Source organism: Stenotrophomonas sp. GD03654, assembly GCF_029845105.1.
In the GTDB taxonomy this organism is placed as follows: Bacteria; Pseudomonadota; Gammaproteobacteria; order Xanthomonadales; family Xanthomonadaceae; genus Stenotrophomonas; species Stenotrophomonas africana.
This window is the reverse complement of the sequence record NZ_JAOCLC010000002.1, coordinates 56,093-112,794: the sequence shown is the minus strand read 5'-3', so window position 1 is coordinate 112,794 and position 56,702 is coordinate 56,093. Positions and strand designations below refer to the sequence as shown.

Below are 56,702 nucleotides of genomic sequence, written 5' to 3'. Positions count from 1 at the left end.
TGCTGCTGATGGCGCCGGCTGGGCCGATTCCCTTCAGCAACACGTTGCCGGCGCTGGCGCTGATGTCGTTTGCGATTGGCTTCATCCAGCGCGATGGTGCGGCGGTGGCAGCCGGCTACGGTTTCGTGGTGGCCACGGTGGTGTACTTCGGCGTGCTGCTGGGCGGCGTGGGGTTTGCTGCCGAGTCGGTGTTCAGCGGGTTCCGCAGCAGTACCGCGGAACTGTAGAGCCGAGCCCATGCTCGGCTGCCATTCGTTCGGTGCACGGAAATCCCCGCGCTGCGCGCGTAAGCCGAGCATGGGCTCGGCTCTACAGAATTACTTGGCTGAGACCCGCCACACCACGTCGCCCACGTCGTCGGCCACCAGCAGCGCGCCTTCGGCATCCATCGCCATGCCCACCGGTGCGCCCATCAGCGTCTTCTCGTCTTTCGAGGCGAAGCCACTGACCACGGTCTGCGGCCGCCCGGTCGGCTTGCCGCCCTTGAACGGTACGTAGACCACTTCGTAGCCGCTCAGTGGTGAACGATCCCAGCTGCCGTGTTCGCCGATGAAGGCACCACCGTGGTACTGCGCCGGCAGCGCCTGGCCGGTGTAGAACAGCAGGCCCAGCGGTGCCACGTGCGAGCCGATGGCGTAGTCGGGCGTAATGGCCTTGGCCACCAGGTCCGGCCGCTGCGGCTGCACGCGCTCGTCCACGTGCTGGCCGTAGTAGCTGTAGGGCCAGCCGTAGAAGCCATCCTCCTTCACCGAAGTGAGGTAATCAGGTACCAGGTCAGCACCGATCTCATCGCGTTCGTTCGCTACCGCCCACAACGTGCCGGTGCTCGGCTCCCAGTCCAGCCCGGTCGGGTTACGGATACCGGACGCAAAGATGCGGCTGCCACGGGTGGCTACGTCCACCTCCAGCACCACCGCGCGGCGGTATTCGACGGCCAGGCCATTTTCAGTGATGTTGCTGTTGGACCCCACGCCCACGTACAACTTGCTGCCATCGCGGCTGGCCAGCAGTTCCTTGGTCCAGTGGTGGTTGATGGTGCTGGGCAGGTCGGTGAACTCGCGGCCCTTGTCGGACATGCGGGTTTCGCCGGGCACGTAGTGGTACTGCATGATGTTGCCGGTGTTGGCCACGTACAGCGTGTCACCGATCAACTGGATGCCGAACGGCGAGTGCAGGCCTTCGATGTAGACGTGCTGGGTCCAGGTGTTCGTTCCCGGCGTGCGGCGCAGCAGGGTGACCCGGTTGCCGCCCTTGCCGGCCTTGCCCGAGCGCGCCTTCACCTTGCCGGCGATCCACTGCTTGGGCGTGGTGACCGCCTCTTCGCCGGGGCCATTGCCCTCCACCACCAGCACATCGCCGTTGGGCAGCGTCAGCAGCCGCCGCGGATGCTGCAGGTTGGCGGCGATGCGCTCGATCTTCAGGCCTTCGGCCACCGTGGGGGCCTGGCCGTCGGCCCAGCCCACGCCCTTGGGCACCTGCATCGGCGGCATCAGGAAGTTGGCCGGCTTGGGCAGTGGTGGCTGCGGTCCCGACTGGTCGGTGGGGTGGTATTCGGCCTTGCCCGCGCAGGCCGACAGGGTGACGGCCACCGCCAGCGCGGCGACGGTGGGCAGGATGTGCTTAGCCATGACGACCTCCCTGCAGCACCGGCGGCTGCAGTGACAGCAGGATCAGGCCCAGGGCGATCAGGGCCACGGTCAGCGCCGACAGGATCGTGCCCGGCACCGCGACGGCATAGGCGTCGCGGCTGTGCACGAAGGCGTTCCAGATGGCCAGCACCACGGCGACCAGATTGAGGAAGAAATCGATGCGGTCGATGCGGGTGGCCGTGCCGTTGCGGCGCCAGACCGCGAACAGGTTGATCAGGCGCGGCACGATGGCGATCAGCAGGCCGAACGTGATCAGCCAGGCCGCGGCCTTGCCCCACATCACCTCGGCGCTGTTGAGATAGATCGCGTCGAAGATCAGGGCACCGACGAAGAAGCCGAAGGGTATCGGGTTCAACAGGCTGAACAGCGTGGTGCCGAGGCCGCGATGGGCCTGGGCCAGAGGGTTGACCATCATCGTGCTCCGATGCGGAAGGGTGCACAGGCTGTAGTAGCACAGTGCGATGTGAGGGCGCGCGATGATGCTGGGTAGATTCGCGCCATGCGTGGATACGCGTGCCAACCAAGGTTGGCACCTACCAGATGCGGGCCGCTGCAGCCGTCATTACCCCACGGCATAAGCGTTTGTGACGCAATTGGCACATCTGCAGATTGCTTGTGTGAAGAGGTAGGGAGTTCTTCGTTGTGTCGCGTTTGGCTCGTTGCGATGGGGCAGATCCGCCCCGCCGTCCTGCCATGCCGATTCACAACAGAAGGATTCGTGTATGAAGCGACACACGCAACGCACCGCGCCACCGCGCTCCGCGCGCCTGGCCCTCGCCACTGCGCTGGTACTGGGCAGCCTGGCCGTCACCGCCCAGGCCCAACAGGCCGATCCACTGGCGGCAATCCAGTGGCACCTGCTCAATACCGGGCAGACGGTCCCGGCCGACACACTGCCGGTGGCCGGCAACGACCTGAACGTGGATGGTCTGTTCCGCAATGGCATCCGTGGCCAGGGCGTCACCATCGCCATCGTCGATGATGGCCTGCAGATCGCCCATCCGGACCTGGCGGCCAACGTGGCCGCTGTAGCCGGCAAGAACTTCACCAATGGCTCGAACAACCCCACCCCGACCAACCCGGATGTCGACAACCACGGCACCATGGTCGGCGGCATTGCTGGCGCGGTGGGCGCCAACAACCTGGGCGTACGCGGTGTGGCGCCGGCGGCGACGCTGAAGGGCTTCAACCCGATTTCGCGCTCAGCCCTGGGCAACCAGCAGAGCAACATCGAGTACGCCTGGTGGGACGGCGCGGAGTCGGCCGACGTGCAGGTGTTCAACAACAGCTGGGGTGCCGGCCCGGGCAATCCGAACCTGCCGCTGGCGTACAGCGAAAACACGATTCGTTCGTATGAGCAGGCACTGTCGGGTACGCGCGGTGGCCGCGGCGGCATCTACGTGAAGTCGGCGGGCAACAACTTCAACAATGCCTCGATCAGCCAGACCCAGGATGTCTGCACCACCGACACCAAGAACCGCAACACCGGCTGCGTCCCCGCCGGACGCGATCCGCGCAACAACCTGTTCAACGTGATCACCGTAGGCGCGGTGCGCGCCGATGGCGTGCGCTCGTCGTACTCCTCCACCGGCTCGGCCCTGTGGGTGTCGGCCTTTGGCGGCGAGTACGGCCTGCAGGCACAGTACGCCCCCGGCCTGGTGGCGCGCGCCTACGACCCGGCCATCGTCACCACCGACGTGACCGGGTGCGCGCAGGGCAGCAACAAGAACACCAACCGCCAGAACACCCTGGACAGCAACCTGTCGGCCATCGACAGCACCTGCAACTACACCGCCAAGATGAACGGCACCTCGGCGTCAGCGCCGATGGTCTCGGGCGTGGCGGCACTGGTGCTGGAAGCCAATCCGAACCTGTCCTATCGCGATGTGAAGTACATCCTGGCCACCACCGCCACCCGCAACCACCCGAACCAGCCGGCGGTGACGCTGGCCGATGGGCGCACGCTGGTGCCAGGCTGGACGGTGAATGCGGCCAACCGCGCCTACAGCAACTGGTACGGCTTCGGTGTGGTCAACGCTGCGCGTGCAGTGCAGGTCGCCGAGAACTTCCAGTCGCTGGGACCGCTGGTCGACAGCGGCTGGCGCAACACCACGCGCACCGTGGCCATCGGCAACACCTCGGCCGCCGCCGCACGCCTGACCTTCCAGTTGGCCAATGGCGCGCGCAACATCGAAAGCGTGCAGCTGGGCTTCCGGGTCACCCACCGCAACACGCGCCAACTGCAGTTCGTGCTGGTGTCGCCCAGCGGCACTCGCAGCGTGGTGCAACCGGCGTTCACCGCGATCGGTTCGGGCACGGGCGGCGCGCAGAGCAACTTCACCAGTTGGGACCTGCTGTCCAGCAATGCCTTCCTGGATGAGAATGCCAGCGGCACCTGGACGCTGGAAGTGACCGACATGGGGCAGGCCGCGACCGCTGCATCGCGTGGCAACCTCGAATTCTTCAAGATCCGCGTTCTGGGGCACTGATGATGAAGACCACCATTCTGTTGAGCACGCTCGCCTTCGCGGCGATGACCTCCCCTGCCTGGGCACAGAGCTCGGGGCAGACCCCTCCAGCCAGGACCCTGTCGACCGTGGATGCGCAGGAACTGAAGGCGTCCGCTACCGGCCGCTCGTTCGATGTGGGCGGCACGCGCTTCCAGCTGTCTCCCTCGACCACCGTGAAGCAGGCCAGCGGCGGTCAGTTCACCATCACCCCGCAGGCGGCGGCGACCGCCAGCTCGCGTGCCAAGCGTTCGCTGGATGGCGCAGCGGCCGCGCCTGCTGATGCCGGTGCCGGCAAGTTCGCGGCGGCCGTCTCCCGTGACGGAGCGCCGGTGGTGGCGACCTCGCGAGTCAAGGTGTTCTTCACAGATGCAGCATCGGCCCAGCGTGCGGCTACCGCCACCGGCGGCACCGTGGTGAAGGTGTCGAAGGCTTCGGGCCAGGCCATCGTGGAGTACCCGTCGGTGAACGCGGCGCTGGATGCGACCACCAAGCTGCTGTCCACCGCCGGTATCCGCGCGACCGAGCCGGACGTGGTGCAGTGGGAAGAGACCAAGTAAAGCGTTGAGTGGTGCCCCGGCCGGTTGGCTGTCCTGGCCGGCCGGGGATTGATGTCAGGGTGTGCCGACCAACGGTCGGCACCCACCGGATTCATGCATCACGTGTCGACCAACGCTCGGCACCCACCGCGGTGGAGGTGACGTCAGCGCGCGGCGAGTGTGTCGCTGTGCTTGAGGCTGCAGCTGGCCAGTGCGTCGTTGCCGGCGGCCGGATGACCAGGTTCGAGCAGCAGGCGCTGCACGTCCGAGAACAGCTTTTCCACCGGCATGCCATACGGCGCGAACAGGCGCAGGCGGCCCTGGCGGTCGAACACGTAACCGCCCGCGATGTGGCTCATGGTGTAGGTATCCGGTACCTGGCCGGGCTCCTTCTCGTAGAACGCCTTGAAGTCGCTGGCCATCGCCGCCAGCTGCGTTTCGTTGCCGACCAGCGCGATCGCCTTGGGGTCGAACGCTTCCACATAGGTGCGGGCGACTTCGGGCGTGTCGCGTGCGGGATCGACGCTGACGAACACCACCTGCAGCTGGTCGGCATCCTTGCCCATCAGGTGCTTCACCTGGCTCAGCTCGACCATCGTGGTCGGGCACACGTCCGGGCAGCTGGTGAAACCGAAGAACAGATAGGTCACCTGCCCCTGCAGGTCCTTCGGGCCGCGCACGGTGCCGTGGCTGTCGGGCATCGACCACTGCTGGCCAAGTTCTTCGCAGGCGATGTCCTTGGAGTAGAAGTCCATGCGCGACTGCGCGCTGCAGCCAGCCAGCAGGCCGAGCAGCAGGCCTGCGGCCAGCCGCAGGCCACGATGGGGGAACGCAATGCCTTTCACGGTTCGCAGGCTCAGTTGATCATCATGTGGTAGTGCATGCTCCAGATGATCCACACCGACAACGCGACGATGATGCACAGGATCACCAGGGTGAACACGAAGCTGGCCAGGTTCCAGCCACCTTCGGACTTGCGGTCCATGTGCAGGAAATAGACCAGCTGCACCAGGATCTGCGCCACCGCGAAGCCGACCAGCAGGAACAGCGTGAGCGGGCGCGACAGCACCGGGTTCATCACCAGTGCGAACGGCACCACGGTCAGCAGCGCGCACAGCACGAAGCCGATCAGGTAGGACTTGGTGGAGCCGTGCGCATTGCCTGCGCGCGAAGTTTCGACGTGGGCCATGTCAGAAGGCTCCAATCAGATAGACGAAGGTGAAGACGCAGATCCACACCAGGTCCAGGAAGTGCCAGAACAGGCTCAGGCACGACACACGGGTGATGTTGGTCGGGGTCAGGCCACGGCGGTAGACCTGGTGCATGACCACCGCCATCCAGATCAGGCCGCTGGCCACGTGCAGGCCGTGGGTGGCGACCAGCGCGAAGAACGCCGACAGGTAGGCACTGGTGCTGGGGCCTGCGCCTTCGTGGATCAGGTGCGAGAACTCGTAGATCTCCATGCCGATGAACGAGGCACCGAGCACGAAGGTCACGCCCAGCCAGCGCAGCACCGCCGAGGTGTCGTGGCGATGCATCGCCAGTACGGCCTGGCCGTAGGTGATGCTGGAGACCAGCAGCAGGAAGGTCTCGGCCATCACGAACGGCAGCGAGAACAGGTCCTTGCCGGTGGGGCCACCGGCGTAGGCGGTGCTGAGCACCGCGTACGAGGCGAACAGCGAACCGAACAGCACCAGGTCGGACATGAGGTAGACCCACATGCCGAAGACCTTCATGCCGCCCTGCTCGTGGCCATGGTCGTGTTCGTGGTGGTCCTCGTGCGCCTGCGTGTCGCTGGCCAGCTCGGGGCGGGTCAACAGGTTCATGCGCGTACCTCCTTCAGCTTGGCAAGGCTGGCCGCTTCGGTGCGCGCCACCTCTTCGGAACTGACGTAGTAGTCCACGTCCTCGTCGTAGGACCGGACGATCAGGGTGACGATCATCGCGATGAAGCTGGCCGCGGCCATCCACCAGATGTGCCAGACCAGGGCGAAGCACAGCACCAGGATCCAGATGTTGAGGATCAGCGGCACGCCGGTGTTCTTCGGCATGTGGATCGGTGCGTACTTCTTCGGCGGCGGCGGCAGGCCGCGCTTCTTTGCTTCGTGGAAGGCGTCCAGCTCATCGGCCTTGGGCACCACGGCGAAGTTGTAGAACGGCGGCGGCGACGGCGTGGCCCATTCCAGCGTGCGTGCATTCCACGGGTCGCCGGTCAGGTCCAGGTTGCGCTTGCGGTCGCGAACGCTCACGTAGATCTGCACCAGCATCAGGATGATGCCCGCGAACACGAACAGCGCGCCGATGAAGGCGGCGATCAGGTACGGCGTCCACGCCGGGTTGTCGTACTGGTTCATGCGGCGGGTCATGCCCATGAAACCCAGCATGTACAGCGGCATGAAGGCCAGGTAGAAACCGATCACCCAGCAGGCGAACGACCACTTGCCCAGGCGCTCGTTGAGGGTGAAGCCGAACACCTTCGGGAACCAGTAGGCGAAGCCGGCCAGGTAGCCGAACAGCGCGCCGCCGATGATGGTGTTGTGGAAGTGCGCGACCAGGAACAGGCTGTTGTGCAGCAGGAAGTCCGCGCCCGGAATGGCCAGCAGCACGCCGGTCATGCCACCGATGGTGAAGGTGACCAGGAAGGCGATGGTCCACAGCATCGGCACGCTGAATTCGACGCGGCCGCCGTACATGGTGAACAGCCAGGTGAAGATCTTCACGCCGGTGGGGATGGCGATGATCATCGTCATGATGCCGAAGAAGGCATTGACGCTGGCACCGGAGCCCATGGTGAAGAAGTGGTGCAGCCAGACGATGAACGACAGGATGCCGATCGCCAGCGTGGCGCCCACCATCGACTTGTAGCCGAACAGCTTCTTGCGCGCGAACGTGGCGGTCACTTCGGAGAAGATGCCGAACGCCGGCAGCACCAGGATGTACACCTCCGGATGGCCCCAGGCCCACACCAGGTTCACGTACATCATCGGGTTGCCACCCAATGTGTTGGTGTAGAAGTTGAAGTCCAGGTAGCGGTCCAGGGTGAGCGCACCCAGCGCCACGGTCAGGATCGGGAAGGCGGCGATGATGATCACGCTGGTGACCAGCACGGTCCAGGTGAACACCGGCATCTTCATCAGGGTCATGCCCGGCGCACGCATGCGCAGGATGGTGATGAACAGGTTGACGCCGGTCAGCAATGTGCCGATGCCCGAAGCCTGCAACGCCCAGATGTAGTAGTCGACACCGACCCCTGGACTGAACTCGATGCCCGACAGCGGCGGATAGGCGACCCAACCGGTCATGGCGAATTCGCCAACGCCCAGCGAGATCATCATCAGCGCAGCGCCGACCACGAAGATCCAGAAGCTGAAGGCGTTGAGGAACGGGAACGCCATGTCGCGCGCACCGATCTGCAGCGGCACGATGATGTTCATCAGGCCGACCACGAACGGGGTGGCCACGAAGAAGATCATGATCACGCCGTGCGCGGTGAAGATCTGGTCGTAATGCTCCGGTGGCAGGAAGCCGTCACTGCCCGGCCCGGCCGCCGCCAGCTGCGCGCGCATCATCAGCGCATCGGCAAAGCCACGCACCAGCATGACCAGCGCCACCACCACATACATGATGCCGATCTTCTTGTGGTCCACGGTGGTGAACCAGTCACGCCAGAGCGGGCCCCACAGCTTGAAGTACGTCACCGCACCCAGCAGCGCAAGGCCACCCAGCACCATGGCCGCCAATGTGACCACGACGATCGGCTCGTGCAGCGGCACGGCCTCCCACGTCAATTTACCCAACATGTTCGTTACTCCTGGGAAACCTGGGCACCGCCGGCAGCGCCCGCCGGGGTCGCAGCAGCGGTGTTCTCACCAACGCCGATGAACTGGTCGATGACCTTCTTGAACAGCAGTGGTTCAACACTGGAGAAGTGCTGTACCGGTGCGTTCTTCGACGGCGCGGCCAGCGCCTTGAACTGGTTGAAATCCAGCGCCTGCGGCGCACTGCGCACCTCGGCCACCCAGCGCTCGAAGTCTTCGTTGCTGCTGGCGGTGGCGATGAACTTCATGTTCGAGAAGCCATGCCCGCTGTAGTTGCCCGACATGCCGCGGAACTGGCCGGGCTCGTTGGCGATCAGGTGCAGCTGCGTGCGCATGCCGGCCATCGCATAGATCTGCCCACCCAGCTGCGGGATGAAAAAGGTATTCATCGTCGAGTTGGAGGTGATGTTGAACGCCAGCGGGCGGTTGGCCGGGAAGTTGAGCTGGTTGACCGTGGCGATGCCCAGGTCCGGGTACACGAACACCCACTTCCAGTCGGTGGCGATCACGTCCACGTGCAGCGGCTCACCGGCCACGTCCAGCGGCTTGTACGGGTCCAGCTCGTGGGTCGACTTCCACACGATCACCGCCAGCACCGCGATGATGATCAGCGGCACGCCCCAGACCACGATCTCCACCTTGGTGGAGTGTGACCAGTCAGGCATGTATTTCGCTTTGGTATTGCCGGCGCGGTAGCGCCAGGCGAACACGAAGGTCAGCACGATGGCCGGTATCACCACGATCAGCATCAGGCCGATGCAGATCAGGATCAGGTCGCGCTGGGCGAGCCCGACCATGCCCTTCGAATCCAGCAGCACCCAGTCACAGCCCGACAGGCCGACGCAGGCCAGGGCGACCAGCGCCAGGCGGATGCGGTTCCAGCAGATATTCATTGGAGGTCAACCCTGTTGAAGAAGCGCGCTTGACCGGCTCGCCTGCGCGCAGCGCCCGGGCGTGGAGCGGCTACACTGTGGGTACGAGGTCGCCTACAAGCAGGCGAACCACTCCAATCAAGCCCATACAAGATACAGCATTGTATGGACTTGTGCATCTGCACGTATGGAAAAAACTGACCGATGACGCCACCTGCCGCCGGCCGCCGCCTGAAACACCCCAATCGCACCTGGGTTCGCCCCTTCCGCGAAGGCGCCGGCCCGCTGTACCTGCAGATTGCCCAGCAGGTGCGCGAGGCGGTGGATGACGGGGTGCTGCGCCCGGGCGACCGCCTGCCGCCGCAGCGTGACCTGGCCCAGCAGGTCGGCGTGGACCTGACCACGGTCACCCGTGCCTTCGCCGAGCTGCGCCAGGCCGGCCTGCTCGACGCCCAGGGCGCCGGTGGCACCTTCATCGCGCTGTCGGCCGGCAACCGCAGCACCTCGGTCGACCTGAGCATGAACATCCCGCCGCTGCTGGGCAGCGCGCCGTTCGCGCAGGGCATGGAGACCGGCTTCCAGCACGTCGGCCAGCAGCTGGGCCAGGGCGAATTGATGAGCTACCACGTCGGCGCCGGCACCCGCGAGGACCGCGCCGCCGCAGTGCAGTGGCTGGCGCCGATCCTGGGCACGGTGGGTGCCGACCAGGTGGTGATCTGCCCCGGCGCGCAGACCGCGCTGTGCGCGCTGATCCTGGCCCGCACCCAGCCGGGCGAGCTGATCGCCGCCGAGCAGCTGACCTACCCGGGCCTGCTGGCTGCCGCGCGCGTGCTGCAGCGGGGCGTGGTGCCAGTGGCGATGGACGCCGAAGGCATGCTGCCTGAAGCGCTGGAAGAGGCCTGCCAGCTGCGTCGCCCGCGCCTGCTGTACCTGGTGCCGACCATCCAGAACCCGACGACGGCGACGATGTCGGCACAGCGCCGGCAGGCCCTGCTGACGATCGCGAAGCGCCACGATCTGACCGTGATCGAAGACGATCCCTACTGGTTGCTGGCCGGTGACGCCGCGCCGCCGCTGGCCGCCCACCGCGATGCCGGCTGCCCGGTCTATTACATCTCCACCCTGTCCAAGTGCCTGGCCCCGGGCCTGCGCACCGCCTATCTGGTGGTGCCGGCCGGCGAGCCGATGGAGCCAGTGCTGGACGCCCTGCGCGCGATCGCGCTGATGCCGACCCAGTCGATGGTGGCAGTGGCCTCGCAGTGGATCCGCAGCGGCCAGGCCCAGGACATGGTGCAGCGCTTCCAGCAGGAGCTGCGCGAGCGCCAGTCCATTGCCGCCCGGTACCTGCCGGCCCGTGCCCAGGCGCATCCGGCCGGCCTGCATGTGTGGCTGCCGTTGCCACCGCGGCTGGACCAGTACCGGCTGATCCAGGCCGCACAGGAGCAGGGGCTCGGCATCGCCAGCTCCGATGCCTTCAGTGTGGAAGAACCGCCACCGGGCAATGCGATCCGCCTGTCGCTGGGTGGCGCGGTTGACCAGGGCGCGCTCGCCGGGGCGCTGGCCAAGCTGAACGAGATCCTGTCCGAAGCCCCCGAGGCCCGCCACAACGCCATCGTCTGAACCGGGTGCATGGCGCTCAATCCATACAAAATGATATTTTGTATGCAATGTATGGATGAAGGGACGTGCATCGATGCGTGCCGAGAGACTGAAGTTCCACTTGGTGATGGCCGGGTGCGGTGGCTTTGTGGTGTTGATGCTGGCCGCGCTGGCCTGGGTCTGCCTGCAACCGCAGTCCGTGGATGTGCAGGCCGCCGAACGCCACGCCATTGAGCAATGCATGCAGCGCAGCGAGGATCCGTCGCGTAGCGAGATCCAGCGTCGCGCGCAGGCCGACTCCTGCCGCGAGATGCGCAAGCAGTACGTGCACAAGTTCGGCGGGGACGCGTCCTGATGGGCGCAGCCGCGCCGCGTCGCCGCTGGCTGCTGCCGACGATGATCGCCCTCGCCTGCCTGTTCATGGCCGGCGTGGCGGCTGCGCTGTGGCAGTACTTCGGCTACAGCGCGCAGTCCACCTTCACCGAACAGGCCATCGTCTTCGACGACTCGCAGCTGCGCCTGCCGGCCGATCTGGCCGGAGATACCGGCCGCATCCGCGTGGTGCATTTCTGGGACCCGGCCTGCGGGGTGTGCAACCGCGAGACCGGTGCCCACCTGAGCTACCTGATCAGCATGTACCACCGCGCCGGCATCGACTTCTACGCGATCCGTCGCCCTGGCACGCAGGGCGAACTGCCCGAGCCGCTGCGCAACAAGGTGATCAACCTGCCGTCCATCGACGGCATCGAGCACATCCCGGCCAGCCCTGCGGTGGCGATCTGGGACCGGCAGGGCCATCTGGCCTACGCCGGCCCGTACAGCATCGGCATGGTCTGCAACTCGGCCAACAGTTTCGTCGAACCGCTGCTGGACAGACTGGTGCGCGGCGAAACCGTGCGCCCCAAGGGACTGCTTGCCGTGGGCTGCTACTGCCCCTGGCAGGCCAAGCGCTGAGGACGCGCAATGACATCACAGGCTCTGGGTGGCGCGACCGCCGCAAACAACAACGGCGGTCACCTGTCCGAACCGACCGATGGTTATGGACAGGCTCCCGCCGTTGGAAGCAACGATACGCCCCGACATGCTCCGTACATGCCGCGACCGGATGTCGCAGCGCGCGAGTGGGTGCAGGACGTGCTCGCGCACAGCGGCCCGATCTACCTGCGCATCGTCAATTCGCTGGAACGCACGGTGCGCCGTGGTGGTCTGGCACCGGGACAGCGCCTGCCCTCGCAGCGCGCGTTGGCGCAGCAGCTCGGCGTCGACCTGACCACAGTAACGCGGGCGTTCGATGAAGCACGCAAGCGCGGCCTGATCGAAGCACGCGGGCCACAAGGCAGTTTCATCGCACCGCCCAAGGCCGGCTTCGACCAGGTGGTGGACCTGAGCATGAACGTGCCGCCGGTGCCTGATGCCGACGCGCTGGCAGAGACGCTGCGCCGTGGTGCCGCCGCCGTGCTTGCACGCAGCAACGCACCGAACCTGATGACCTATCACCTGGGCGGCGGCAACCCGACCGACCGCCACGCAGCGGCGCGTTGGCTGCAGCCGATGCTGGGCGCCGTGGATGACGACTGCCTGCTGCTGACCGAAGGCGCGCAGGTGGCGTTGGCCGCGATCCTGGTCAGCCAGGGCCGCGATGGCGATACGATCCTGTGCGATGCGCTGGTCTATCCGGGCCTGTTGCAGGCCGCAGCGGCGCTGGGGCGTCGGCTGATGCCGGTGGACAGCGACGAACACGGCATGTGCCCTGAAGCGCTGCTGCGGCAGGCGCGTAGTAGCGGTGCACGGCTGGTCTATCTCAACCCCACCTGCCAGAACCCGACTGCGCGGACCCTGCCGCTGCAGCGGCGCGAGGCGCTGGCGCGTGTACTGGAGAGCGAAGGCCTGCTGGCGATCGAGGATGATCCGTACTGGCACCTTGCCGAAGATGCACCGATACCCCTGGCAACGCTGGCACCGCGCCATGTGTTCTATGTGGCGACGCTGTCGAAGGTGATCAGCCCTGGCCTGCGCACCGCGTTCGTGCAGTGCCCGAGCGCTGCGCACGCCGAGGCGATGACGGCTGCGTTGCGGGCGACGCGGCTGATGGGCCATCCGCTGGTCTCGGCATTGGCCAGCCAACTGCTGCTGGATGGTTCGGCGCAGTCACTGCTGGCCCAGGTACGCGCCGAGGCACGCGAGCGCATGCGCATGGCACGTTACCTGCTCGCGCCGTCGCTGCTGCAGCGCGCGGAGGGCCTGCATGCCTGGTGCCGGATACCGGCACCCTGGACCGACGCCACGCTGGTGCGTACCGCACAGCTGCAGGGGCTGGCGATTGCGCCGTCATCGGCGTTCTGTCCGCCGGGGGTCTCGCACCAGTACGGCGTGCGGTTGTCGCTGGGGCTGGCAGCGGATCGCCGGCAGCTGGAGAGCGCGTTGCGGCGGATTGACCGGTTGTTGTTGTCCGATGCGTTGCCGGCGATCGAGCGGTAGGCGGAGAGCATCCACGCAGGGCGTGGATCTACGGGACCCGCTTCGGTAGATGCCAACCTTGGTTGGCACCTACCAGCGCAGGGTCAGGCCAGGGCAGAGAGGGCCCGCGCCAGCGCATCCATCTGCTCCGGCCGGGTGAACACCGACGGCGTCACCCGTACACAGGCACCCGATTCCAGGCCATCGCGATACGTGGTGAAAATCCGATGTTCATCCAACAGACGCTTCTGCAGTGCCTGGTTCTGTTCCACCGAGGTGTGGCCGCGCAGACGGAAACTGGCCAATGCACTGGCCAGCGCCGGGTCCGGCGAAGACAGCACTTCGATATGCGCCATCTGCCGCGCAGGTACCGTCCAGCGCTCGCGCAGGTAGCGCAGGCGCGCCTGCTTGTTGGCCACGCCGATGCGCTGGTGCAATGCGATCGCTTCCGGCAGCGCTAGGTATGCCGCGAAGTTGACCGTGCCGGTGTGCACGCGGCTGCCGACACGGCCATCGTCGGTCTCGCCCATGTAGGGGTCCAGGTCCGCAACGCGACCCCTGCGCACGTACATCGCGCCTACACCGACCGGCGCACCGATCCACTTGTGCAGGTTGATGCCGACGAAATCGGCCTTCAGCTGTGGCACCGCGTAGTCGATCTGGCCAAACCCATGGGCCGCATCGACGATCACGTCGATACCGCGTGCGCGTGCACGCTCGGCGATCTCCGCCACCGGCAGCACCAGCCCGTGGCGATGGCTGACCTGGGTCAGCAAGACCAGTTTCAGGCGTGGCAGCCGCGCGAATGCGGCCTCGTAGGCCTGCAGGATCTGCGCGTGGTCCGGCACCGCCGGCAGCGCGATACGCTCGACCTGCACGCCGCGACGCTGCTGCAGCCAGCGCATCGCGCCGATCATGCTGTCGTAGTCGATGTCGGCATACAGCACCTGGTCGCCAGGCTGCAGGCGGTTGTAGCCGCCGATCAACGCCAGCATCGCCTCGGTGGCGCCGCGGGTCAGTGCGATCTCGTCGGCGCCCACGCCCAGGAGTTCGGCCACCTGCCGCTGCACCGCCATGTACTGCGCCGGGAATTCACGGCGGCCGTACCAGGCGTTGCCGCGGTTCACTTCAGCGGTATGGCGCTGGTAGCTGGCCAGCGTCTCGCGGCCCATCGCGCCCCAGTAGCCGTTCTCCAGGTGGTTCACTTCATCGGTGATGTCGAAGTGGCTGGCCACGGCGGCCCAATAGCCTTCATCGTGGGCCAGCACGTCCGGCGCCACGGTCGTTGCGGGAATCTGCATGGGCGCAGCGTAACGCGTGGCCGCCATGGCTGGCAGTGAAGACAGTGCGGCGGCGGCCGGCAGCAGGGTGCCGGCACGCAACAGGGAGCGACGGGTCGGGTCCATCAGAAGCTCAACCGGTACTGTGCGTACAGGTTGGCACCGTCGGTGTCATACGGTGCATTACGCGAGTAGATCAGGCCGCGGCTGGCCTGGAACACGGCCTCATCCGGGTAGCGATCCAGTACGTTGTCGGCGCCGACGCGCAGGCTGTGGTGCTCGTTGATGCGATAGCCCACCGCGAGGTCGAGGAAACTCATCGCGCCGAAACGCTGGTAGATGTCGCCCACCGCATTGCCGCTGGCGTCGGTCCAGGCACCGTAGTAGCGCATGCGCGCCATCAGCGACCAGGCGCCGATATCCCAGCTGCCGGTGAGGCTGCCCTTGTGCTCGGGCAGGCGGTCTTCAAACAGCACGCGCTGGGTTTCGTTGGTGGCCACCGAGGTGCTGCCGTTGTCCACGCGGGTGCGGTTGTAGTTGTAGGCCAGGGTCAGCGTCATGCGGCCCCCGCCGAGGTCGCGCAGGTAGTTGCCGACCACGTCCACGCCGGTGGTGGTGGTGTCGAAGTCGTTGGTGAAGTAGTTCACCGAGGTGTAGCCCAGCGGGTTGGGCGTACCGGCCGGAATGGCGAAGCTGGCCGACTGGCTGAAGCGGTCGGTGAGCTTGATCTGGTAGACGTCCACCGAACCGGACAGGCCCAGGTCGGTGCGCCAGGTCAGGCCCAGCGAGGCGGTGCGCGATTCTTCGGGCTTCAACGGCTTGGCCCCAAGCAGCTGCGCCAGCGGATCGTTCGGCGACAGGCGGCCACTGGTGAAGATCTGCAGCGTGCGCGTGTCCAGGCCCTGGCTGGTGCTGGTGGTGTTGAGCTGCGCGGGCGTCGGCGCACGGAAGCCGGTGGACACGGTACCGCGCAGGGCCACGTCCGGGGTGATCGCGAAACGCGCCGACAGCTTGCCGTCCAGCGTGCTGCCGAAGCTGGAAAAATCCTCGTAGCGGCTGGCCGCGCCGATGCTCCAGCGCTCGCCCAGCGGCACTTCCATATCCACGTAGGCCGCCTTGCTGCGCTGGCTCCACTGCCCGGCCTGGCTGGCCGAGAAGCCCGGCGCGCCATTGGAGTTGGCCTCCAGGCCCGCGGCCGCGCCCGGGCCGACTGCGTACGAGGCCGGATCACCGGCGCGGACCTGGTAGGTTTCCTGCCGGAATTCGCCACCGAAGGCGACATTGATCGGCTTGGACAGTGCGCCCACATCCCACTCGTAGTTGAAGTCGGCGTTGGCGTTCTTCTCGGTCTGGGTCAGGCGGCCGAGGTCGAACGCGGTCGGGCTGGCCGGGCCGAGCGAGGCATTGATCGAGTTCTTCAGGCTGTAGTCGATCGCGTTACGGCCATACGAAGCACTGACATCCCAGCGCAGCTTGGGCGTGATCTCACCGCGCAGGCCGCCGACCAGCTGCAGGTCGTTCTGCACGTTGCCGTACTGCGGGCTGAAGCCCACCGGGTACAGCGAACGCAGGTTCCAGCCTGGGAAGATCGGGGTGGTGCGGTAGGCGCCGGTGGTGGTATCGGGGTTGCGCCAGTTGAAATCGCTGACGCCATCACTGTGGCTGTATAGGCCGAAGGCATAGAGCTCCAGCGTCTCGCTGGCATTGGCCTTCACGTTGAAGCCGACGCGGCGGCTTTCCAGTTCCGGTTGGCCCCAGCGCTGTACCGGGTTGGGCACCTCCAGCTCCGGATGCGCGGCCTGGAACGCAATGGCATCCGGGCGCTGGCGGGTGCGCGAGGTGGCATCGGAGTTGGACGATTCGGCGAACAGCACCAGGCTGCCGTAGTCGCCCAGCGACCAGCCGGTGCGCGCACTGAAGTCCCGCGACGCACCGTCACCCTGCGCGTACTGCGAATAACCGGCGGTGATCTCGGTGCCCGGGCCATCCTCAAGAATGATGTTGATGACACCGGCGATGGCATCCGAGCCGTACTGTGCCGATGCGCCGTCGCGCAGCACTTCGATGCGCTTGATCGCACTGGTCGGGATCTGTGCCAGGTCGGCTGCCTGCGCACCACGGTTGCCGAGCAGCGCGCTGCGGTGGAAGCGGCGACCATTGACCAGCACCAGGGTCTGGTCCGGTGACAGGCCACGCAGGGTCGCCGGGCGCACGAACACCTGGCCGTCCGCCATCGGCAGACGCTGTACCACGAACGACGGCACCAGCTGGGCCAGCACGTCCTTCAGGTCGGTGGATTGAACGGACGTGATGTCTTCCTTGGTGAACACGTCCACCGGCGCCAGCGTTTCGAACTGGGTGCGGTTGGAGGCGCGGGTGCCGGTGACCAGCATCGCGTCGAGCTGGGTGGGTGCGGCGCGGCTGCCGCCTGCGGTATCGACCGCATCGGCCTCCGCTGCGATCGCGCCTCCTGCGCTGGCCATGGAAAGGGCAAGGAGGATGGAACGCGAAAGCTTCGAACGATGCACGGCAGGGCTCCGGGAGGACGCGACAGGGCCAGCACCTGTGCGCACACAACAGGCCTGGACAAGGCGCGCAGTCTCGGCCCGATCTGTGAAGGAGGCATGACGTCAGTACGACAGCTTGATGCCGCACAGGCGCAAGAACTGCTAAGCGCCGCGCCTGCCGATCCGCTACTGTGCCGGCATTGGATTCGGGGAAAGGCAGATGAGCGCGGCGGGCAAGGCGTTGTGGTACATCGAAACCCATGCGGACCGGCCATTGGCGCTGGCCGATATCGCCACCGCAGCGGGGCTGTCGCCGTTCCATCTGTCACGCCTGTTCCAGGCCCGCACTGGCACCTCGGTGGTGCGCTATCTGCGGGGACGGCGCCTGACCGCTGCCGCGCAGCGGTTGGCGAACGGCGCGGGCGACATCCTGCAGGTCGCGCTGGGGGCCGGCTATACCACCCATGCCGCGTTCACCCGCGCCTTCAGTGAACAGTTCGGGCAGACGCCGGAGCGCGTACGCGAACAGGGCACCGATGGGCTGGCGCTGGTACAGGCGATCCGCGTGGATGATGCGCCGGTGCCCTGCGGTGAAGCGCCGCGGCTGCTCGACACGCCCGCTTTCCAGGTGGTGGGCATCGGCATGCGGCATACCCGCGACAGTGGCGGCGCGATTCCCGGCCAATGGGCGCAGCTCAACCGCGAATGGCCGAAGCCGGCACCGATCAGCTTCGGTGTGTGCTGCAACAGCGACGACGATGGCGGCTTCGATTACATCGCCGCACTGCCGGCAAGCGTGGTGCCGAGCGTGCCTGCGCACTGGCAAAGTGTGCACATTCCGCCGCGTCGCTATCTGGTGGCCTGGCACGGCGCGCACATCTCGACCATCCGCTCGACCTGGTTCTGGCTGCTGGATCATTATCTTCCTGCTTCCAACCTCAGCCTTGCCGATGCACCGGATCTGGAACGCTACGACGCCCGATTCGATGAGCACACCGGCAACGGCGGCGTGGAGATCTGGCTGCCAGTCGACGAACGTCCCAACTGACAAGGAACTGAAGATGCGCATGATGGCCGCTGTGCTGGGAATGATCCTCATGGTCTCCACTGCCGTGGCCGATGCCAGCGAGACGCGGGCGGCCGGCGAGCGCCACGGCGCCACCACGGTGGCCAGCGCGGCTGTGCGCGATGCGCAGCACCACGACGCGCTGCGCTACACGGTCTGGTACCCAGCGCTGGCCGGCAGCCGGGAAACCGCGCTGACCATCGGCCCGCCCGACGCGCCGCTGTTCGACGTCGGACGTGCCGCGATGGAGGCTCCCGTCGCGGGTGATCGCCTGCCAACGCTGCTGCTCTCGCACGGCAACGGCGGCAGTGCGCGCATGATGGGCTGGCTGGGCACTGCGCTGGCGCGGGCCGGGTATCTGGTGATCGCGGTCGATCATCCAGGCAACAACGGCGTGGACGAGATGACCCTGCCCGGCAGCATCCTGAGCTGGTTGCGTGCGGATGACCTGTGCGCCGCGCTGGCGGCCGTGCGGGCCGATCCAGTGCTGGGCCCACATGTTGATCCTGAACGCCTGGGTGTTGCCGGGTTCTCGGCCGGCGGCTACACCGCGCTGCTCGCAGCCGGTGCACGACCGGACCTGCAGCGACTGCTGGCCTTCTGCCGCGCACACCCGGATGACGGCGTCTGCCGGCCTCAACAGGAAGCCGCAACGCACTCAATGGAAGCGCGCGTTGCCGCTGCGGCCTCTCCCGCACTGGCGCCATGGATCTCGCAGGCCAACGACGCGCGCGCGATCCCCGGCGTGCGGGCGGCATTCCTGCTGGCTCCGGCAATCATCCAGGCCTTCGCGCCCGAGCAGCTGTCCTCGTTGCGGCTGCCCGTGTCGATCGTGCTGGGTGAGGCTGACACGGTTGCGCCGCCACAGACCAATGGCGCGGCCGCCGGGGCCCTGATTCCGGGCGCGGAACTGCAGCGCTTGGCCGATGTGGGCCACTATGATTTCCTGGCCGCGTGCACCGCGACCGGGCAGCAGCGGCTGCAGGAGCTGTGCACTACGTCGGTGCCAAAGGCACAGACCCACGCGCAGGCAGTGGACGCAGCGATACGGTTCTTCGACCACTCACTGCGCTAGTGGCCACCGCGCTGCGCCCGGCGCTACAGTGGAGGTGTCCACGGAGGATCGATCATGCGCCTGCTGCACCTCACTCTGCCGGTATCCGACGTCGGTGCCGTGGCCAGCTACTTCCGCGATGTGCTGCAGCAGCGCGTGGTCGGCATCCATGTGCACATCGGCTGGAGCACGATCGAACTGCAGCCCAGTGAAGGACGTCCGGTCGGAGGCGTGCACCTGGCCTTCAACGTACCGGACAACCGCTTCGGCGAGGCAATGACCTGGTTGCGTGAACGCACGCCACTGCAGCGCAATCCGGCCGGGCTGGATTACTTCGCGCTGGAAAGCAGCTGGCAGTCGCAGTCGGTGTACTTTACCGGCCCCGATGGCTTGATCCTGGAACTGATCGGGCGCCGCCGCTTGCCCGACAGTACGCATCAGGGCGCCTTCCACGGCGGCGAACTGACCTGCCTGAGCGAGGTCGGCCTGCCCAGCCACGATGTCGACGCTGTGCGCGAACAGTCCAGCCTGCGGTTCGGCCTGCAACCGATCAGCCTGCCTTCGCCGCAGTTCGCGCCGATGGGCGACGACGAGGGCCTGCTGATCGTGGTCGCTGCGGACCGGCGCTGGTTCCCCGAGCAGAAGGACCTGCCCAATGCACAGGGCCTGTTGCTGCAGGTCGGCGACGTGGCCGGCCCGGGCGTTGTGGAGGACGCTGCACTCGGCTGGCGGGTACAGGCGATCTGAGCTACCAGCTGCCGGACGCGCCGCCTCCGCCGCTGCGGCCACCGCCTCCGGACCAGCTGCCGGAGCTGCTCGACGACGAACTGCTGGATGACGAACTGGACGCGCTGCGTTCGCGGCGTGACGAAACCCGGCCACGTGCGCGCTCGCCCGGCAACATGGTGAACAACCCTACGAAGTACAGCAGCACGCCACACACACCTGACACGATCATCGCCAGCAGCCGTGGATCGTCACCTTCGGCACGATGGATCGCCAGCAACGCGCCCCCGACATAACCGAGGGTCAACAGCACCAGCACCGTCATGCGCACGACGAAGCTGCTGCGGTTCTTCTTCCAGCGTGCGCGACAGGCCTGCACCAGCAGGAACACCATCAGGGTGACAACACCCGCGGCGGCCTGCAGCAGCAGGTGCCGGGCCAGGCTCGGTGGCAGCTGGCCACGAAGCAGCGCCTGTACCAGCAAGACCATGCTGAGTACCAGCATGCCGCACAGGACGATGCGCACCCCGCGGCTGCGACGCCAGCACCAGCCGAGCAGGGCCGCCACCGGCACGCCCAGCGCCATCACGAAGCACAGGCCCGCCAGCAGGTGGCGTGGCAACAGCAACGCCACGGACAGCACCCCTGCGGCAACCACCGCTGTCAGCAGCATCGGACGCCCCCAGGCCGGCAAGGTCGGCCAGCTCGGCCTCGGTGCCGACGCATTGGCGGCCAGTGCCTTGCGCCGCCGCTCCCGACGGCTTCCGCTGAAATCGTCCTCGGTCTTCGCTGGCGGGAGGGGCGGCGGCGAGCGCCACAGCCCGGCCAGGAAGCCGGCCAGCAGGGTCAACGCCACCACCGAGTCTGCGCGGCGCCAGTCCGCAGGCAGCACATTGCTGGCCGGCGGCGCTTCCCATGCAGGCAGGTCCTCGCCTTCGATCAGCGCCACCATGATCGTCGTGCCATCAAGCACGCCCTGATCGAAATCGCCCTCACGGAAGCGCGGTACGATCGCGTTGTCGATGATGCGAGCGGCGTACGCGTCCGGCAGCGCACCTTCCAGGCCATAGCCGGTCTGGATGCGTACGCGGCGGTCCTGTACCGCCACCAGCAACAACACACCGTCGTCGACACCGGCGCGACCCAGCTGCCACTGATCGAACACCCGCTGTGCGTAGGCCTCGATGCCCTCGTTGCCTACGCTGGGTACCACCAGCACCTGCAGCTGCGCACCTTTCTGCACCTGCAGCTGCAGTGCCTGCCTGCGCAGGGTGGCGCGGGTTTCAGCGGACAGCGCGTTGGCAGTGTCCACCACGGGATCGTCCAGCGCGGGGACCGGGATTGCCGCCAGTGCCGCCATCGGCAGCAGGCACAGCAGCAACAACAGCCACGTCCTGGCTGCGGTCTGCTGTCCTGCGCGCAGCATGCTCACGTACCCTGCCCTGCCTCGATCCGCGCATGCAGCGCTTGAAGCTGTGCCGCCGTCTGGTTGAACACCTGCAGGTCGGCATCCACCAGCGCCGCCCAGTCGGGCGCGTGCCCCAGCAGTTGCGCCACCTGCGCGTTCGGTGCGCGATCAAAGCCCTCGCCAAGCACGGCAAGATAGCGCTCACGGAAGCCTTCGGGGTCACGCTGGTCCTGCACGTACAGCTGCACGGCCAGCAGCCCTGCGTACAGGTAGTTCACCAGATAGTTCGGGTCTTCATACATCAGGCGCTTGCCGATCCAGGTGTTGCGCAGCTGAGGGTAGCGCTCAGGTTGCTGGCCGAAGCGCGCCAGCACCTGCCCGGTCAGCGCGTCCAGGTCGTCGGCGGTGCCCAGCGTGCCGGCGGCAACACCCTGGTAGATCGACTGCTCCAGCTGCGCTTCCTCGGAAGAGGTGAACAGCTGCAGCACCATGTCGTCCAGCAGCGACTTCAGGTAATAGGCCTTGGCCCGCGGGTCCTGTGCCTGCTGGTACAGCTGGTCGCGGAAGCGCAGCTCGTTGTAGATCGCGAACGCTTCGGTCAGCCACGGGCTGCCATTGCGCTGCAGCGGCGACGCATGACCGCGCTGCATCCACTCGCCATGCATGGCATGGCCAGCTTCATGCGCAATTTCCACATCGCTGTCCAGATCGCCACGGCGCACGCCAACAAACAGCATTGCCGGCACACCGGGAGCGCTCACCGGGAACGCGTCCTGGCTGCGGTCACCGCGTTCGGTGGCCAGATCCATACGCTGGTTGGCCGGATCGAGCAGTGCGCGCAGTTCGGCGACGTACGCCGGCCCCAGGTGCTGCATGGCATCGGCGGCGTTGTCGCGCAGCTGCGCCAGCGTCAGCACCGGGGGCGTGTAGCCGGCATCGGGCACCGTGGTATCCCAGATCTGCGGCGCAGCGATGCCCGATCGCGCAGCGTGGTGCAGCAGCATCTCCTGGTAGGCGCGGCGGTCACCCGCGTGCTGTTCGATGGCCACCAGCGTTGCATCCACTACGGCGGTATCCAGGCCCATGCGCTGGTAGCCGTGCGCCGGTGCCGAGCCATCGCCCTGCAGACGTGCGGCAGCATCATTCACCTGCACCAGCCCCAGCAGCACCGAAGCCATCGGCTCACGGCGCGAGTGCAGCCCCTGCCAATAGCCCTTCCAGCCGGCCTCGCGCAGCGCGCGGTCGGGCTGCTGGGCCAGCGCCTGCTTGTCGCGCCCCGTGTCCCAGTGCCGGCCGCCGTGCTCGATCTGCGGGTACTCGGCACTGCGCAGGATCTGCCCGCGCAGGCGCGCGAAGCTGTCGAGCGCCGGATCGGCCAGTGCCTCCACGGCCTCATCCAGCGCGGCGTTGGCCGGGGTGGCGGACTCCTTCAACGCGCGTGCGCGCAGGAAGGCATAGGGCGCTGCCCACGGCGCATCTGCGGGCGCCTCGCGCAGAGCGGCGCGGCCGCTGCGGGCAATGCGGCTGCACAGCCCCGTCACCTGATCCAGCGCCTGCGCCGGACGCTGATCACGCGCAGTGCGGGCGGCCTGCAGGTGCAGGTAGCCGTGATGGCGCAGGCACTGCGCCTCCAGTATCTCGGCCTGCCGGAAGCGTTCCGCGGGTGCAAGGGTGGACGCCTGCTGCAGGGCCTCGACGCGCTTGCCCAGCGCGTCACGCGCGGCCTGTTCGGCGGTGGCATTGGCGAAGTAGGCGCGATCATCGGCATGCGCCGGCTGTGCCTGGGCGCCGCTGAAGTGGGCTATCGCCAATACGGCGGCGACGGCGGTGGTGGCGTGCTTCCTGAAAGCCTGCATCGGCGTCTCCCTGCCTGGACCAGGGATCGAGACTAGCAGTCACTGGCCCGCCGCGCCTGTGCCGGATCAGGCTTCAGATCGACTCGTCCTCACGCTTGACCAGCGTCCAGCACGGCGTCTGAGCAAAGGTGTAGGTCTGCTGGTCGCTGCTGTCCGGCGTACGGATCTGCACCTGCCGCTGCCCGTCGGCCAGGAGGCTGACCTGCATTTCGCGGCCCTGCCCGGACAACGCGGCAGGATCGGGCATCACCGGCCACTCCACATCGGCCAGCGCCAACCGGCTTTCCACCTTGCGCGGTTCCGGCTCGGCCTCTGCATCGATGTAACTGTCCAGCAGCGGATCGGCCGTGGCCTTTTCCTGCAGCGTGATCTCGTTGCCGAAATGCTTCAGGAACGTATCGAATTCCGGGTAGGGGCATTCACTGGCCGCAGCCACAGGTGTGGGCTCGGTGGCGCTGGTCGCCGGCGCCGCTGCGGCAGTCACGGCTTCGGCCGCTGTCTGTGGTGGCTGCGGCGCCGGCGTGCAGGCAACCAGCACCGCGCCGCAGGCAAGCACCAGCAGTGCAGGAGAAGGGTATCGACGCATGGGCTCATCCTGAATCCGGTCCGGTCGCTCCATGCTACCGCGCACCCTACAATTCCGGCATTCCGCCTGTCCGAGAGTCCTCATGCATCGCCTCCTGCTCCTGATCGGCCTGCTGCTGCCCGCCCTGTGGCCGGCCGTGGCGTTGGCCGTCGATGTCCACGAAGGCGACCTGCTGTTCGTCACTGCCGGCCGCAGCGGCCTGAGCGCGGCCATCGACGATGCCACCGGCACGCAGGGCGCACCCAGCTTCGATCACGTCGCCCTGGTCGCCTCGGCGCCGAAGGGCTGGGAGGTGCTGCACGCCGACGAGAAGGGATCACGCCGGCAATCGCTGACCGAGTTCCAGCAGGACGCCCAAGCCAAGCAGCGGCAGATCGTGGTCTATCGCCTGCGCGCGCCGCAGCAGGCGGCCATCAAGGATGCGGTCGCCACCGCGCGCACGATGCTGGGCAAGCCCTACAACACGTCGTATGTGTTGAACGAGGACAGCTATTACTGCTCGGACTTCATCGAGCGTGCGTTCCGTGCGCACCGCGTGTTCGCATTGCAGCCGATGAACTTCCGCAACCCGCAGACCGGGCAGATCGCCCAGCACTGGGTCGATCTTTACCGCGGCATGGGCATGGACGTGCCGCAGGATCAGCCGGGCACCAATCCGAACGACATGTCGGCGGCGCCGGTGCTGCAGCGTATCGGCGTGCTGGAATAAGCAAAGCCCCGCACGGGGCGGGGCTTCGCCGGTCACGTTGCACGCGCAACGCGATCATTCTTCTTCGTCGTGGCCGCCCTGCTGCTGGTTCTGGTTGCGCTTCTGCTGTTCCTGCTGCTGTTGCTGCTGCTGGTCGCGGCCACGGCCCTGCTGCTGATCCTGCTGGTTCTGCTGGCCCTGCTGCTTCTGGTTCGGGTTCTGGTTCTGCTGTGCCATGTCCGATCTCCAAAGCCACTCGCGGAATGCGGTGGACGTGGCCATCGTCTGCAGCGAATGGTTAATCACGCGTGGGTGGGCGGCTACATCTGTGTGTACGCCTGTGAATGAACGCGCAGAAGCCCTTGTGGCACAAGCGGCTGAAGGATTCATGCGGGTTCGGCATGTGCTCATGCCGTCATCGGCGTTGCACGCATTCATGGCGTTCGCAGCCGGAAACACGCGCTGAACGAGGCTGGCTTCCCGGCTCACGCAGGGAAGCCAACGCTGCATTCAGGGCATCACCGGCGGCACGTACGCCAGGGTCATCCCCAGCAGCCACAACAGACCCAGCACCAGCGGAATGTGCACCAGCAGCTGGATGAAGGTGAAGCCGACGATGTCGCGTGCCTTCAGCCCCAGCACGCCCAGCAGCGGCAGCATCCAGAACGGATTGATCAGGTTCGGCAGCGCTTCGGCGGCGTTGTAGACCTGCACCGCCCAGCCAAGGTGCGCCTTCAGTTCGTTGGCGGCCTGCATCACGTACGGCGCCTCGATGATCCACTTGCCACCACCGGAGGGCACGAAGAAGCCCAGCACGGCCGAATAGACACCCATCACCAGCGCGAAGGTATCGGTGCTGGCCACGTGCACGAACAGGCTCGACAGCCGGTGCGCCAGCGTCTGCCCATCGCCGCCAGCGGCGTGGGTGAGGATCATCGCGATGCCGCCGTACAGCGGGAACTGGATCAGCACGCCGGTGGTGCTGGGCACCGCCTTGGCCACCGCGTTGAGGAAGCTGCGCGGTCGCCAGTGCAGCAGCAGGCCCAGCGAAATGAACAGGAAGTTGTAGGTGTTGAGGTTGGCGATGGCGGTGACCACCGGCTTGTTGGCGAACTCGTTGAACAGCCAGCCGAACGCCAGCAGCGAGAGCAGCACGGTCAGCAGCGGGCTGTATTCCAGCCACTCGCCCGGGCGCGTGCGCTGCTGCAGTGGCTCCGGTTCGGCCTGCGCGGCACCGGGGAAGTCTTCAGCGGTGCGAGCGCTGCCGGCGGCCGGTGCGGTCAACCAGGCGATCAGCAGCGAGACGAGGATCAGCACCGCAGTCAGCGCGATCGACTGCCACAGGAAAATGGTTTCGGTGAACGGCAGCACGCCAGTGATTTCGACCAGCCCTGGCGGCATGCTGGCCGGGTTGGCCTGCAGCTGCGCGGCCGACGAGCTCAGGCCCATCGCCCACACCGCGCCCAGCCCTAGGTAGGCCGAAGCACCGGCCGCGCGGTAGTCCATGCGCAGCTCGGTGCGGCGTGCCAGCGCACGCACCAGCAGGCCGCCGAACACCAGCGAGAACCCCCAGCTGAGCAGCGAGGCCAGCATGCTGACCAGGCCCACGTACACCACTGCACCGCGGCCGGTGCGCGGCACGCGGGCGAGGAAATCGATGAAGCGAGCGACCACCGGCGCGGTCGCCACGGCGTAGCCGCCGATGACCACGAAGGCCATCTGCATGGTGAAGGGAATCAGGCTCCAGAAGCCGTCGCCGAAGGCGCTGGCGGTGGCCTGCGGGGTCGAGCCGAAGCCCATCGCCGCCAGCGCGACGATGACCACGCCCAGCACCGCGAACACGTACGCATCGGGGAACCACTTTTCCGCCCAGGCGGCCGAGCGCAACGCTGCGCGCGCCATCCAGCCGTCCTGTACTGCTGCCGTCGAGGCCATCGCCTACCCTCCCAGGTTCGATGGATCGATTCTGGGCGGTGGGGTGCAGGCTGTCAGCCACCTATTGGTCGTAGGCGGCGGAAGGCCCGGCGCTGTGCGCCGCCGCCCGAGCATGGGCTCGGGCGCTACGGATATCCGGTTTCGGGGGGGGCCACCTGTAGAGCCGAGCCCACGCTCGGCTGCGCGTCTCAACGCAGCGCCAGGTCCACGGCGATGCCGGCAAACAGCGCGGCGCCCACCCAGTTGTTGTGCAGGAACGCCTTGAAGCACGGGCCGCGCTCGCGGTTGCGGCAGATCCAGAACTCGTACACCACCAGCGCGGTGGCCACGGCCACGCCCACCAGGTAATAGCCACCCAGCCCACCACGCACGCCGACCAGCGCCATGGTGGCCAGGAACAGCGCGTACAGCACGCCCTGGATGACCAGGTCGAGATCGCCGAACAGGATCGCGGTGGAATGCGAGCCCATCTTCAGATCGTCCTCGCGGTCGACCATGGCGTACCAGGTGTCGTAGGCGGTGGACCACAGGATGTTGCCGGCATACAGCAGCCAACCCAGCATCGGCACCTCGCCCTGCACGGCGGCGAACGCCATCGGGATGCCCCAGCCGAACGACATGCCCAGGTAGACCTGTGGCAGATGGGTGTAGCGCTTCAGGTACGGGTAGCTGGCGGCCAGGAACACGCCGATGAAACTCAGGCCGATGGTCAGCCCGTTCAGGGTCAGCACCAGGCCGAACGCCACCAGCATCAGCAGCGCGAACAGAGCGAGCGCGGCGCGGCCACTGATTGCGCCGGTCGCAAGCGGGCGGGACTTGGTGCGCTCCACGTGCGGGTCGAGCCAGCGATCGGCGTAGTCGTTGATGACGCAACCGGCCGAGCGGGTCAGCCACACGCCTGCGGTGAACACGAACAGCGTCCACAGCGGCGGCAGGCCGCCTGCGGCCAGCCACAACGCCCACCAGGTGGGCCACAGCAGCAGCAGCGTGCCGATCGGGCGATCAGCGCGCATCAGACTCCAGTAATGCCGCCAACGCGGCGTCGCCGGCGACTGCGGCGAAATGAGGGGGGTATCAGCCATGGCGATAGGATACTCCTGCGCCTCCGGCAGGGCTTTGCCCGTGGGGGGAGATTTGTTCGGCGAAACTGGATAGAATGCCCGTCCCGCACCGCCTCATGGCGCTGCGATGCCCGCCCCGGCACTGGCCGACGGCGCGGCGGTTCTACAACGCGCCCGTAGCTCAGCCGGATAGAGTAGTGGCTTCCGAAGCCATTGGTCGGGGGTTCGAATCCCTCCGGGCGCGCCATCTTCTTGTCGGTTTCGGCCTGCCAATCACCGGGCAGATTCGCCCGTGCGTGTCCCCGTTCTCAGCTTATGAGTCCCGCAGGGCGCAGAATGTGGCTCTGTACTCCAGCTCCATTCGGATTGAGTAGACTCCCTGCCATGGGTATCGCCTTGCCAGCACAGGACAGCCTCGGCGTCGGTCTCTATTCCTACGCCGATGCCGCGCGCTTCATTGGCGGTAGCTCGTCGGAATTGCGCCGTTGGCTGAAGGGCTACCAGGGCCGGAAGCATGGGCATCCGGAAGCCCACCCTCCCCTGTGGAAGTCGCAATGGGCCGATTCAGAGATCGACGGCATTGGCTTTCGCGATCTGATCGAGCTCCGCTTCGTCCGCACATTCGTCGCATGTGGCGTGCCACTCAACCTGGTGCGGCGAACCATTGCCGAGCTGAACGAGCGGCTCGGCAAGGAATATCCCTTCACAAGCACCAGCTTCAAGACCGATGGGCGCCGCATTTTCATGGAGCTCGTGGGCGACAGCGGCGATGCTGCACTGGTGGATGTGGTGAAGCGCCAGGACGTGATGCGCAAGGTCATCGCACCTTCACTGCGTGACGGCATCGAACTGGGCATCGATGATCGTGCCGAACGATGGTTCCCACTGAGGGGCTCCCGCGCGGTGGTATTTGATCCACAGCGCAGTTTTGGTCAGCCCATCCTTTACGAATCGGGCGTTCCTACCATCGCCATTGTCGAGGCGCTGCGTGCCGAAGGTGGCGACGAGCGTCGCGTGGCCAGGCTATATGACCTGCCTCTGACTGCGGTGAAGAAGGCACTGCAGTTCGAGAATCGAGCCGCGCCTTGAAGGCACAGATCGATGAGAATCTTCCGCCCGCGCTGGCCCGGGCCATCGACGCCATTGCAGGAACGGACGAACACGAAGTCTTCCACGTAAGGGAGTTCGTGAAGCCCGGCACTACTGACTTGGAGCTCTTCGACGTGGCCACCCAGCGTGGCATCCGCGTACACGTTACCCAGGATCATCATCATCGCAAGCCCGCAGAGCGCGAGGCGATCGCACGCCTCGGCCTGACCGTATTCGTTCTGGCCAAGGGCTGGAGCACGTTCAACCACTACGACCGCGCAGCGCGGCTTCTGGAGTGGTGGCCCAAGATGATGCAGCAGGCCGAACTCGTGCAACCTGGTGCAATGTTCCGCGTACCGCATGCCAGGGCGTCCGGGGGACGGCTGACGCAGATCAAGGTGTCGCGGTAACCGCGTCGCGCGTCAACCCTCATCATGCGTGAAACCATGCTGTGCACGCAGCATCGGGTCGGTCGATCATGAACATATGGAACAGGTGTTTGTGGTCCCGCGACCAGCTCCCCTGCAACAGGCGCCACGACGCCACGACGCCACATCCACGCGCGGCAGCTTCCGTTCCAAGTAGTAGACACGGCCGCCATCGCCCGAGAAGCGTCCGCCCAGCAACCGCCAGCGCGCGTGATCCACGCCGGGCAGAGGCTTCCCGTCGCAGTAGACGCTGCTGTCGTCAACGGCGTACAGGGGGTCCTGTGGCATCCCTTGCAGCAGCTCGCCACGCTGGCAGTGCTTCATCCGCCGGCCGCAGTACCAGCCGCCATGGTCGTCGGCCCCGTAGCCGCCGCCGAGATCGCGAAACGTCGTGCAATCTGCCTCGGCCATCGCCCTCAGCGAGGTCTCGTGCTCGAAGTAGACGGCGTGGTTGTCCAGCCAGTACGCGCCACATTGACGAAAGCTGTCCTGGTCGATGGAGGTCTGCCGGGTCCAAGCATGATAGACCGCGTGCGCATCGCGACCGATGAAGTAGTGCGCCGGAATGAACTCGAAGCTCGCTGCGTCGGCCTTGCGCAGCAACCGACCCTGGTGGAAGACCTGGCCTTCTTGGATTCGCCAGAATTCGATGCCGTAGGGGCCGACGAATCGCTGGTCAGGAAGTTCGCTGACCTTCTGCCATGGCATGTTATGGGGCTCCGCCAACGGTGGGGCCGCTAGTTTAATGCGACCGGCGGGAAAGACAGCCGAGCGTGGGCTCGGCTCTACGGGTGCCAACGCACCGATGCAGACAGCAACGCCGGGCAGTGCCCGGCGTTGTGTTCAAAACAGTCCAGCATGACTCGACTCTACAGAGAGCGGATCAATACCTGCCGTCGAACGCAAAAATCGGCTTACGCTGCTTCCACGCACCGGCGGTGAAGTCCGGGAACTCCAGCGTCTGGAAACTGTTGGCGATCGACTGCTCGCTCAACGGGGTAATCGCGCTCCACGTCACTGCGTCGTAGATGTCGATCGGCATCGGCGCCTTGGCCTTCAGCGCTTCCACGAACGCATGGATCACGAACCAGTCCATGCCGCCGTGGCCGGCGCTGGCGGCGGTGTCGGCATTCTGCTTCCACAGCGGGTGCTCGTACTCGTCCTGGTACTTCTTGAACTCCTCCCACTGGTGCGGCGGGCTGCGGCCTTCGATGTGGATCGAATGGTTCACGTCCATCCACAGGCCCTTGGTGCCCTGCACGCGGAAGCCCATCGAGTACGGGCGAGGCAGCGAGGTGTCGTGCTGCAGCAGGATGGTCTCGCCGTTCTCGCAGGCCAGCGTGGTGGTCACGATGTCACCCAGCTTGAACTTCACCTTGGTGCTGGGGTGGGTGGTGCCGCCACTCTTGGCCACGGTGTATTCGTGCAGGCCACGCGCCTTGGTCGCGAAGGCATTGATGTGGGTGAAGCGGTTGCCACGGTTGATGCCGGTGTACATCGCGCACGGGCCGATGCCGTGGCTGGGATACAGCTCGCCGTTGCGCTCCACCGAATGCTCGGTGCGCCAACGTGCTTCGCTCCAGCCCTTGGGGCCGAATTCCACGCCGCTGTCGTAGGGCTGGTTGGGGTCGCCGGAATTGAACTTCACGCCGCGCAGGTCGTGCTGGTAGCCGGCCTGCAGGTGCACCAGCTCGCCGAACAGGCCCTGGCGCACCATCTGCAGCGCGGCCATCACGTCGCGGCGGTAACAGACGTTCTCCAGCAGCATGTACGGGGTGCCCGTGCTCAGCTGGGTCTTCAGCACGTCCCAGTGGTCCTGCAGGGTGATGCCAGCCACCACTTCGCAGCCTACGGCCACGCCGGCCTGCATCGCCGCAATCGCCATCGGCGCGTGGTACTCCCACGGCGTGGCGATGATCACGCCATCAATGCCCTTCTGTTCCAGCAGGCGTTTCCAGGCGTTGGTGTCACGGTCCTGGCCGTAGGTCTTCGGTGCCGGCTTGCCGGCCTTGGCCACCATGTCCATGGCACGGCCGAGCATGATCGGTTCGATGTCGCACAGCGCGACCACCTCGACATCGTCGCGACGTACCAGCTCCTTCAGCAGCACCAGGCCGCGCATGCCAGTGCCGATCATGGCCAGACGCACCTTGCGCCCGCGTGCCCAGGCCGGGGTCTGCGGCAACAGGCTGCTGGCGGCGACAGCGGCACTGGCCGCGATGAATTCCCTACGCTTCATGGCAAACATCTCTCCTCTTGGCAGCGAGCCGGCCGTAGCCGGCCCGCCGGGTCACGCAAACGGAATTACTTGAAACGGTAGCCGATGGTCACACTGTAACCACGGCCGAAGATGGTTGCGTAGTCACTGGAGTCACCCAGGAAGCTGTTCGGATCGTAGAACGGCAGGCGGTTGAACAGGTTCTTGACGGTGAAGCTCAGGTTCCACGCATCATCCGGGCGCCAGGTGACGCTCATGTTGGCGGTCCACCACGACGGCGCGCCATCGCACTTGCTCTTCTGCAGGGCCAGGTAGCCGCCGGTGCAGGTTTCCTTGTTGTTGCTCTCTTCGTCGATCTGGTCGGTTGCCCACTTGGTGCCACCGACATAATTGACGAACATGCTGGTGGTGACCTGCTTGTAGGTCCAGTCGGCATTGAGCGTGGCACGCAGGCGCGGGTTGTTGTAGTAGCCCACCACGTCGCCGTAGTACCAGCCATTCTCCGCATCCATGTAGAAACGGTTGCGGTTGGCGATGGTGGCGGCCAGGCCGATGTTCAGGTTGCCCCAGTCGCCCAGCGAGAAGCGGCTGCGCGCATCGATGTCGAAGCCGTCGATCAGGGTCTTGCCACGGTTCTTGTACTGGCCGACCACGCTGGCCACGTTGCCGGCGGAGTAGCCCGGCAGCACCGACGGGCAGCTCACGCCGCTGGCCGGATCGGCGCACATTGCCGCCAGCTGTGCCAGGTTCGCACGGTCACTGTCGGTAATCGGCGAACGCGACGAGGAGATGATGTCTTCCATGCGGCGGTAGTCCGGCGCGACGATTTCATTGTCGCGGTAGATGAACCAGTAGTCGGCCGACACCGACAGCCAGGTTGCCGGCTCGTAGACGAAGCCGAGGGTGGCGATCTTGGCCTTTTCCGGCTTCAGGTCCTTGTTCGGCTGGGTCATGCGGGCCACGGTGCGGCTGCAATCCACGTTCAGCAGGGTCTTGCCCAGATCGACATCGCCCGGCCGCTGCGACTTCAGCAGCAGGTTGGCGATGGCATTGGTCTCGCCGCAGCGCAGTTCGTCACGGAAGCCACCGAGCTGCGCGAACACGCCGCCGTTGCCGGACTCGGCCAGGCTCGGAGCACGGAAGCCGGTGGAATAGGTACCGCGCAGCATCAGCTGGTCGAACGCCTGGTACTTGAAGCCGATCTTCGGCGCGACGTTGGCACTGAAGTTCGGGTACTTGTCCACGCGCACTGCGGCATCCAGCTCCAGCTTGTCGGTGATCGGCGCCACGGTCTCGGCGAACAGCGCGTAGGTGTTGCGCTTGCCGTCGAACCAGGAACCACCCTGCTGGGTGATCAGGCCGTTGGCTGCATCGGCGTTGCCCGGGGTGTAGAAGGTTTCGCGGCTGGCGTTGAAGCCGAACGCGGCGCGCATCTCGCCGGCCGGCAGCTGGAACAGCGGGCCTTCGATCTTGCCATCCAGGGTATGCAGGCGGGTCCACGACTGGATGTCGAAGGTTGGGAACGCTTCACGGATCAGCGCGGCGTTGGCTTCGCTGATCTCGCCGAACTTGTACGCCGGATGATCGGAGATGATCACGCGGCCGGTGGTCGGATCGACCGAGTACGGTCCGAACGCCTTCTCGAAGCCCTTGATGTTGACGTTGATCGTCTGGTACGTGGTGGAGTGGGTGCCGGCACTGGCGAAGGCAGTCTCCCAGTTCCAGTCACCCCGGTTGCCACGCGCACCGGCCAGCACGCGGTAGCTCTTGTCGGTGTTGCGCTGGCCGAAATAGTTCGGGCCGGCATCCTGCAGCAGGTAGTTCAGGCCGACCACACCGCCCATCATCGCCTTCATCTGCGGGCTGGCGTGGTTGTACTCGTTGTTCGGGCCCAGGAACGGGTACAGGAACTGGTTGACGGTGTTGCCGGTGTTGCGCGAGAACCAGCTGGTCGGGTTGCCGGTAGTGGTGCCGTAGGTGCGCGGCGTGCCGCCGTTGGCGCGCAGGTCGATGTCGGTGTAGGTCGCCTCGGCGAAGATCTCGGTGCTGTCGCCCACCAGGAACGTGCCGTTGAGGTAGGCAGTGTTGCGCTCGGACTTGGCGCCGGCATCGATCTCGTTGTTCATCCAGGTTTCCCAGACGCAACGCGGACCAGCCGCTTCACTGGTCAGCACGTTCTTGCAGCCCGGCGCAGCTTCCTGCACGCGGCGGCCGGTGACCGGATCGAACGCGAAGTAGCTGCCCGGGTTGAACTCGCCCGGCTTGCTGCCCACGCCCAGGCGCAGGTTGTTGAGATAATTCGGGTTGTTGACGTAGTACTGGTCGGGCCGCTTGTCGTAGAAATCGCTCAGCGGGATCGCGTCGCGGCGGTACATGTTCACCGCGCCGTAGATGTTGAAACGGTTCTCGGCCAGGTCACCGAAGCCGGCGGTGATGCTGGCCTGGCGCTCGCCGTAGGAGTCGATGCGCGAGGAGGTGTCGTTGGTGAAGCTGATCTCGGCGCCCTGGAAGTTGCGCTTGGTGATCACGTTGATCACGCCGGCCACCGCGTCGGTGCCATACACCGCCGAAGCGCCGTCGGTCAGCACTTCCATGCGCTCGATGGCCGCGGCCGGGATCGCATCGATGTTGACGAACTGGGTCTGGAAGCCGGCCGGTGCACCGTAGTAAGACAGGCGACGACCGTTCAGCAGCACCAGCGTGCCCTGGGCACCGAGGCCACGCAGGTTGGCCTGCGAGGCACCATCGGAGCCGGTGAACAGCGAACGCGCGTCCTGCTGCGCCGGGCGCGCGGCCGGCAGGTTGTCCAGCACCTGCAGCAGCGTGCGTGCACCCATGTTCTGGATGTCCTGCTTGCTGATCACCTGCACCGGCGAGGCGGTTTCAACGTCGGTGCGGCGGATGTTGGAGCCGGTGACCTCGATGCGGGCCAGGTCGGTGGCCTTGTCCTTGCTCTCCTGGGCGAAGGCAGGAACGGCGACCGACAGCAGCACGCCGGCGATGGCCAGCGACAGCGGAGCGATCGAACGACAGGGGGGGCGGTGGTGGCGTGCGGGCAACATCGGGGTTCTCTCCTGGCAGGGGTGCGGCGCAAAAAGTGAGCGCGTGGGCGTTCGGCGGGCAAAACGCTCCCGGGCCACGGCCATGAGGGCCGTAGTCGGAATGGGCGGGGGGAGGAGCGGGTGTTACGAGGGAGTCATGGGGCGACGATGCTGGCGGAGTCGCCCTCCTGGCCGATCAGCACGGCATTGGCCCAGTTGGCGCAGACCTGGGCGGGTTGGCTGCCCTGCGCACCCAGCGTGCGCAGGCTCAGGGTGGAAAGGCCACGGATGTCCAGCTCCGGCTTGACCACGCCGGGCGCCTTCACCAGGCCGCTGTCGTACAGCAGGCGGTTGTCACCCCAGACCTGGAACTGCAGGCCACCGGCGCTGCGGCAGGCGTCGTCGATGCCGAGGTCGGCGCGCAGCAGATGCCAGCCACCCTGCAGGCGCAGGTCGATGCGGCTGTTGGCGCCGACGCCCAGGCCACGACGGAACTGCAGGCCGTTCATGCGCATGCCGGCGTCGCCACGGAAGGACTGGTCGGTGCGCACCTGGCTGGTCAGCGCGGCCGGCACCGGCAGCTCGGAGAGATAGCGCTGCCGGGCCGGTCGCTCCGGTTCCTGGTGTTCGAGAATGTGGAAGGTGGACAGTGCGATCGGGCCGACATCGCGCGGCTGCAATGCATCGAACGCGCGGGCGCTGCCCTGTGCGGCGGTGACCATCGGGTCGGCGCTGCTGGCGCCGTCGCCTTCGGGGTTCTGCACGCTCAGCACGCGGAAACGCAGCAGGCGGCCGGCGTGGGCCGGGAAGTCGATGCGCTGCATGCCTTCCTTCAGCTGCAGGCGGCCGCGGGCGATCGGCTCGCCCCACTCGCCATTGCTGTCGCCGAGGTAGACCTCGTAGTCGCGTACCTGGCCGTGCTTCCAGTTCTTGTCGTTGCGCGGGGCAAGCTCGATGCCGTCGATCATCCTGCGCTCACCGAAGCCGATCACCCACTCATGCGCACCGGTGCGCACGGCCTGGTTGCGCACGCTGCGGAACCAGGTGCCCGGATCATCATCGAAGGCATTTTCCAGCGCATGGCCGGGTTCTTCGGCCGGGCGGTTGACCACCAGCAGGCTGTCGGCCGGCAGTTCGCGGCCCAGCACCGGCGCGGCCGGATAGGCATCGTCGGCCACGGCAGCAGCGACTGCGAAGTCCAGCTGCAGCTGCAGCGGCTGGCGGATGTCCTGTGTGGCGGTGCGCACATGCAGCGTGCCGCGGCGCTCCTGGGCATCGAAGTACCAACCTTCGTTGGCGCTGTTGAAGGCGGCGGCATCGGCCAGCGCCGGCAGCGCGCGACCACCGGCCTGCACCGCGCGTGGCGCCTGGCGGCTGAGCACGCGCAGGCCATAGCGACGCTGCGCCAGCTGGCCGTTGTACTGGCCCTGCACGGCATCAATCTGCACCTGCACCGGGCCACTGCGCTGCGCTGGTGCCTGCACGCGGATTACCTGCGTGCTCGACTCGCCCTGCTGGTAGCGGCGGGTGTTGCCATCGTCTTCATACAGCGTGTACTGCGAATCACCCTGCGGGTACAGGTCGAATGTCACTTCATCCAGCGGCTTTTCGCCATCGAACAGCATCGACGGGTACATCGGCAGGATCGCACCGGCGCGCACGAACACCGGCAGCGTGGCCAGGTCCACCTGGCGGTCGAGCTGGCGGCCATCGGCGCCGGCCTGCACGCGGCGGCCGTCCCAGTAGTCGATCCACCCACCGGCCGGCAGGTGGATGTCGCGGCGCCAGCCACGGCTGGCCGCCTGGCTGCGGTACACCGGCGCCACCAGCAGGTCGCGGCCGAGCAGGAACTGGTACTTGTAGGTTTCATCCTGCGCATGCGGATCGCGCGGGTTGTCCCACATCAGGCCGCGCACCGGCGGTGCACCGGTCTGCGCGGCCTCGTGCACCAGCCCGTACATGTACGGGGTCAGGCGCATCTTCAACTTCAGGTAATCGCGGTTGATGCTGCGATAGGGCTCGTCGTACCACCACGGGTGCTTGCGCGCGTTCGACGACCAGCCGCTCATGCCCATCAGCACCGGCGTGAACGCCTTCCACTGCAGGTCGCGGGTGAAGGTTTCGGCGCTGCCACCGAAGATCGCATCGACGTCGCCGCTGGCGTAGGCCATGCCGGACAAGCCCGAACCGACGAGGGTCGGCACGTGCCAGCGGATGTAATCCCAGCTGCTGCTCTGGTCGCCGGTCCATGCCACCGCATAGCGCTGGATGCCGGCCCAGCCCATCACCGTCCACAGGAACGGGCGCGAATCGGAATTGTCGAGGATGCCGTTGAAGGCCTGGCGGTTGGCGTCCATCGCGAACTGATAGCCCTTGCCGGTCCAGGCCACGTCCAGCTTCTGCACGCGGCTGCCGGCCTTGCCCACTTCCCAGGCGATCTTGTCGACGCCGTTCTCGGTCCACAGGCCGGTGCGGAAACCATACCCGGCCAGGCCCTTCACCGTTTCCGGCAACTGCTTGTAGCCGCAACCGTAACCATCATTGGGCAGGATCCAGCCACCGGGCATGTCGTTGGCGCGGTACTGCTTGGCCACGCTGTCGATCACATCCGGCGTAGTGCCGGTCGGGCCATCACTCCAGCCCTCGGGGACGGTGCCGGGCTTCTTGCTGTTGTCGCCATCGTTGTAGCAATCGGCATCGCCGTAGGACAGCGCCCAGCGCGCGACCATGTTCGGGCGGCCGGTCAGCTGGGTGTAGCGCTCGATCAGCTTTGGCAGGTCGGCGCCGACGAAGTAGTACGCATCGAAGCGGTCTTCACGGTGCAGCAGCGTGGCCTGGTCAGCCTCGCGCAGATCGTAGCTGCCGTCGCTCCACGTGTTGCGCAGCATGCCCCAGCCGCGGCTGCTCAGCAGCATCGGTGCAGGGCTGGGGCGGTCACCCTCTTCCCAGCCGCCGGAGTAGGACACCTCCAGCTCGCGACCCTTGAACTGGTAGCGACCGTTCTGCTGGCCGCCGCCGAAGTAGCCCTCATCGGCCTGCGAGGACAGCACCTGCACGCTCTGCGTGGCATCCAGGTCCAGCGGTTGCAGTTCCTGCCACAGCGCGGTGGTCTGGCCGTTGTCCAGGCGTTCCAGGCGCATGCGCAGTGGCTGCCGCTGTACATGCAGCACCAGGGCATCGGTGCGCACGCGGATTTCCTGCGCGTCTTCTTCCAGCTGCGCCTGCACGTTGGCCTTGGGCTGCGGCAGCACGATCGGTGCGGCCTTGTCGCCGGCACCGGTCAGCGTGCCGTTGCGGCCGGCCTGCACGCGGATGATGTCGGTGGCCGGCAGTTCGATGCGGATGCGTGCGCCCTTGTCGGTCTGCAGGTCCCAGCCCTGCACGCCATCATGGCTGGCGCTGGCGCTGAGCGTACGCAGGTTGCCGACCGACTCGGCCCGGGCCGGCATGGACGCCAGCATCAATGCCGGCAACAGGGCCAGCATCAGCGGCGAGCGACGAACGCAGATTTCCACACGGACTCCCAACCCGTTCACCGGGCGTTTCGAAAGCGGTTGGGCCGACTCTAGGGCAGCGATTCGAAAGATGTCAACAAATTGAAAGGAAAAAGGAAGATATATTCCATTGAAACGAAAGTTGTTGCGTTGCAATACTTTGTGTAAGCGCTTGCAGACGCCTGTTAAGCATTGTGCGATACGGCATTCGGCCCGATCTTTCGTTTCCCCGGGCACTCGGCAGCGGGAAAAGCCATCGCTCCATTTTCTTTCTTTTTACTTTCGCTATTTGACATTTCGAAAGAAAACACAGATGGTGCGCTGGCCCAACTGGAACCTCCGAATGGACGTCACCCTGCTTTCCGATGTGTCCGCCTGGCAGCGCCTTGGCGGAGCCGATACCGCTACCGAAATCGCCCAGCAGCCGACGCTGTGGGAAGCCCTCGCACAGGACCTGTCGCGTGCCCGCGACCGCCTGCAGGCCTTCCTCGGCGACAGCCTCAACGACCCCAACCAGCGCGTGCTGTTCACCGGCGCCGGCAGCTCAGGCTTCATCGCCGAAATGGTGGCCGATGCAATCAACACGCAATGGCCGGCCGATGTGCGCGTGGTGCACACCACCAGCCTGCTGACCCACCCGGCGCTGTACCTGCAGCGCGACCGGCCGACCCTGCTGGTCTCGTTCGGCCGCAGCGGCTCCAGCCCGGAAAGCGTGGCGGCGGTGGACCGCGTGCGCAGCGACGTGGATGACGCGCGCTTCCTCGACATCACCTGCAATGCAGATGGCGAACTGGCCCGTCGTGGCGCCGGCCGTGCCGATACCTGCACCCTGCTGATGCCGTCGGCCAGCTGCGACCGCGCCTTCGCCATGACCAGCAGCCTGACCTGCATGCTGCTGGCCGCACTGACCGTGTTCGATCGTTCGCCGTGGGATGCGCGTATCGCGCGTCTGAAACAGATTGCCGCGCTGGCCCGCGAAGGCCAGGCACAGTGGGATGCACCGGTGGCGGCGCTGGCGCAGCGCCCGTTCAACCGCATCATCTACCTCGGCAGCGGCCCGCTGGAAGCGCTGGCACGCGAGTGCGCGCTGAAGGTGCTGGAGCTGACCGCCGGCCGGGTGCTGGCGCTGGCCAATACCCCGCTGGGCTTCCGTCATGGCCCGAAATCGACGCTGGATGGCAACACCCTGGTGGTGGTGCTGCGCAGCGTGCAGCCACTCGCGCGCCGCTACGAACAGGACCTGCTGGAAGAACTGCGCCGCGACGGCGTGGCCGGCCAGGTCCTGGCGATCGGTCCGCATTCGGACATCGGCGCCGATGACGAATACACCCTCACCGTGCCGGCACTGGACGATCCGTGGCTGGCGCCGGTCTGGCTGGGCTTCGCACAGCTGTTCGCGCTGCGGCGCTCGGCCGCGCTGGGCCTGACCCCGGACAACCCGTTCCCGGACGGCACCGTCAACCGCGTCGTCAAGGGCGTCACCATCCACCATGGCTGAGCTGATCGCGCACGCCTGCTACGGCATCGACATCGGCGGCACCAAGATCGAGCTGGTGGCGTGCGATGCGGCGATGCAGGTCACCTGGCGCCGCCGCGTGGCCACCCCACAGGGAGACTACGACGGCTTCCTGCAGGCGGTGGTGGCGCTGGTGGGTGAGGCGGACGCTGCCCTTGGCCGTAGCGATGCGGCCATCGGCATCGCCCTGCCCGGCGTGCGTGACCGCCGCAGCGGCCGCCAGCTCAGCGCGAACGTGCCTGCACTGACCGGCCAATGCGTGGCGCAGGATCTGCAGGCACGCCTGCAGCGCCCGCTGCACTTCGGCAACGATCTGCAGTGCTTTGCCCTGTCGGAAGCCCATGGCGGTGCCGCCGACGGCTACCCCAGCATGTTCGGCGCCATCCTCGGCACCGGTGCCGGCGGTGGCTTCTGCCTGCAGGGCCGGCTGCTGTCCGGCTTCAACGGCCTGGCCGGCGAATGGGGACACTGGAGCGTGCCCGGCCATCTGCTGCAGCGCCACGGCCTGCCGCTGCTGGACTGCGGCTGCGGCCTGCAGGGCTGCGTGGAGCGCTATGTGTCCGGCAGCGGTGTGGCGATGATCGAACGTCATCTCGGTGGCAGCGCCACCGATGCCAGCGCGGTGATCGCACTGGCCGAGGCCGGCGATGCGCGTGCGCGCAAGGCGCTGGACATCCATCGTGATCTGCTTGGCCACAGCCTGGCCGCGCTGGTGCTGGCGCTGGACCCGCATGTGATCGTGCTCGGCGGCGGCCTCTCACAGTATGCGCCGCTGTACCAGCAGCTGCCGGCAGCCATCGCCGCCCATCTGTTCAACGGCGTGCAGGTACCGCCGATCGTGCCGCCGCGCTTCGGCGATGCCGGTGGCGCACGTGGTGCCGCCCTGCTCGCCTGCCAACCCTCGTTTTCCTGATGTCCGGAGCCTGACCATGTCCCCGTTGCAGACCCTGCTTGCCTCCCACCGCGCCGGTGCCAACGTCGGCCTGTACAGCGTCTGCTGCAGCAACGAGCAGGTGCTGCGCGCGGCCATGCACGTGGCGCTGGCGCATGGCACCGTGCTGCTGATCGAGGCCACCTCCAACCAGGTCGACCAGTTCGGCGGCTACACCAGCATGACCCCGCCGCAGTACCGTGATTACGTCGGTGCCCTGGCCGATGAAGAAGGGTTCCCACGCGAGCGATTGATCCTGGGTGGCGACCACCTCGGCCCGAATGCCTGGCAGAAGCGCCCGGCCGCCGAAGCGATGACCCACGCGCGCGTGCTGATCGAAGCCTACGTCGCCGCCGGTTTCCACAAGATCCACCTGGATTGCAGCATGTCCTGCGCCGATGATCCGGTGCCGCTGCCCGATGCCATCGTTGCCGCGCGCTCGGCCGAGCTGGCCGAGATCGCCGAACGCACCGCCGCCGAACATGGCCTGCCGCCGCCGGTCTACGTGATCGGTACCGAAGTGCCGATTCCCGGCGGCGAAGCTTCGCTGGCGGAGGGCCTGCAGGTGACCACGCCGGCCGCCGCTGCGCAGACCCTGGCCATCCACCAGCAGGCGTTCGATACGCCGCAACTGCGCGATGCGTGGCAGCGCGTGATCGCGATGGTGGTGCAGCCAGGCGTGGACTTCGACCACAGCAGCGTGCACGAGTACGACGCCGCCGCCGCCAGCGCGCTGGCCGACTTCCTGGAACAGCAGCCGCGCATCGTGTTCGAAGCGCACTCCACCGACTACCAGCGCGAAAGCGGCCTGCACGCGCTGGTGCGCGACCACTTCGCGATCCTCAAGGTCGGCCCGGCGGCGACCTTCGCCTACCGCGAAGCGCTGTTCGCGCTGGCCGCGATCGAGGCTGAACTGTTGCCGGCCGCACTGTGCTCGCGCCTGCCGCAGGTGCTGGAAGAAGTGATGGTGGCGCAGCCGAAGTACTGGCAGTCCTACTACCAGGGCGATGACGCCGCGCTGCGCCTGCTGCGCAGCTATTCCTTCAGCGACCGCTGCCGCTACTACTGGGGCGAGCCGGCGCTGGTACAGGCGGTGCAGACCTTGTTCGCCAACCTGGAACAGCACGCGCCGCCGCTGGTGCTGCTCAGCCAGTACCTGCCGGAGCAGTACCGCGCCGTGCGCGAAGGCGCCCTGGCCAACACCCCCACCGCACTGGTGCAGCACCGTATCGGCCTGTGCCTGGGCGAGTACGCCCGTGCCTGCAGCGCCAACCAGGCCGGAACCCGCACGCGGAACACAGGCTCGGCTGCCGGCGTTGCTGCGAACGGCTAATCTCTACCTTTTCCCGCGAAACCGAGAATGGCCATGCGCAACACCCGCTCCCGCCGGCAACAGATCCTGCAGCTGCTGATCGAGCACGGCTCGGTGCAGGTGGCCGATCTGGTAGAGCGCTTCGGCGTGTCGGCGGTGACGATCCGTGCCGACCTGACCCACTTCGAGTCGCAGGGCCTGGCCAACCGAACCCATGGCGGTGCCACGCTGGTGCGCACGCCGCCGCAGGAACAGGACATCCATGAAAAGGATGCACTGAACCTTCCGCTGAAGGAATCGATCGGCGCGCGCGCCGCGCGCCTGGTGCAGCCCGGCGACAACATCATCATCGACTCCGGCTCGACCACGATGACGCTGGCACGCCATCTGCGCGCACATCGCGACGTGACGGTGATGACCAACGGCCTGAACATCGCCTGGGAACTGGCCAATGCGGCGGGCATCACCGTACTGCTGACCGGGGGGTTGCTGCGCCAGCAGTCGCTGTCGCTGCAGGGCAGCCAGGCCGAGGCCAGCCTCAACTCCTACAGCTTCGACACCCTGTTCCTGGGCGTGGATGGCCTGGACCTGCAGTTCGGGCTGACCACCCACGACGAAGCCGAAGCCCGCCTCAACCACCGCATGGTCGAGCGCGCGCGCCGCATCGTGGTGCTGACCGATGCCTCCAAGTTCGGCCGCGTCAGCCTGCACCGCATCGCCCGCCTCGACCAGATCCACGCCATCATCACCGACGCCGGCATCGACGACGCAACCCGTGAAGGGCTGCAGCGGCTGGGCATCGAAGTGATCATCGCCGAGCCCGCCGCATGACCGACACCCGCACCCTGCAGGGCCGCATCCTCACGCCGCTGGGTTGGCGGCGTGGCCACGTCCACTTCGATTCGCACGTGCGCCAGCTGCAGGTGGACGACCACTGCGGTGCCGACGACCTGCAGCTGCCGGTGATCCTGCCCGGCTTCATCGACCTGCACGTGCACGGTGCGGCCGGCGTGGACCTGATGCAGGGCGGCGACGTGGCACGCACCATCGCCCGCACCCATCTTCGTTTCGGCACCACCACACTGCTGGCGACCACCATGACCGCCGGCCTGGATGAGATCGAGCACGCGCTGCACGGCGTGGCCGCCACCATGGCCGCGCCCGATGCAGACGCCGCCAGCATCGTCGGCGTGCATCTGGAAGGACCGTTCATCAGCCCGCAGCGGCTGGGTGCACAGCCCAACCGTACGATCGAGGCGACGCTGGCGCTGGTGCAGCAGCTGCACGCGCTGGCGCCGATCCGGGTGATGACGCTGGCACCGGAGATCGGCGAGCACACCGCGTTGATACCTGTGCTTTCGGCGATGGGCATCCGCGTGCAGCTGGGCCACAGCGCCGGCACCTACGAAGAAGGTGTTGCTGCCCTGCAGGCCGGCGCCTCCGGCTTCACCCATCTGTTCAACGGCATGACCGGCGTCGATCACTATCGCCCGGGCATCGCGGCTGCGGCACTGGCGCATGCGCAGTACGCCGAGATCATTCCCGACCTGCAGCACATCCATCCCGGCGTGATCCGCTTGGCCGCGCGCGCGATTCCGCGCCTGTATGCGGTGACCGACGCGACTGCCGCCACCGGCATGCCCGATGGCGAGTACGCGCTGGGCGAGCAGCGTGTGCACAAGTGCGGCGGCTGCGTGCGCCTGGCGACCGGTTCGCTGGCCGGCAGCGCGCTGACCATGGACCAGGCGCTGCGCAACCTGGTGCGTGTGGGCCTGGAGCTGGCCGATGCCTCGCAACGTGTTTCCACCTTCCCTGCCGACTACCTGGGCCTGGGCGATCGCGGCCGCATCGCGCCCGACGCCCGTGCCGACCTGGTAGTGCTGGATGCGGAACTGCGCTTGCAGCAGGTGGTGGTGGGCGGGCGCGTGGTCGATTTGAACGCCGCAAACGCCTGATATCTGCGTTTTTGTAGAGCCGAAGGCAATGGCAGGAGCCATTGCCAACGTCGCTTGCGACGGCCCGGAGGGTGCCGATCAGGACGATCGGCATAGCCATGCTCGGCTGTTTTTCATACCGACATCGATGACGTCCGTGCCGCGCTTCGCGCGGCAAGCCGAGCATGGCTCGGCTCTACATGAAGCGCGCAAGCGCAATGCCTCAGCCACGCACCATCCCCGTTATTCCAGGAATACGCCGATGACCGCAGCCGCCGCACCTGCCGTACCCGCTTCCACCGCTCCGCGCTGGCCCGTACGCTACCTGCTCTTCATCGGCGGCCTCGGCGGCCTGCTGTATGGCATCGACATCGGCATCATCGCCGGCGCCCTGCCCTATCTTGAAGCGACCGCCAGCCACGCCTGGCAGCTCAGCAGCCAGCAGCTCGGCTTCGTGGTGGCAGCGGTACTGCTGGGCAGCGTGCTGTCCTCGCTGTTCGCCGGCATGATCGCCGACCTGATCGGCCGCCGCGGCGCGATGCTGCTGGCCGGCCTGCTGTTCACTGCCTCGATTCCGATCATGGCACTGGCCTCCGGCTACACGCCGCTGCTGCTGGGTCGCCTGCTGCAGGGCATCAGTGGCGGCTTGATCGGCGTAGTGATTCCGCTGTACCTGGCCGAAGTGCTCAGCCCCGAACGACGCGGGCGCGGCGCGGCCATGTTCCAGCTGCTGCTGACCGTTGGCCTGGTGCTGGCAGCTCTGATCGGCCTATACCACGCCCACGCCGTGGATGCCGCCGCCGAAGCCGTGCGCTCACTGCCGGTCGCGCAGCAGGCGCAGGAGCTGTTTGCGGTGAAGGACCACGCCTGGCGCACCATCTTCTGGACCTGCCTGGCGCCGGGCCTGCTGTTCTGCGCCGGCATCTTCTGGCTGTCCGAATCACCACGCTGGCTGGTGCGCCGCGGCCGCATCGATGAAGCCCGCCGCAGCCTGCAACGCGTCCTCCCCGCCGCAGAGGTCGAGCCCACGCTGGCCCAGATCCAGGCGCCGGAATCGAGCAGCAGCGACGGCAAGCGCGATCCGCTGCTCAGCCGCCGCTACGTGGTGCCGTTCCTGCTGGCCTGCGTGGTGCTGGCCTGCACCCAGGCCACCGGCATCAACTCGGTGCTGGCCTACGCGGTGAACATCCTCAACCAGGCCGGCCTGTCCGGCTCGGTGGCCAACGGTGCCGACGTGGCGATCAAGCTGCTCAACGCGGTGATGACCGTGGTCGCGCTGCTGCTGGTTGACCGCAAGGGCCGCAAGTTCCTGCTGATGCTCGGCAGCGGCGGCATCTGCGTGGCCCTGCTGGCGGCGGCCACGCTGTTCTTCCAGGCCGAGCGCGGTCGGGCCGATGTGCAGCCGCAGCTGCAGGCGGCGGTCAGCGGCGACGGCCTGCGGCTGGTGCTGGATGACGCACAGTGGCAGCACCTGAGCGGTGGCATCGACAGCGAAGGCCGACCGATGCAGTTGACGGTGTCGTACGCCTACGGCGACTTCACCAACGTGCGCGCCCTGCGCAGCGACAACCTGACCGACCGCGAGCTGCGCGTGGAACGCGCGGGTACCGTGCAGCCGGACAGCGTGATCGGTGCGTTCTTCCGCAAACTGCATCTGAATCCGTTCGCCGACCCAGCGAGTGCCGCGCGGGCACCGCTACGCATCGAGCAGGCCCGCATCGGCCCGGTGCCGCCACCGGCACACGGCTGGGCCGTGGCCGCCTGCATCCTGGTGTTCGTCGCGTTCTTCGCGGTCGGCCCCGGCGTCTGCGTGTGGCTGGCACTGTCGGAACTGATGCCGAACCGCATCCGCTCCAACGGCATGAGCATCGCGCTGCTGATCAACCAGTTCGTGTCGACCACCATCGCCGCCCTCTTCCTGCCCACGGTGGGGCACTACGGCTACGCCAGCATGTTCGTGTTCTGGGCGGCGTGCACCTTCGTGTTCTTCCTGGTGGCCGCGTTCTGGCTGCCGGAGACCAAGGGCAAATCACTGGAAGAAATCGAGGCGCGGTTCGCCCGGTAGCGGTCGACCAGGGTCTACCTCCGCGCCCAGGGCGGGGGTGTGGGCACGCCCGTCATTCGCCCGTGATGTGCCTGGCCAGCTCCTGCGCTTCGTCCTTGCCCGGCAACCCGCTCAGACTCATCGATTCAGAAAACGGTCCCTGTACCGTCGCCACCGTCACCACACGACCATCCACACTGATCGCGATGCGCTGACCGACCAGGGCCGCCGTGCCATCGTGTATGCGCTGGTGCGCTTCGGGCCGATAGCGGATCTGCAACGCCGTCATGCCGTAATCATCCGGTACCGGGCGCACATCGGCGATGTCTGCGCTGCTCGCGATCGGGGGTTCCCGAAGCGTCAACCACTCGTCCTGCCACTGCACCCCTGTGTCCTTCCCGGCCACATCAACCGCGCTCAGCCGAACGTCCACACCGGCAAGCGGCGGATGGTCCGCTCCGGCCTTCGCACCAGACGTGGTGCCTGACAGGCATCCGGTCAGGCCAAGCACCGTTGCCAACAACAGAGGATAGGCCGCCCTCATTTCAGCTTCCGCAGCTTGAACGCCACCAGCACCTGCAGCAACCCATACAGCAGACTGCCGATGCCGATCCACAGCGTGGTCACCGCCACGCCTGCATACGGATTGGCCGCAAACAGCAGGCCCAGCACCACCGCCAGCACGCCACTGAGAATCAGCAGCCACTCGCCCTGGATCTGCTTGCGCACGCGGATCGCGAACACGATGCGATAGATACCGGCCACCAGCAGCCACGCCGCCAGGAACAGCACCAGCACGCTGGCGGTGGCCAGCGGATTGATCACCGCCAGGATGCCGAAGCCCAATGAGGCGATTACGTACAGCGCCAGCCACCCACGCGAGGCACCACTGCCGCCGCTGATCAGTGCGAACAGGCTGATGACGCCTTCAACGATGGCCATCACGCCCAGTGTCCACGCCAGTGCCATCGCTGCGGAAAGCGGCCAGCCGATGGCGATGATGCCGAAACCCAGTGCGACAAGTCCGTACAGCAGCAGGATCCACCAGCTGCGCCCAACCGCCGACAGTAAGGGAGACAAGGGGGAATTCATGGCCACTCCTTCGATCCGGAACCGGCCTCATCCTAGCCCCTGTGGATGAAGAGGGCGATCACGGCGCCCGCGCGCAGACCCACACACGCACCTCCGCAGCGCCCGCCAGGCGCAGCGTCTCGGCGACCTCCATCACCGTACTGCCGGTGGTCATCACATCATCGACCACGGTCAGCCGCGTGGGGACCGGACCACGAACCGCAAACGCGTCGAACAGATTTTCCCGGCGCTGTTCGGCCGTGCGCTCGGACTGTGGTGCGGTATGCCGCCGCCGGTACAGCCCCTGCCAGACCGGCATCGGCAGCAACCGGCACAGCTCGCCCGCCTGGTTGTAGCCGCGCTGGCGCAACCGGCGATTGTGCAGCGGCACCGGCACCAGCGGCGGACACCACCACGGCGGCGGTGCGCGTTGCATCAGCTGCGCGAGCAGGCGTCCGGCTGCGAGATCCTGATGGAACTTGTAGCGCACCAGCAGCTGATCGACAGGCGGCAGGTACAGCAGGCTGGCATGGGTGGCGGCCTGTGGCGGGACCTCCTCACGGCAGGTCCCGCAGACGATCAACGCGGTGTCCGGCAACGGCAACGCGCAGCGCAGGCAGGCCCGACCGGCCCAGGGCAGTCCGGCCAGGCAGGCATCGCAGAGATCGAGTCCATCGTGGCCTGGGTCACCGCAGACCAGGCAACGAAGCGGTAGCAGCACGCGAAGTGCGGCCTGCACGTGGCGGCCCGGGTCGAAGAAGACAGACATGCACTTCAGCATGTCGCCGCCGTCAGCGGGCTGCCATCGGGGGTGCCCTCAACGAGCCGTAGGGGTTTTATCGCCCACCCGCTACCCCGATCACCTCACCGCGTTGGCGCAGGATTCGCATCCACCCGGGTGCGATACACCATGTACGGCGTCTGCCGACGATCAACGCCACCATTGAATCCGGCCTGCCGATGCAGCTGGTTGGCGGTGAAGTACAGATAGCCGTCGGGTCCCATCGACAAGGTATCGGGCCACAGGATGCGTGGATCGTGCACCACGGTCGTCCAGCGCCCCTGCGCATCACGGGCATGGATGGCGTTGTGCTCGTAGTCGCTGGCATACAGCCGGCCGTTGGCGTCCATCTCCATACCATCGGACGCGCCCTTGTCGCCCAGGTCGACCACGGCCGCAGCCAGCGCCGCCTCACTTACCTTGGGGTCGCGCAGCAAGGCGGTCGGCACGCTGTACAGATGGCGGCTGGACAGCGGGGTGTAGAACAGCGTGCTGCCATCGGGCGACAACGCAATGCCATCGGCAGCCACGGTGAACGGCTGCGTCGAACCATCCGCGTTACGCAGCCGCATCTGCTGTCCTTCCACGATCGGTACGAATGCCGGATCCGCCGATGTGGACACATGACCGATCAGGCGCTTGGACGCGGCGCCGGTCGCCAGGTCGATCACGATGATGCCGCCGATGCCGCTCAGCGACGAGTCGGTCACGTAGGCGACGCCCTCGCGGCCGACACGGAAATCGAAGCGCACATCGTTGACGTAGGTGCGCGCGTCGATGACGTTGGCCGGGAACACCAGCGTTCTGGCTACGGTATTGGTGGCCAGATCGATCGCCACCAGCTTGGCGCCGCCGGCCTGTGGCGCAGAGAACCCGGGCGCGGCGGTATCCAGCACCCACAACCGGCCCTGGCCATCGGCCACCACACTCTGCACGCTGATGAAGTGGGCCGCCGGATCGGGGCCGTCCTTGCGGTTGATGCGCGCATCCGGATAGGGCACGGCATGGCCATCGCGCCACTCGGCCACGCTGTAGGGCACCTCATCGCCCCAGCGCGGGAAGTTGACGAAGATCCGCCCGGTCTCGGACACCGCCACGCTGGTGGGCATGGCGCCCTCGAAACGCGCCACCGGCTCGATGATGCCGATGCTGCGTTCGCTGGGCAGCACAGGCGTGCCTGCCAGCGCCAGCGCGGGGGAACTGGCCAGGGCCAGCACGGCAGCCGCCAGGCGGCGGATACGGCAGTTGATCATGGTCGCTCTCGATGCAGGTCCGGGTGCAGCCCCGGCGTGGGTGCATCTTCAGCGGCGCACCTGGCATCGGGTAGACGGTGCAACGGGGAATCAGCTTCACTACAGGAGTGAAGATACGAAATGATTGATCCTGATTATCCGAGCAATGGAACGTGCCTATCGGCAGATCGTGCAGACCGCTGGCGCCCCACAATTGCGGCGCGCGCCCTACAGGAGCAGAGCAGCCCGTTTTGCCGTCCGCCAAGCCAACAGTGCGGCGACCAGCAGGACGCCGGCGCTGGCCATGAAGTTGCTGGCATAGCCGAGACTGTCGAACAACAGTCCCCCCAGGGTGGAGCCCAGCGCGATCGAGCACTGCACTACCGCCACCATCAATCCGCCACCGGCCTCGGCACTGCCGGTGAAGGTCCGCGCGACCCAGCTCCACCAGCCCACTGGCGCCGCGGTGGCGAGGAAACCCCAGATGGCAAGGAGCGTCACCACCGGCCATGCGTATGCGCCCAGTGGCACCAGCGCTACAGCCACAGCTGCCATCAGTACGGGGATTGCGATCAGGGTCCTGTACAGACCACGCGCAAGAAAGACACCAATGACGAGCGTCCCGACAACGCCGCTCGCGCCAATGGCAAGCAGCATCAATGGCAACGCGGTGCTGCCAGCATGGGTCACGGCTTCCAGGAACGGCCGGATATAAGTGAACAGTGCGAACTGCCCCATGAAGAATGCGCCGCAGGCCCCCATCCCGAGGAGCACGACGCGGTGGCTGAGCAAGCCCAGCACACTGTCGGTCGCGGCGACGGGCGATGCCGGCAGGCGGGGCAGGCTCAGCCATTGCCACACCAGTGCGACGGCCGCTATGGGCAACAGGCACAGGAAGGCACCCCGCCAACCGATCACACCGCCCAGCCAGCTCCCCAGCGGCGCGGCAATCACAGTTGCCAATGCATTGCCCCCGTTGAAGATCGCCAGTGCGCGTGGCACCTGTGCCGCAGGTACCAGTCGCATGGCGGTGGCGGCGGACATCGACCAGAAGCCACCGATGACGATGCCGATCAGCGCGCGGCCCGCCATGTACATCGCATAGCCGTTGGCCCATGCCACCACCGCGCCGGAGACTGCCATCAGCGAGGTCAACGACAGCAGTAGTGTCCTGCGGTCCATGCGAGCCGCCACGCGGCTGATCGACAGGCTGGTCAGCACCGCGAACACACCTGAGATGGCGATGCCGTAGCCGGCCAGGCCTTCGCTTACGCGCAGATCGGCGGCCATGAGCGTGAGCAGGCTGACCGGCATGAACTCCGAAGCGATGAGAGCGAACACGCATAGCGTCATCGCCAGCACACCGCCCCAATGCGCACGCGCAGGAGTGCCTTCCGCCGTTGCGTTGGATGCGATCGAAGCACTCATCTCAACGTTCTGCCAGGTTCTGCCTGAAGAAGCTGCCCAGCTTCGCAAACGGAATCAAATCGGTGCGGTCGTACAGATCCACGTGGCCGGCTCCCGGCACGATATACAACTCCTTGGGTTGACCCGCCAGTCGGTAGGCGTCTTCGCTGAATTCACGAGAGTGCGCTTCGCTGCCGGCGATGAACAACATGGGACGTGGCGAGATCGTTTCGATGTCGTTGAACGGATAGAAATTCATGAAGCGCACTTCGCTGGTCAGCATGCGGTTCTGGGTCTGTTCCAGCGTATAGCCCTTGGGAAGGGCGGCGCCGCGCGTGGTGCGGTAGAAATCCCAGAATTCACGGGTGACCGGGTCTGCATCGGGCGGCAGCGTGGCCGGCAGATAATCGAGGAAGACGCCCTTGCCACTATCGAACTCGGTGTAGCGCTGCTCGGCGGCTTTTTCCAGCAGTGCCTTGCGCTGGTCTGCGCTCTGCGAATGCTTCAGGCCATTGCGTGTAACCGCGCCCATATCGTACATGCTGACGGTGGCGACGGCCTTCAGGCGTGGGTCCAGCTTGGCGGCTGCGATGGAAAAGCTGCCGCTGCCGCAGATACCGAGCACGCCGATGCGCTCCCGATCGATGAACTCGCGCGTCCCCAGGTAGTCGACCGAAGCGCTGAAGGCTTCCACATAGATCTCCGGGGCCACCAGATTGCGCGGCTCACCCTGGCTTTCGCCCCAGAACGGCAGGTCGATCGCCAGCGTCACAAAGCCCTGCTCGGCCAGCTTCTGCGCGTACAGCTGCGCGCTCTGCTCTTTCACCGCGCCCATCGGGTGGCCGACGATGATCGCCGGGGCGTGCTCATTCCCGCGCCGGGTTTTCGGGCGGTACAACGTACCCACTACGCTCATCTGGTACTGGTTGCGGAACGTCACACGCTCGCGGGATACATCGGCGCTTCTGTAGAAGTTGTCCGCGCCCGCCGGCTTTTCCGCAACAGGAACATCGGCGGCCATCACGGTCAAAGGGGCGAATGCACTGGTGATCAGCGCCAGCAGCAGGGAGGTGCGCTTCATGGTCGTGGCCTTGGAGGAGGATGCAGGGCGCCACGATAGGCGGGGGGGCCTGCCCTGATAATCCACCTGCCGATTGATGGATTACTGAGCTGTGCTCACAAGTCCGTGCTAGGGTTCGGCCATGCCTCCGAACGATGCAGCGCCATGGCCTTCGTGAAATCCAATGATCTCCAGGCGTTCCTGGTTGTCGCGCAGGAACAGAGCTTTACCAAGGCAGCTGCGCGCCTCGGCGTCACTCCTTCGGCGTTGAGCCATTCGATGCGCCTGCTGGAAGAGCGACTGGGCATCCGCCTGTTGGCCCGCACCACCCGCAATGTTTCGCCCACCCAGGCCGGCGAGCGTCTGATGCACTCCATCGGCCCTCACTTCGCGGCCATCGGCGCCAGCATCGAGGCACTGGGCGAACTGCGCGACACCCCGACCGGAACACTGCGGATTTCCTGTACCGACGATTCGATCGAGATGATCATCCGCCCGCGTCTCGCTGGCTTCCTGGCCACGTACCCGGACATCACGCTGGAGTTCTACGTGGACTACGGGTTCACCAACGTGGTCGAGCAGCGTTTCGACGCCGGCATCCGCCTGGGTGAGGCGCTGAGCAAGGACATGATCGCAGTTCGTGTCGGTCCAGACTGGAGGCTGGTCGTAGTGGCCTCACCTGCATACTTCGACGCGCACCCGAAGCCGAAGAAGCCGGCCGACATCACCCGCCACCGCTGCATCAACATCCGCCACCGTCCCAACGGATCGATCTACGCCTGGGAATTCGAGGACAAGGGCAAGGAGTTCAGCGTGCGCGGGGAGGGACCGCTGGTGTTCAACAGCATGAGTCACGTCATCAACGCCGCGCTTGACGGTCTGGGGCTGGCCTATGTTCCCGAACCACTGGTCACCGAGCATCTGGCGGCTGGGCGCCTGGTGGCCGTGCTGGACAAATGGTGCGTGCCCTTCGCCGGTTACCACCTGTACTACCCGAACCGACGCCAGCCATCGCCCGCGTTCTCGGCACTGGTGGCCTGGCTGCGCCAGGGCACATGAGCCTGCCTCAGGTCCGCGCTCCAGGATCGGTGCCCCCCGCGACGTCTGGCGCACGGGGCACCATCAACAACTCCGCCAACCCGCGGTAGATCGGCACCCTGCACACCAGCCCGGACACGCCACGCGCGATCAGCACCGTGGCCAGGATCGGCAGCAGCAGATCACCACTGTCGGTCAGCTCCAGCGAGATCACCGCCGAGGTCAGTGGCGCCTGGGTGACGCCGGTCAGGTAGGCACACATGCCCAGCAGTACGAACGCGCGCGGGTCCACGCCCGGCATCAGCACCGCCAGGTTGTGGCCGAGTCCAGCGCCGACTGCCAGCGCCGGCGAGAACAGGCCGCCGGGAATACCGGCCACGTACGACGCGAGGTTGGCCAACAACTTCATCAACCCGAACTCATGGCCGACCATCGCCTGCCCCTGCACCAGGCTGCGCGCCTGCTCGTAGCCGGTGCCGAACGCGCCTTCACCGAAGACCAGGGCGAGCAGTACCACCACCAGACCGCAGCCTGCGGCCAACAGAACCGGATGCCGCTGCCGCAGTTGCCCGAGCCAACGCGGGCGGCCCGCCGCACTGGCCAATACCGCGCGTGCGAACAGGCCTCCCAGCAAGCCCGCCACCACGCCGCATAGCAGGATGGCCAGCCAGCCCTGGCCGAGCGGCAGGCGTGCGCTCACATGGCCGAAGTAGGTGTAGTTGCCCAGCAGGCCCAGCGACACCACGCCACCGACGATCACCGCGGTCAGCAACGTGCCTGAGAAGCGATGCTCGAAGCGGCCGCTGAGCTCTTCGATGGCGAAGACGATACCCGCCAGCGGTGTGTTGAACGCCGCCGCAATGCCGGCAGCACCACCGGCCAGCAGGAAGTGCGAGAGCTCGCGGGGATCCTTGAAACCGAACCAGCGGCCGAACAGGTACATCAGGCTGGCGCCCACATGCACCGTGGGACCCTCGCGCCCGACCGATGCGCCGCCGAGCAGCGACAACGAGGTCAGCAGCAGCTTGCCGGCTGAGACCGCAGGCGAAAGATTGGTCTTCCGGAATGGCTCATCGGGCTTGTCCAACGCAGCGATGACCTGCGGAATACCGCTGCCCCGCGTGGGTTTCAGCACACCGGCGGTCAACCAGGCCAGCAGCGCGAAGATGCCGGGCGTGAGCAGCAGGGCCCACCACGGCGAGTGCGTTGTGATCCGTTGGAATACATGAAAGGCGGCGTCACTGGCCTTGGCAAACAGGATGGCCACCAGCGCCACGGCCACGGCACCACCCCAGAGCGCGGCACGGCGACGCCAGGCCTCGCTGAGAACCAGCGCGGTGATGCGGCCGCGGAGGCGATGGAGATCGGTCATGCAGGACAGTGTGGACGCAGCGGGAGCAGACGGACAGCGGCCACTGTGGCTGAAGGCCTTGCAGGATGCGGTGAAATGCACTGGTGCCGCCAGAAGAGCGCCCGGAACACGGGCGGGTGCGGCGATCTGCGGGACCTGATCAGATCAGCATGCGATGGAGAACTTGGGTCAGTGTCAGTTGAGAACAACCTCGGTCCGGCAAGACACCATCCTCACCCGGCGTGCCTACCTCGAATCCTTCCTCAACGTCCTCGTAGTAAAGCAGCCCCTCGGGCAGTTGTGCGACCACCCATACCGACTCGATGGTACGCAGCCTGTGCAGTGGCATTGCGCGCAATGGCACACGCAGAGACTCGAAGATGGCTCGATGCCCCGGTGAGCAGTCCTGCAGTTGCCGCGCGATCAGGGCTTCCAGTTCTTCGCGGGTGATGGGCAACCAGCTGTCGAGAGGGTCCATTGCAACGCGGCCCGATTGAATGTGCACGCCTGAGTGTATCTCCAGCGCCCCGCGCACCGCCTCTTTCCGGATCAGCTTCAACGCGTGTCCCGGCAGCACGTGCCGGCCTGTAGTTGCGTCACCGGGTAGTCGGTGAAGCGGGCCACCACCGCCACCGTAAACCATTTCAAATATCTTATGGTTGACAGCCTGAACGCGCCCACCCACACTGCCGCCCTCGCTCCACTCGTACCCAAGGTCCCGCCATGGCTGCTGCCATCCGCCACGACTGGCAACACGACGAACTGCAGGCGCTGTTCGAGCTGCCGTTCCCCGAACTGCTGTTCCGCGCCGCAGCGGTCCATCGCGAGCACTTCGACCCGTCGCAGGTGCAGGTGTCCACCCTGCTGTCGGTCAAGACCGGCGGCTGCCCGGAAGACTGCGCGTACTGCCCGCAGGCGCAGCGCTACAGCACCGGGGTGAACGCGCAGAAGCTGATGGACACCGACGCGGTGCTGGCCAAGGCCCGCCAGGCCAAGGCCGCCGGTGCGTCGCGCTTCTGCATGGGTGCCGCGTGGCGTTCACCGAAGGACCGCGACATCCCGAAGGTGGCGGCGATGATCGCCGGGGTGAAGGCTCTGGGCCTGGAGACCTGCGCCACGCTGGGCATGCTCAGTGGCGAGCAGGCGCGTGCGCTGAAGGATGCGGGCCTGGACTACTACAACCACAATCTCGACACCGCGCCGGACTACTACGATTCGATCATCCACACGCGCCAGTACCAGGACCGCCTGGATACGCTGCAGCACGTGCGCGATGCAGGCCTGAAAACCTGTTGCGGCGGCATTGTCGGCATGGGAGAGACGCGCGCGCAGCGCGTTGGCCTGCTGCTGGCACTGGCCACGCTGCCGGCGCATCCGGATTCGGTGCCGATCAACAAGCTGGTGCAGGTGGCGGGCACGCCGCTGCATGGCAGTGCCGAGCTGGACCCGTTCGAGTTCGTGCGCATGATCGCGGTGGCGCGCATCGCCATGCCACTCTCCATGGTGCGGCTTTCGGCCGGGCGCGAGGCGATGAGCGACGAACTGCAGGCGCTGTGCTTCCTGGCCGGTGCCAATTCGATCTTCTATGGCGACAAGCTGCTGACCACCGGCAACCCGGAAAGCGAACGCGACCTGGCCTTGTTCGCGCGCCTGGGTCTGCAGCCGATGGCGGTGCAGGTGGATGCCGAAGGCCACGACCACGGCGGCACCGTGCACGCCGATATCAGTGCCGATACGCCCGGCTGTGGCTGCGCTCACGCGGCCTGAGACGGGCCGCAAGCAGGCGCCGCGGCAACGCGCTACCCTAGCCGCCCCGTCGACGCAATCAGCCACCATGGCCCGCCCCGACCTGACCGCCCGCCTCCACGCCCAGCGCGCTCTGCGCGATGCCCAAGGCCGTCGCCGCCCGCGACGCACGGTCAGCCGTCGTGACGGCGTGCGCCTGGAAGTGGACGGTCAGTGGCTGACCGGCTTCTGCAGCAACGACTACCTTGGCCTGGCCCAGCAGTTCAGCGTGGTCAACGCGCTGCAGGACGCCGCCGCGCGCGAAGGCGCTGGCGCCGGTGCCTCGCACCTGGTCTGCGGCCACCACGCCCTGCATGAGGCGCTGGAACGCGAGGTGGCCGAGTGGCTGGGCTATCCGCGTGCGCTGCTGTTCGGCAGTGGCTTCGCCGCCAATCTGGCGGTGCAGCAGGCACTGCTGAGCGAAGAGAACGATGTCTGCGTACAGGACAAGCTCAACCACGCCAGCCTGCTCGATGCGACCCGGTTGGCCGGCGCACGCCTGCGCCGTTATCCGCATCTGGATGCGGAAGGCGCAATGCGTCAGCTCAAGCACGCGCCGGATGGCGCGGCAATGCTGGCCACCGATGGGGTCTTCAGCATGGATGGCGACATCGCACCGCTGCGTGCATTGTCGCTTGTGGCACGCCTGCAGCAGGCGCTGTTCTATGTGGATGATGCGCACGGTGTAGGCGTAGTCGGTGATGGCCGTGGTGCCGTGGCCGCCGCCGGGCTGGGCGTGGACGATGTGCCGCTGCAGCTGGTCACGCTGGGCAAGGCATTGGGCGGTTCTGGTGCGCTGGTGCTGGGCCGCGACGACCTGATCGAGCATCTGGCCGAAACCGCACGCCCGTACATCTACACCACCGCCGTGCCACCGGCGATGGCCGCTGCTGCGCTTGAAGCGGTGCGCCTGGCGCGCCGCGACCACTGGCGCCGCACCAAGCTGACCGACCTGATCGCGCTGTTCCGCAGTGAAGCGCGTTGCCATGGGCTGGACCTGATGGCTTCCGACACGCCGATCCAGCCGCTGCTGTGCGGTGATGACCACACCGCCGTGGCGATGTCCCAGGCGCTGGAACAGGCTGGCTGGCTGGTTGGTGCAATCCGCCCGCCGACGGTGCCGGAAGGCAAGGCACGCCTGCGCGTGACACTGTCCGCGCTGCACACGCCGGAACTGGTGCGCGGCCTGGTGGAAGCCATCGCCAGCGCGCGCGACCGCGTCGCCCTGGCCGTGCGCGAAGCCGCGCCGCCGCCGCTACCCGCCTTTGCCTGAGTTCCGTGTAGTCGCCCATGCATATTGAAGTCACCGGCCGCGGGCCGGACCTGGTTCTGATGCACGGCTGGGCCCTTCAGGGCGGTGTGT

At 66.7% G+C, this 56,702-nt stretch carries 50 protein-coding genes and 1 tRNA gene (2 of these 51 running past the window's edge); 24 read left to right on the top strand and 27 right to left on the bottom strand.

Annotated features, from left to right (window positions below; all coding sequences use genetic code 11):
- Window positions 1–227, top strand: the 3' portion of a protein-coding gene (locus N5J73_RS01630) for an exopolysaccharide biosynthesis protein (RefSeq protein WP_049444347.1). Its footprint begins 436 nt before the window's first position; only the last 227 of its 663 coding nucleotides appear in the window; the start codon falls outside the window, past its left edge; it ends in the stop codon at window positions 225–227.
- Window positions 228–317: 90 nt separating this feature from the next.
- Here N5J73_RS01630 and N5J73_RS01625 read toward each other — a convergent pair whose 3' ends face one another.
- Window positions 318–1,628, bottom strand: coding sequence for a sorbosone dehydrogenase family protein (locus N5J73_RS01625; RefSeq protein ID WP_049444345.1), 1,311 nt, complete (start codon window positions 1,626–1,628; stop codon window positions 318–320).
- Entirely contained in the window at window positions 1,621–2,061 is a 441-nt protein-coding gene (locus tag N5J73_RS01620) for a DUF2231 domain-containing protein (protein ID WP_041863928.1), read from the bottom strand. The genes N5J73_RS01625 and N5J73_RS01620 overlap by 8 nt, the downstream gene beginning before the upstream one ends.
- 310 nt (window positions 2,062–2,371) lie before the next feature.
- On the opposite strand from N5J73_RS01620, the gene N5J73_RS01615 reads away from it, so the two are divergent.
- Window positions 2,372–4,138: a S8 family serine peptidase gene (locus N5J73_RS01615; protein WP_049444342.1), complete on the top strand. Its 1,767-nt coding sequence runs from the start codon at window positions 2,372–2,374 to the stop codon at window positions 4,136–4,138.
- Entirely contained in the window at window positions 4,138–4,716 is a 579-nt protein-coding gene (locus N5J73_RS01610; RefSeq protein WP_049444341.1) for a hypothetical protein, read from the top strand. Before N5J73_RS01615 ends, N5J73_RS01610 begins: the two co-directional genes overlap by 1 nt.
- Window positions 4,717–4,859: 143 nt before the next feature.
- Here N5J73_RS01610 and N5J73_RS01605 read toward each other — a convergent pair whose 3' ends face one another.
- The 5 genes from N5J73_RS01605 to cyoA are packed head-to-tail and all read right to left on the bottom strand — an operon-like array spanning window position 4,860 to window position 9,405.
- Window positions 4,860–5,540, bottom strand: coding sequence for an SCO family protein (locus N5J73_RS01605; RefSeq protein ID WP_049444339.1), 681 nt, complete (start codon window positions 5,538–5,540; stop codon window positions 4,860–4,862).
- A gap of 11 nt (window positions 5,541–5,551) precedes the next feature.
- Window positions 5,552–5,884, bottom strand: coding sequence for a cytochrome o ubiquinol oxidase subunit IV (gene cyoD / locus N5J73_RS01600; RefSeq protein ID WP_049444337.1), 333 nt, complete (start codon window positions 5,882–5,884; stop codon window positions 5,552–5,554).
- 1 nt (window position 5,885) lies between these two features.
- Window positions 5,886–6,521 (bottom strand): cytochrome o ubiquinol oxidase subunit III, encoded by a 636-nt coding sequence (gene cyoC / locus N5J73_RS01595; RefSeq protein ID WP_080281857.1) that lies wholly within the window; start codon window positions 6,519–6,521, stop codon window positions 5,886–5,888.
- Window positions 6,518–8,494 carry a cytochrome o ubiquinol oxidase subunit I gene (gene cyoB, locus N5J73_RS01590; protein ID WP_014038802.1) on the bottom strand — a complete coding sequence of 659 codons (1,977 nt, stop codon included), beginning with the start codon at window positions 8,492–8,494 and terminating at the stop codon, window positions 6,518–6,520. The genes cyoC and cyoB overlap by 4 nt, the downstream gene beginning before the upstream one ends.
- A 5-nt stretch (window positions 8,495–8,499) precedes the next feature.
- Window positions 8,500–9,405 (bottom strand): ubiquinol oxidase subunit II, encoded by a 906-nt coding sequence (cyoA, locus tag N5J73_RS01585; RefSeq protein WP_049444335.1) that lies wholly within the window; start codon window positions 9,403–9,405, stop codon window positions 8,500–8,502.
- Window positions 9,406–9,588: 183 nt separating this feature from the next.
- Here cyoA and N5J73_RS01580 point away from each other — a divergent pair, with 183 nt between their 5' ends.
- Genes N5J73_RS01580 through N5J73_RS01565 form a run of 4 tightly spaced genes read left to right on the top strand, consistent with a single transcriptional unit; the run spans window position 9,589 to window position 13,461 of the window.
- Window positions 9,589–11,004: a PLP-dependent aminotransferase family protein gene (locus N5J73_RS01580; protein ID WP_049444333.1), complete on the top strand. Its 1,416-nt coding sequence runs from the start codon at window positions 9,589–9,591 to the stop codon at window positions 11,002–11,004.
- A gap of 55 nt (window positions 11,005–11,059) precedes the next feature.
- On the top strand, window positions 11,060–11,338 hold the full coding sequence (locus N5J73_RS01575) for a hypothetical protein (protein ID WP_239508856.1): 279 nt from the start codon (window positions 11,060–11,062) through the stop codon (window positions 11,336–11,338).
- Entirely contained in the window at window positions 11,338–11,937 is a 600-nt protein-coding gene (locus N5J73_RS01570; RefSeq protein WP_279940474.1) for a DUF6436 domain-containing protein, read from the top strand. The genes N5J73_RS01575 and N5J73_RS01570 overlap by 1 nt, the downstream gene beginning before the upstream one ends.
- Before the next feature lie 9 nt (window positions 11,938–11,946).
- Window positions 11,947–13,461 (top strand): PLP-dependent aminotransferase family protein, encoded by a 1,515-nt coding sequence (locus N5J73_RS01565; RefSeq protein WP_049444331.1) that lies wholly within the window; start codon window positions 11,947–11,949, stop codon window positions 13,459–13,461.
- An 83-nt stretch (window positions 13,462–13,544) separates the two neighbouring features.
- Here the strand turns inward: N5J73_RS01565 and N5J73_RS01560 are convergent, their stop codons facing one another.
- Both N5J73_RS01560 and N5J73_RS01555 read right to left on the bottom strand, forming a co-directional pair.
- A complete protein-coding gene (locus N5J73_RS01560) occupies window positions 13,545–14,846 on the bottom strand; it encodes an aminotransferase class V-fold PLP-dependent enzyme (protein ID WP_049444329.1) in 1,302 nt (433 codons plus the stop codon).
- Window positions 14,846–17,248 (bottom strand): TonB-dependent receptor, encoded by a 2,403-nt coding sequence (locus N5J73_RS01555; RefSeq protein WP_080354799.1) that lies wholly within the window; start codon window positions 17,246–17,248, stop codon window positions 14,846–14,848. Before N5J73_RS01555 ends, N5J73_RS01560 begins: the two co-directional genes overlap by 1 nt.
- Before the next feature lie 199 nt (window positions 17,249–17,447).
- Between N5J73_RS01555 and N5J73_RS01550 the strand changes: the two genes are divergently transcribed.
- The 3 genes from N5J73_RS01550 to N5J73_RS01540 are packed head-to-tail and all read left to right on the top strand — an operon-like array spanning window position 17,448 to window position 20,094.
- On the top strand, window positions 17,448–18,275 hold the full coding sequence (locus tag N5J73_RS01550) for an AraC family transcriptional regulator (RefSeq protein ID WP_049444325.1): 828 nt from the start codon (window positions 17,448–17,450) through the stop codon (window positions 18,273–18,275).
- A 13-nt stretch (window positions 18,276–18,288) separates the two neighbouring features.
- Window positions 18,289–19,368: an alpha/beta hydrolase gene (locus N5J73_RS01545; protein WP_049444323.1), complete on the top strand. Its 1,080-nt coding sequence runs from the start codon at window positions 18,289–18,291 to the stop codon at window positions 19,366–19,368.
- A 54-nt stretch (window positions 19,369–19,422) separates the two neighbouring features.
- Window positions 19,423–20,094: a VOC family protein gene (locus tag N5J73_RS01540; protein ID WP_049444321.1), complete on the top strand. Its 672-nt coding sequence runs from the start codon at window positions 19,423–19,425 to the stop codon at window positions 20,092–20,094.
- A 1-nt stretch (window position 20,095) separates the two neighbouring features.
- On the opposite strand, the gene N5J73_RS01535 is transcribed toward N5J73_RS01540, so the two are convergent.
- From N5J73_RS01535 to N5J73_RS01525, 3 genes are all read right to left on the bottom strand, one after another.
- Window positions 20,096–21,499, bottom strand: a complete 1,404-nt coding sequence (locus tag N5J73_RS01535) for a TPM domain-containing protein (protein ID WP_049444319.1) — start codon at window positions 21,497–21,499, stop codon at window positions 20,096–20,098.
- Window positions 21,500–21,501: 2 nt separating this feature from the next.
- Window positions 21,502–23,337 carry a M3 family metallopeptidase gene (locus tag N5J73_RS01530; RefSeq protein WP_049444317.1) on the bottom strand — a complete coding sequence of 612 codons (1,836 nt, stop codon included), beginning with the start codon at window positions 23,335–23,337 and terminating at the stop codon, window positions 21,502–21,504.
- Window positions 23,338–23,410: 73 nt separating this feature from the next.
- A complete protein-coding gene (locus N5J73_RS01525) occupies window positions 23,411–23,923 on the bottom strand; it encodes a hypothetical protein (protein ID WP_049444315.1) in 513 nt (170 codons plus the stop codon).
- A gap of 82 nt (window positions 23,924–24,005) precedes the next feature.
- Here N5J73_RS01525 and N5J73_RS01520 point away from each other — a divergent pair, with 82 nt between their 5' ends.
- Window positions 24,006–24,632, top strand: coding sequence for a YiiX/YebB-like N1pC/P60 family cysteine hydrolase (locus tag N5J73_RS01520; RefSeq protein ID WP_049444313.1), 627 nt, complete (start codon window positions 24,006–24,008; stop codon window positions 24,630–24,632).
- A gap of 54 nt (window positions 24,633–24,686) precedes the next feature.
- On the opposite strand, the gene N5J73_RS01515 is transcribed toward N5J73_RS01520, so the two are convergent.
- From N5J73_RS01515 to ubiA, 3 genes are all read right to left on the bottom strand, one after another.
- Entirely contained in the window at window positions 24,687–24,848 is a 162-nt protein-coding gene (locus N5J73_RS01515; RefSeq protein ID WP_010482135.1) for a hypothetical protein, read from the bottom strand.
- A gap of 273 nt (window positions 24,849–25,121) precedes the next feature.
- Window positions 25,122–26,546, bottom strand: a complete 1,425-nt coding sequence (locus N5J73_RS01510) for a TIGR00366 family protein (RefSeq protein WP_170935760.1) — start codon at window positions 26,544–26,546, stop codon at window positions 25,122–25,124.
- 188 nt (window positions 26,547–26,734) lie between these two features.
- Window positions 26,735–27,628 (bottom strand): 4-hydroxybenzoate octaprenyltransferase, encoded by an 894-nt coding sequence (gene ubiA / locus N5J73_RS01505; protein ID WP_049444309.1) that lies wholly within the window; start codon window positions 27,626–27,628, stop codon window positions 26,735–26,737.
- Between the two features lie 149 nt (window positions 27,629–27,777).
- Between ubiA and N5J73_RS01500 the strand changes: the two genes are divergently transcribed.
- The 3 genes from N5J73_RS01500 (at window position 27,778) to N5J73_RS01490 (ending at window position 29,106) form a co-directional block, all read left to right on the top strand.
- Window positions 27,778–27,854 (top strand) — tRNA-Arg (locus N5J73_RS01500).
- Between the two features lie 137 nt (window positions 27,855–27,991).
- Window positions 27,992–28,696 (top strand): hypothetical protein, encoded by a 705-nt coding sequence (locus tag N5J73_RS01495; RefSeq protein WP_049444306.1) that lies wholly within the window; start codon window positions 27,992–27,994, stop codon window positions 28,694–28,696.
- Complete coding sequence (locus tag N5J73_RS01490; protein WP_049444304.1) at window positions 28,693–29,106, top strand: DUF5615 family PIN-like protein; 414 nt, start codon at window positions 28,693–28,695, stop codon at window positions 29,104–29,106. The genes N5J73_RS01495 and N5J73_RS01490 overlap by 4 nt, the downstream gene beginning before the upstream one ends.
- A gap of 66 nt (window positions 29,107–29,172) precedes the next feature.
- Here N5J73_RS01490 and N5J73_RS01485 read toward each other — a convergent pair whose 3' ends face one another.
- The 4 genes from N5J73_RS01485 to N5J73_RS01470 all read right to left on the bottom strand — a co-directional run bounded on the left by N5J73_RS01485 (window position 29,173) and on the right by N5J73_RS01470 (window position 37,898).
- Window positions 29,173–29,832, bottom strand: coding sequence for a DKNYY domain-containing protein (locus N5J73_RS01485; protein WP_199120742.1), 660 nt, complete (start codon window positions 29,830–29,832; stop codon window positions 29,173–29,175).
- A gap of 175 nt (window positions 29,833–30,007) precedes the next feature.
- Window positions 30,008–31,363: a Gfo/Idh/MocA family oxidoreductase gene (locus tag N5J73_RS01480; protein WP_049444379.1), complete on the bottom strand. Its 1,356-nt coding sequence runs from the start codon at window positions 31,361–31,363 to the stop codon at window positions 30,008–30,010.
- A 65-nt stretch (window positions 31,364–31,428) separates the two neighbouring features.
- The gene (locus N5J73_RS01475) at window positions 31,429–34,404 is read right to left on the bottom strand and encodes a TonB-dependent receptor (RefSeq protein WP_049444302.1); all 2,976 of its coding nucleotides are present in this window, start codon (window positions 34,402–34,404) and stop codon (window positions 31,429–31,431) included.
- 134 nt (window positions 34,405–34,538) lie between these two features.
- Window positions 34,539–37,898 carry a TIM-barrel domain-containing protein gene (locus N5J73_RS01470; protein ID WP_049444300.1) on the bottom strand — a complete coding sequence of 1,120 codons (3,360 nt, stop codon included), beginning with the start codon at window positions 37,896–37,898 and terminating at the stop codon, window positions 34,539–34,541.
- Window positions 37,899–38,220: 322 nt separating this feature from the next.
- Here N5J73_RS01470 and N5J73_RS01465 point away from each other — a divergent pair, with 322 nt between their 5' ends.
- The 6 genes from N5J73_RS01465 to N5J73_RS01440 all read left to right on the top strand — a co-directional run bounded on the left by N5J73_RS01465 (window position 38,221) and on the right by N5J73_RS01440 (window position 45,635).
- Entirely contained in the window at window positions 38,221–39,375 is a 1,155-nt protein-coding gene (locus tag N5J73_RS01465) for an SIS domain-containing protein (RefSeq protein ID WP_164078553.1), read from the top strand.
- A complete protein-coding gene (locus N5J73_RS01460) occupies window positions 39,368–40,306 on the top strand; it encodes an ROK family protein (RefSeq protein ID WP_049444296.1) in 939 nt (312 codons plus the stop codon). Before N5J73_RS01465 ends, N5J73_RS01460 begins: the two co-directional genes overlap by 8 nt.
- Before the next feature lie 16 nt (window positions 40,307–40,322).
- Window positions 40,323–41,657, top strand: a complete 1,335-nt coding sequence (locus N5J73_RS01455; protein WP_049444294.1) for a D-tagatose-bisphosphate aldolase, class II, non-catalytic subunit — start codon at window positions 40,323–40,325, stop codon at window positions 41,655–41,657.
- Window positions 41,658–41,690: 33 nt separating this feature from the next.
- On the top strand, window positions 41,691–42,467 hold the full coding sequence (locus N5J73_RS01450) for a DeoR family transcriptional regulator (protein WP_049444377.1): 777 nt from the start codon (window positions 41,691–41,693) through the stop codon (window positions 42,465–42,467).
- Entirely contained in the window at window positions 42,464–43,591 is a 1,128-nt protein-coding gene (gene nagA / locus N5J73_RS01445; protein WP_279940472.1) for an N-acetylglucosamine-6-phosphate deacetylase, read from the top strand. The genes N5J73_RS01450 and nagA overlap by 4 nt, the downstream gene beginning before the upstream one ends.
- 241 nt (window positions 43,592–43,832) lie before the next feature.
- Window positions 43,833–45,635 (top strand): MFS transporter, encoded by a 1,803-nt coding sequence (locus tag N5J73_RS01440; RefSeq protein WP_049444290.1) that lies wholly within the window; start codon window positions 43,833–43,835, stop codon window positions 45,633–45,635.
- 52 nt (window positions 45,636–45,687) lie between these two features.
- Here the strand turns inward: N5J73_RS01440 and N5J73_RS01435 are convergent, their stop codons facing one another.
- The 6 genes from N5J73_RS01435 to N5J73_RS01410 all read right to left on the bottom strand — a co-directional run bounded on the left by N5J73_RS01435 (window position 45,688) and on the right by N5J73_RS01410 (window position 51,186).
- Window positions 45,688–46,158, bottom strand: coding sequence for a hypothetical protein (locus N5J73_RS01435; protein WP_049444288.1), 471 nt, complete (start codon window positions 46,156–46,158; stop codon window positions 45,688–45,690).
- Window positions 46,155–46,706: an HdeD family acid-resistance protein gene (locus N5J73_RS01430; protein ID WP_049444286.1), complete on the bottom strand. Its 552-nt coding sequence runs from the start codon at window positions 46,704–46,706 to the stop codon at window positions 46,155–46,157. The genes N5J73_RS01435 and N5J73_RS01430 overlap by 4 nt, the downstream gene beginning before the upstream one ends.
- 58 nt (window positions 46,707–46,764) lie before the next feature.
- Window positions 46,765–47,454, bottom strand: coding sequence for a ComF family protein (locus N5J73_RS01425; RefSeq protein ID WP_057500804.1), 690 nt, complete (start codon window positions 47,452–47,454; stop codon window positions 46,765–46,767).
- A gap of 95 nt (window positions 47,455–47,549) precedes the next feature.
- Window positions 47,550–48,719 carry an L-dopachrome tautomerase-related protein gene (locus tag N5J73_RS01420; RefSeq protein ID WP_049444285.1) on the bottom strand — a complete coding sequence of 390 codons (1,170 nt, stop codon included), beginning with the start codon at window positions 48,717–48,719 and terminating at the stop codon, window positions 47,550–47,552.
- A 207-nt stretch (window positions 48,720–48,926) separates the two neighbouring features.
- A complete protein-coding gene (locus N5J73_RS01415) occupies window positions 48,927–50,126 on the bottom strand; it encodes an MFS transporter (RefSeq protein ID WP_049444282.1) in 1,200 nt (399 codons plus the stop codon).
- Between the two features lies 1 nt (window position 50,127).
- Window positions 50,128–51,186, bottom strand: a complete 1,059-nt coding sequence (locus N5J73_RS01410; RefSeq protein ID WP_049444280.1) for an alpha/beta hydrolase — start codon at window positions 51,184–51,186, stop codon at window positions 50,128–50,130.
- A 144-nt stretch (window positions 51,187–51,330) separates the two neighbouring features.
- Between N5J73_RS01410 and N5J73_RS01405 the strand changes: the two genes are divergently transcribed.
- Window positions 51,331–52,224, top strand: a complete 894-nt coding sequence (locus N5J73_RS01405) for a LysR family transcriptional regulator (protein ID WP_049444277.1) — start codon at window positions 51,331–51,333, stop codon at window positions 52,222–52,224.
- Window positions 52,225–52,231: 7 nt separating this feature from the next.
- Here the strand turns inward: N5J73_RS01405 and N5J73_RS01400 are convergent, their stop codons facing one another.
- Together N5J73_RS01400 and N5J73_RS01395 are read right to left on the bottom strand one after the other, a co-directional pair.
- Window positions 52,232–53,575, bottom strand: a complete 1,344-nt coding sequence (locus N5J73_RS01400) for a chloride channel protein (RefSeq protein ID WP_049444275.1) — start codon at window positions 53,573–53,575, stop codon at window positions 52,232–52,234.
- Between the two features lie 139 nt (window positions 53,576–53,714).
- Window positions 53,715–54,113, bottom strand: coding sequence for a hypothetical protein (locus N5J73_RS01395; protein WP_239508855.1), 399 nt, complete (start codon window positions 54,111–54,113; stop codon window positions 53,715–53,717).
- 164 nt (window positions 54,114–54,277) lie between these two features.
- Here N5J73_RS01395 and bioB point away from each other — a divergent pair, with 164 nt between their 5' ends.
- From bioB to bioH, 3 genes are all read left to right on the top strand, one after another.
- Window positions 54,278–55,321, top strand: a complete 1,044-nt coding sequence (bioB, locus tag N5J73_RS01390) for a biotin synthase BioB (RefSeq protein ID WP_049444274.1) — start codon at window positions 54,278–54,280, stop codon at window positions 55,319–55,321.
- A 67-nt stretch (window positions 55,322–55,388) separates the two neighbouring features.
- Entirely contained in the window at window positions 55,389–56,612 is a 1,224-nt protein-coding gene (bioF, locus tag N5J73_RS01385; protein WP_049444272.1) for an 8-amino-7-oxononanoate synthase, read from the top strand.
- A 17-nt stretch (window positions 56,613–56,629) separates the two neighbouring features.
- Window positions 56,630–56,702 carry the 5' portion of a pimeloyl-ACP methyl ester esterase BioH gene (gene bioH, locus N5J73_RS01380; protein ID WP_049444271.1) on the top strand. It continues 707 nt past the right edge of the window, so 73 of the gene's 780 nt are visible here — the first part of the coding sequence; it begins with the start codon at window positions 56,630–56,632; its stop codon lies beyond the right edge, outside the window.

Coding starts and splice junctions, on each gene's coding strand:
- N5J73_RS01625 (WP_049444345.1), bottom strand. CDS start 1,628: ATGGCTAAGCACATCCTGCCCACCGTCGCCGCGCTGGCGGTGGCCGTC.
- N5J73_RS01620 (WP_041863928.1), bottom strand. CDS start 2,061: ATGGTCAACCCTCTGGCCCAGGCCCATCGCGGCCTCGGCACCACGCTG.
- N5J73_RS01615 (WP_049444342.1), top strand. CDS start 2,372: ATGAAGCGACACACGCAACGCACCGCGCCACCGCGCTCCGCGCGCCTG.
- N5J73_RS01610 (WP_049444341.1), top strand. CDS start 4,138: ATGATGAAGACCACCATTCTGTTGAGCACGCTCGCCTTCGCGGCGATG.
- cyoD (WP_049444337.1), bottom strand. CDS start 5,884: ATGGCCCACGTCGAAACTTCGCGCGCAGGCAATGCGCACGGCTCCACC.
- cyoC (WP_080281857.1), bottom strand. CDS start 6,521: ATGAACCTGTTGACCCGCCCCGAGCTGGCCAGCGACACGCAGGCGCAC.
- cyoB (WP_014038802.1), bottom strand. CDS start 8,494: ATGTTGGGTAAATTGACGTGGGAGGCCGTGCCGCTGCACGAGCCGATC.
- cyoA (WP_049444335.1), bottom strand. CDS start 9,405: ATGAATATCTGCTGGAACCGCATCCGCCTGGCGCTGGTCGCCCTGGCC.
- N5J73_RS01580 (WP_049444333.1), top strand. CDS start 9,589: ATGACGCCACCTGCCGCCGGCCGCCGCCTGAAACACCCCAATCGCACC.
- N5J73_RS01575 (WP_239508856.1), top strand. CDS start 11,060: ATGAAGGGACGTGCATCGATGCGTGCCGAGAGACTGAAGTTCCACTTG.
- N5J73_RS01570 (WP_279940474.1), top strand. CDS start 11,338: ATGGGCGCAGCCGCGCCGCGTCGCCGCTGGCTGCTGCCGACGATGATC.
- N5J73_RS01565 (WP_049444331.1), top strand. CDS start 11,947: ATGACATCACAGGCTCTGGGTGGCGCGACCGCCGCAAACAACAACGGC.
- N5J73_RS01560 (WP_049444329.1), bottom strand. CDS start 14,846: ATGGACCCGACCCGTCGCTCCCTGTTGCGTGCCGGCACCCTGCTGCCG.
- N5J73_RS01550 (WP_049444325.1), top strand. CDS start 17,448: ATGAGCGCGGCGGGCAAGGCGTTGTGGTACATCGAAACCCATGCGGAC.
- N5J73_RS01545 (WP_049444323.1), top strand. CDS start 18,289: ATGCGCATGATGGCCGCTGTGCTGGGAATGATCCTCATGGTCTCCACT.
- N5J73_RS01540 (WP_049444321.1), top strand. CDS start 19,423: ATGCGCCTGCTGCACCTCACTCTGCCGGTATCCGACGTCGGTGCCGTG.
- N5J73_RS01535 (WP_049444319.1), bottom strand. CDS start 21,499: ATGCTGCGCGCAGGACAGCAGACCGCAGCCAGGACGTGGCTGTTGTTG.
- N5J73_RS01530 (WP_049444317.1), bottom strand. CDS start 23,337: ATGCAGGCTTTCAGGAAGCACGCCACCACCGCCGTCGCCGCCGTATTG.
- N5J73_RS01525 (WP_049444315.1), bottom strand. CDS start 23,923: ATGCGTCGATACCCTTCTCCTGCACTGCTGGTGCTTGCCTGCGGCGCG.
- N5J73_RS01520 (WP_049444313.1), top strand. CDS start 24,006: ATGCATCGCCTCCTGCTCCTGATCGGCCTGCTGCTGCCCGCCCTGTGG.
- N5J73_RS01515 (WP_010482135.1), bottom strand. CDS start 24,848: ATGGCACAGCAGAACCAGAACCCGAACCAGAAGCAGCAGGGCCAGCAG.
- N5J73_RS01510 (WP_170935760.1), bottom strand. CDS start 26,546: ATGGCCTCGACGGCAGCAGTACAGGACGGCTGGATGGCGCGCGCAGCG.
- ubiA (WP_049444309.1), bottom strand. CDS start 27,628: ATGGCTGATACCCCCCTCATTTCGCCGCAGTCGCCGGCGACGCCGCGT.
- N5J73_RS01495 (WP_049444306.1), top strand. CDS start 27,992: ATGGGTATCGCCTTGCCAGCACAGGACAGCCTCGGCGTCGGTCTCTAT.
- N5J73_RS01485 (WP_199120742.1), bottom strand. CDS start 29,832: ATGCCATGGCAGAAGGTCAGCGAACTTCCTGACCAGCGATTCGTCGGC.
- N5J73_RS01480 (WP_049444379.1), bottom strand. CDS start 31,363: ATGAAGCGTAGGGAATTCATCGCGGCCAGTGCCGCTGTCGCCGCCAGC.
- N5J73_RS01475 (WP_049444302.1), bottom strand. CDS start 34,404: ATGTTGCCCGCACGCCACCACCGCCCCCCCTGTCGTTCGATCGCTCCG.
- N5J73_RS01465 (WP_164078553.1), top strand. CDS start 38,221: ATGGACGTCACCCTGCTTTCCGATGTGTCCGCCTGGCAGCGCCTTGGC.
- N5J73_RS01460 (WP_049444296.1), top strand. CDS start 39,368: ATGGCTGAGCTGATCGCGCACGCCTGCTACGGCATCGACATCGGCGGC.
- N5J73_RS01455 (WP_049444294.1), top strand. CDS start 40,323: ATGTCCCCGTTGCAGACCCTGCTTGCCTCCCACCGCGCCGGTGCCAAC.
- N5J73_RS01450 (WP_049444377.1), top strand. CDS start 41,691: ATGCGCAACACCCGCTCCCGCCGGCAACAGATCCTGCAGCTGCTGATC.
- nagA (WP_279940472.1), top strand. CDS start 42,464: ATGACCGACACCCGCACCCTGCAGGGCCGCATCCTCACGCCGCTGGGT.
- N5J73_RS01440 (WP_049444290.1), top strand. CDS start 43,833: ATGACCGCAGCCGCCGCACCTGCCGTACCCGCTTCCACCGCTCCGCGC.
- N5J73_RS01435 (WP_049444288.1), bottom strand. CDS start 46,158: ATGAGGGCGGCCTATCCTCTGTTGTTGGCAACGGTGCTTGGCCTGACC.
- N5J73_RS01430 (WP_049444286.1), bottom strand. CDS start 46,706: ATGAATTCCCCCTTGTCTCCCTTACTGTCGGCGGTTGGGCGCAGCTGG.
- N5J73_RS01425 (WP_057500804.1), bottom strand. CDS start 47,454: ATGTCTGTCTTCTTCGACCCGGGCCGCCACGTGCAGGCCGCACTTCGC.
- N5J73_RS01420 (WP_049444285.1), bottom strand. CDS start 48,719: ATGATCAACTGCCGTATCCGCCGCCTGGCGGCTGCCGTGCTGGCCCTG.
- N5J73_RS01415 (WP_049444282.1), bottom strand. CDS start 50,126: ATGAGTGCTTCGATCGCATCCAACGCAACGGCGGAAGGCACTCCTGCG.
- N5J73_RS01410 (WP_049444280.1), bottom strand. CDS start 51,186: ATGAAGCGCACCTCCCTGCTGCTGGCGCTGATCACCAGTGCATTCGCC.
- N5J73_RS01405 (WP_049444277.1), top strand. CDS start 51,331: ATGGCCTTCGTGAAATCCAATGATCTCCAGGCGTTCCTGGTTGTCGCG.
- N5J73_RS01400 (WP_049444275.1), bottom strand. CDS start 53,575: ATGACCGATCTCCATCGCCTCCGCGGCCGCATCACCGCGCTGGTTCTC.
- bioB (WP_049444274.1), top strand. CDS start 54,278: ATGGCTGCTGCCATCCGCCACGACTGGCAACACGACGAACTGCAGGCG.
- bioF (WP_049444272.1), top strand. CDS start 55,389: ATGGCCCGCCCCGACCTGACCGCCCGCCTCCACGCCCAGCGCGCTCTG.